Consider the following 56344-nt stretch of genomic DNA (forward strand, 5'->3'; position numbering starts at 1 on the left):
CCACGGTCAGCTCCCCCTCGACGTACAGCGCCGCCAGGCTACAGAGGCCGCCGGAGGCGCCGCACTCGACGAGCGCCCTCACATGCCAAGGGTTCGGTGATCCAAACGAAACGGCCTAGGTCGGCACGTCGGTCGGGCCTCCCGGGAACCCTCGAGCGTTCTCAGCCGCGGACACCGTCGCAGTGGTCGGGGGCGATGGTGTGCAGGATGCGCTGGCCGATGTGGGCGAGCTGAACGACGCGATCGGCCAGCAGATCCTCACCTTCGAGCTGGCGCCCCACGTCGAACCTTGTCCGGCGTCGGGGGACGTCTCAGAACATCGCCTGGATGATCCCCACCGTGCGCTCCAGGTGCGGCTCGGAGCGGTCGGCGCGGTGGGCGACGGCCAGCTCCACGCGTGCGTCGGCCCCGGCCAGCGGTCGGTAGGCGACGCCCTCGAGCGCCAGCGCGGTCACGGGCTCGGGTACGACGGCGACGCCGAGGCCGCCGGCCACGAGCATGACCAGCGTCGAGGTCTCGCCGACCTCGTGGCGGATGTGCGGCTCGACGCCGGCGTCGCGCATGAGGCCCAGGACGATGTCGTACATCACCGACCGGCGGTCGGCGGAGTGCACGATCAGGTCGGTGCCGGCGAGGTCTGCGGTGCGTAGCCGTTTCCGGCGGGCGAGGGGGTGGTCGGCCGGTACGGCGACGACGAGCCGGTCCCGGCGCAGCGTGTGCGCGGTGAGCGAGAGGTCGGCGGCCGGAGGGCGCAGCAGCGCGATGTCGATCGCGCCGGTGCGCAGTGCCTCGACCTGGTCGGGCGCGAGCATCTCGCCGCGGAAGGAGAAGTCGACGCCGGGGAGCTCCTCCGTGAGCCGGCGCGAGAGCGTGGGCAGGAGGCTGTACGTCGCCGAGCCCACGCACCCGATCGCGAGGTGTCCCACCGAGCCGGCGGCGACGAGCCGTGCGTGGTGGCTGGCCTCGTCGACGTCGGCGAGGATCCCGCGCGCCCGCTCCAGGTAGGCCCGGCCGGCCTCGGTGAGGTCGACGCGGCGCGTGGTGCGGTGCAGCAGCTGTACGCCGAGCTCGGTTTCGAGCTGGCGGATCTGCTGGGACAGCGGCGGCTGAGCCATGTGAAGCCGCTCGGCGGCGCGCCCGAAGTGGCGCTCCTCGGCCACCGCCACGAAGTACCGGAGGTGTCGCAGATCCATATGTCGTCCATATCAATCGGCTCGGATATGCGTACTTCAGAATATCGCGGCCGGAGATTAGCGTCGCTGCCATGAGTGCTTTCATCTACGCCGCGACGCGGACGCCGTTCGGCCGTTTCAACGGTGCGCTGGCTGGTGTCCGCCCCGACGACCTCGCCGCCGCCGCGATCACCTCGACGCTCGCCCGGGTGCCGGGTCTCAACCCCGTCGCGATCGACGACGTGGTGTGGGGCAACGCCAACGGCGCCGGCGAGGAGAACCGCAACGTCGGCCGCATGGCGGCGCTGCTCGCCGGGCTCCCGGTGAGCGTGCCCGGCACCACGGTCAACCGGCTGTGCGGTTCGAGCCTCGACGCGGCGATGACGGCCAGTCGCACGATCGAGTCCGGCGACGCCGAGGTGGTGCTGACCGGCGGCGTGGAGTCCATGACGCGTGCGCCGTGGGTGCTGCCGAAGTCGGCGAAGCCGTTCCCGGCCGGAGATGTCACCGCGGTCTCGACCACGCTCGGCTGGCGGCTGGTCAACCCGCGGATGCCGAAGGAGTGGACGGTCAGCCTCGGTGAGGCCAACGAGCAGCTCCGGGAGCGCTTCGGAATTTCTCGCGAACGGCAGGACGCGTTCGCCGCCCGCTCCCACCAACTCGCCCATCAGGCATGGGAGTCGGGCTTCTACGATGACCTGGTGGTGCCGGTCGAGGGCGTCGGCCTGGCCCGCGACGAAGGCATCCGGGCCGGATCCACGCCGGAGGTCCTGGCCGGGCTGAGGCCGGTCTTCCGTACGGCGGAGCAGGGCGGCACCATTACCGCGGGGAACGCCAGCCCGCTCAACGACGGTGCCTCCGCGGTGCTGTTGGGCAGCGAGAAGGCCGCGGCCGTGATCGGGGCCGACCCGATCGCCCGTATCGTGGGCCGCGGTGTGATGGCGCTGGAGCCGCAGGGCTTCGGCTACGCCCCGGTCGAGGCCGCGAACCGTGCGCTGGCCCGGGCCGGGATCGGCTGGGACCAGGTGGGCGCGGTCGAGCTCAACGAGGCCTTCGCCGTGCAGTCGCTCGCCTGCGTCGACGCGTGGAAGGTCGACCCGGACATCGTCAACCAGAAGGGCGGCGCCATCGCGATCGGGCACCCGCTGGGCGCCTCGGGCGGCCGCGTCCTCGCCACGCTGGCCAAGGTGCTGCGCGCGACGAGGCAGCGCTACGGCGTCGCCGCGATCTGCATCGGGGTCGGCCAGGGCCTGGCCGTCGTACTCGAGAACTGCGACGTCATGGGCTCGGACCGATGAGCCGGGCGGAGATCCTCGAGAGCACCGACGCCGCGGTCGCCGGGATCGAGGACGAGTCCACGATCCTCGTCGGCGGTTTCGGCCTGGCCGGGATGCCGTTCGATCTGATCGACGCGCTCATCCGGCAGGGCGCGAAGGACCTCACGATCGTGTCCAACAACGCGGGCAACGGTGACGTCGGGCTGGCCGCGCTGCTGGCCGCCGGCCGGGTGCGCAAGGTGCTGTGCTCCTTCCCGCGCCAGGCCGACTCCTGGGTCTTCGACGGTCTCTACCGCGCGGGGAAGATCGAGCTGGAGGTGGTGCCGCAGGGCAACCTCGCCGAGCGGATGCGCGCGGCCGGTGCCGGCATCGGCGCGTTCTACTGCCCGACCGCGGTCGGCACACCGCTGGCCGAGGGCAAGGAGGAGCGTGAGATCAACGGCCGGAAGTACCTGCTGGAATACCCCATCAAGGGCGACTACGCGCTGATCGGCGCGCACATCGCGGACGCGATGGGCAACCTCGTCTATCGCAAGACGGCCCGCAACTTCGGACCGGTCATGGCCACGGCCGCGACGACGGCCATCGTCCAGGTCGACCAGGTCGTCGAGCCCGGCAAGCTCGACCCCGAGGCCATCGTCACCCCGTCCATCTACGTCGACCGGGTCGTCCAGGTCGAGGCCCGTCACTACACCGTTCAGGGGGCACGATGACCACCACGCCAAGCGATCAGGTGCGCGCCGACCGCCGGCTCTCGATGGGCGAACTGGCCGCCGTCATCGCACGTGACATCCCGGCCGGTTCCTTCGTCAACCTCGGTATCGGGCAGCCCACCAAGATCGCCGACCATCTGCCGGCCGGCTCCGGTGTGGTGCTGCACACCGAGAACGGCATGCTCAACATGGGGCCGAAGGCCGAGGGCGACGCGGTCGACCCCGACCTGACCAACGCCGGCAAGGTCCCGGTGACCGAACTCCCGGGGGCGGCGTACTTCCACCATGCCGACTCCTTCGCCATGATGCGCGGCGGGCACCTCGACGTCTGCGTCCTCGGCGCCTACCAGGTCGCCTTCGACGGTGACCTCGCCAACTGGACCACGGGCAGGCCCGAGGACATCCCCGCCGTCGGCGGCGCCATGGACCTCGCCATCGGCGCCAAGGACGTCTACGTGATGATGCCGCTCTTCACCCGCTCCGGTGAACCGAAACTCGTGCCGCACTGCACCTACCCCCTCACCGGCGTCGGATGCGTCAGCCGCGTCTACACCGACCACGGCGTCTTCGACGTCGGTCCCGACGGCGTACGGATCCGGGAGACGTACGGCGTCAGCGCCCACGAGCTCGCGGAGCGACTCGGCATCCAACTGTCGTAGCCCGCTTCCTTGCCGCACCGCCTGGACTGTCCCGGCTTCCGGCGGGAAGGCGACCAACAGGCCTGCCGACCGCGCCGGCCGGCCGCGTCGAGCGCATCGAACTCATCGGCACACCGCACCGCCACCCCGACAACACCCTGCGCTCGTGGGCATCCCTGCCCGTAGGCGTCCACGGAGCGCGACGGGACAGGGCGCGGCCGATGCCGTCATAGCGCCGTGGTGTGTCAGGTGTTCCAGGGGTCCGTTCGCAGGTGGCGGTCGAAGAAGCGCTCGATCAGCGCGGGGGTCAGCCGCGCGGAGCCCTCGGCGTCCGGGAAGTTCGAGGACCGCACCGTGGCCGTCATGGGGTTCAGTTCCCAGGCGCCGGTGTTGAGGAGGCCGTGGTCGGCGCCGTGCACCAGCAGCAGATGGGACTCGGCGCCCGCGGCGACCAGGGTGTCGTGGAGGCGGCGGCTCTGGGCCGGGCCGATGAGCAGGTCGGCGTCGCCGTGCAGAAGCAGCACGGGCGGCACCCGCGGGTGGGCCTGCCGGGCCGGGCTGGCCTCGACCGCGGCGGCGGCCCGGTCCGACGGCGGGCCGCCCAGCAGACCCCACGCCGGATCGGAGTGATCCACGCCCAGCGTTCCACCGGGCAGCGCGTCCTCATTGAGCCGGAGCAGGTCGGTCGGGGGATAGCCCGCCACCACCGCGCGTACGCCGGGCACCGCGGGGGAGCCGTCGGCGTCGGTGGCGAAGGCCGTGAGCAGGGCGAGATGCGCGCCGGACGAGCTGCCCCACAGGCCGATCGACGCCGGGTCCAGGCCGTGGGTGTCCGCCAGGTCGTGCAGGTGGCCCAACGCGGCCTGGACGTCGTGCAGTTGCGCGGGCCAGACGGCGACCTCGGAGGAGCGGTACTCGATGTCCGCCATGGCGTATCCGCGTTCGGCGAAGAGCCGGGGCAAGCGGGGCCCGTAGCCCCGGCGTTGATGCCGCCAGCCGCCACCTGGCAGCCATACGATCACGGGGGCGGGGGTCGTCGCGGACGTCGGTAGGTACAGATCCATCCGCAGGTCCGCGCCCGGTGCCGCGCCGTATGCGATGTCGCGCACCACCCGGACGGGCGTCGGGTCGACCCTCTCGGGCGGCAGCGGTGCCTGGCTGAGCCCTTCCATGAAGCGGCCCATGACGGCGGCGTTGTTCGCCGCCACGGCCGTCGGGTCGAAGGTGTGCGGCTGCTGCGAGGTCTCACTGGTCAACGGCTGGTCCTGTCCTGGCCATGGCGATAAGGGGGAGTGTGCGACGTTTGTGTGCACGGTGTTCGTCGAGTCGTTGCCGGTAGTGCGGTGCGAGCCGGTCCGGGGTCCAGTCGAAGTCGTCCGCGAGCCGCACGTCCACCGCGGAGACACCGGCCAGAGCCGTGAGCCGGACCTGGGCCTCGGTCGCGAACGAGCCGATGAGCACGCAGCTCGGCTCGGTCACGCCGACGGTGACCGCGATGCGCCGGCCGCCGGCGCCGTCGTCCCGTACGCGAATGTCACCGACGAGTCCCATGTCGTCGAGTCCGGCGGGTACTCCCGCGGTGATGCTGCACGGATCGAGGATCTCGTTGAGCGTCGCGCGGACCTGGGCTTCCGTGACCGTCATCGGGCACCGGCCAACGCGTCGTCGACCGGGGCGACGCGTCCGCCCCACGGCTCCTGGAGTTCGGTGGTGTCGAACTCGTCGCCGCGGATGCGCGCGCGGAGGTCCTTCTCGTCGATGCCGTGCATCCGCAGGAAGTTACGGCCGAGGATGTCGGCCTTGATCTCCTTGGTGAGCTCGGGCAGCCCGTACTCCTCGATCAGGTCACGAGGCATCTCGAAGTTCCAGAACGCCTCGATCGCCGGCCGGGGGTGGACGGCGTCGCAGCCGGTCGCCCAGATGATCCGCTCGGCGGCGCCGGCCTGCAGGAAGGCACCCATCGCCTGGGCGAAGCGACGGGGCGCGTAGACCGCCATGAACGACGTGGCCTCCAGGTTGACCCATATGTTGCGGAAGGACTCCAGCTGAAGGGCCGTCTCCTCGACGAAGGCCATGCCGCCGTGGACGACTTCGAAGGTGAGGTCGGGGAAGGCCAGCGCGGCGGCTTCCACGTCGCTCATCCCGAGGGCGGAGGTCGGCCCGGGCCCGACCGGGAGGGCCTTGTGGATGGCCACGACCTTCAGACCGTGCTGCCGGGCCCGCTCGAACAGCGGGAAGCAGATCTCCGGGTCACCCATGTCCAGCGCGGTCACCCGGCCCTCGACGACATCGATCGGATAGAGCTTGAGGGCGTTGACCCGGTGCTTTTCCACCAGCTCGTCCACCCGGTCCAGGGCGCCGGGGCGCAGCGGGGACACCGCGCCGTAGATCAGCACGCGCTCCGGCCACTTCTCGCGCATCTCAAGGCCGACGCTCAGCGCCGAGCCCCCGTCCCGGAAGTGGCCGTAGATGGGCGTCTCGTGGTAGGCGATCACGTCGGTCTGGCTCTCAGCGAGCAGGGCCCGGCCGATGATGTCAGCGCCCGCGCCCTGCAGGTAGGTGGAGCGTTCGAGGGTGTACTCGGGGCCGCTGACCCGCTTGTGCAGGCCGTAGAGATGCTCGCCGATGGCCGCCCCGATGTGCGGGTCGACGCAGTTCTCGGGCCGGAAGTTGTAGTTGTGGGCCACGCCCTCGACGACGAGGAAGTCCTCGATCACGGTCGTTCTCCTTTGGTGTCACGGGTGGCAGAGCAGTTCACGCGATCAGGTCCTTCAGGCCTTCCAGGGCGCGGGAGGCGAGTCGCTCGTCGGTCTCGGCGTCGGCTCCGCCGACGCCGACGGCACCGATGACCTCGCCGTCGTCCACGGTGATGGGCACCCCGCCCGGTACGGCGAGGAGGCCGGCGTCGACGAGGTGCACGGGCGCGACGGCCATCGCGGGGGACGCGGCGAAAGCGGCGAACTTCGAGGTCGGCAGGCCGGTGACGGCGGCGGTGTAGGCCTTGCGGCGCGCGGTCCCGATCCCGATGGGGCCGACTCCGTCGTCGCTGAGCAGCACCTTGGTGATGCCGCTGCGGTTGACGACCGCCACGCAGATCCGCGCCCCCTCGGCCCGGGCCGCCTCCAGCGCGGCCTCGGCCGCCCCGTGCGCGATGGCGTACGACAGCGGTTCCCTCATCCCGCGGTCCTCTCATGGAGCGGGGCACCGGAGGCTGCCGGGATCCCGCGGATCAGGTCCGAGGCCTTCTCCGCCACGGCGATGACGGTGGCGTTGATGTTCGCGCCGGGCACGGTCGGCAGCACCGACGCGTCCACGACACGCAGCCCGTCGATGCCGCGCACCCGCAGCTCGGGGTCGACGACCGCGGTCTCGGAGGTTCCGATGGCGCACGTGCCGCAGGCGTGGTTGGCGGAGTAGCCGGTCTCGCGCAGATAGCGTTCGAAGTCGGCGTCGGTGCGCACGTCGGGGCCCGGTGCGAGCTCCGCCCGGATCATCGGGGAGACCTCCGGGCTGCGCAGGACGGCCAGCGTGGTGCGTACGGTCTCCCGCAGCGCGGCGACGTCCTCCGGCTCGGTGAGCAGGTTGAACGTGATCCGCGGCGGGGCGGCCGGGTCGGCGGAGCCCAGCCTGACCTCGCCGCGGCTGCGAGGGGTCGCGACGGCGTTGAGGGCCACGCAGTGCCGGTCCTTGAGCGGCCGGATGCCGGGGAACCACGGCCGGGCGTCGAAACCGCCGCCCAGGATGCCGAGGAACCCGTCGGGACGGTCCAGGTCGGGGCGGGTGCGAATGTACGCGGAGAGGAACTCGGGCATCCCGGCCAGTGGACCGTTCCCGGTGAGGAACCAGCGGAGCGCGCCCACCGCCGCGCGGTCGACGCGCAGGTGTTCGTGGAAGGTCACCGGATCCTTGACGTCGAACAGCACGGGAGCCGCCGGGTGGTCCTGGAGGTTGGCGCCGACGCCGGCCAGGTCCGCCACCGGTTCGATGCCGTGCTCGCGCAGGTGATCCGCCGGTCCGATGCCCGAACGCATCAGCAGCTGCGGCGAGTTGTAGACACCCGCGCAGACCACGACCTCGCGGGCCGCCCGGATCACCCGGCTCTGTCCGCCCTTCACGACACGGACGCCCGTGACGCGTCCCCGGTCGAGCACGAGCGTGTCCACCAGCACCCCGGTGAGCAGGGCGAGGCCGGGGCGTCGCCGCAGCGCGGGCCGCAGGTACGCGGCGGCGGTGCTGTGCCGCCGCCCGCGGTGGATGGCGTTCTCGACCTGGCCCGCCCCGGTGGGGTCCCCGCTCTGGGTGTCGTCGGGGAACTCGATGCCCAGCGATCGGGCGGCGCGGTCCAGACGGCGGCCGAAGGGACCTCGCCGGACCGTGGTCGACACGGTGACGGGTCCGTACCCGCCGTGGTGCTCGGTGTCCCCGCGCCAACTGCTCTCCGAGCGGCGGAAGTACGGCAGCAGGTCATCCCAACCCCAACCCGTCGCACCGGACTTGACCCAGTCGTCGTAGTCGAGGCGGTGCGCGCGGACATGGGTCGAGCCGTTGATCGATCCGGTGCCGCCGACCAGCCGGCCACGCGGGACCGGAATGCGCCTGCCGTTCAGGCCCGGCTCGGGTTCCGACTCGTAACCCCAGCCGATGCCTTTGCGTCCCGACAGCAGCCCGACCCCGAGGGGGAGTTGAACGAGCAGGCCGCGGTCCGCGGGCGGACCGGCCTCGATCAGCAGCACCCGTGTCCCGGTGTCCGCGGACAGGCGCGCGGCGAGGACGCAGCCGGCCGTACCCGCGCCGACGACGACGTAGTCGTACTCGGCGCCATGCCCGGCGCTCATACGGAGGGTCCTGCGGTGGTTACGGACATCTCGTCCCCTTCGGCTCTGGAGTGAACGCGCGCTGGAGGAGCTGCGGAAAATCGCGGGGAGGCGGTCGCCGGCTCGGCACGTTCTCAGGTGTTGTCGCGAGGTGTGGCTCAAGTCCGTGAGCGGGTCGTCACCTCGGTGCCGGGTCACCGTAACAAGGGCGTCCGGCGATCCGACAGGGGTCTGCAAGTAATTCATCAAACCAGGTCGGAGCCGTTGACAGTTTTTCATCAGAGCCGTACAACGGCATGAGCGCCTCAGGGGCGCACACCGCTCGCCAGGCCTGTCCGTCCCTGTCCGAGCGTGCCGGAAGAGCCGCCGCACGCTCGTGCCGTGACGCCTCGCGACAGGGCGAAGCAGCCTCGACCGCGGGCTGTCCGACCCCGCGAACGGCCCTCGTACACGCCTCCCCACTGCCTCAACGCCGAGGAGATGGTCCACATGACCGACACGACCGTGCCCGACACGGGAACCGGCTACGGCCGTAAGCCCTCCTCCCACGACGCCCGCCTGACCGAGGTCGGCCCCGGCACCCCGATGGGTGAGGCGCTGCGCCGCCACTGGCAGCCGATCGCCAGCTCCACCGCTCTGACCAGCGACGTTCCGCACCGCGTGCGCCTGCTGGGCGAGAACCTGATCGTCTTCCGGGACGGCCAGGGCCGCCCCGGCGTCGTCTTCGAACGGTGCGCGCACCGCGGCAGCAGCCTCTTCTACGGCCGCGTCGAGGAGGACGGCATCCGCTGCTGCTACCACGGCTGGAAGTTCGACGTGCAGGGCCACTGCCTGGACCAGGCCTGCGAACTCGACGGCGGAAAGCGCCGCGATCTCGCACGTCAGCCGTGGTATCCGGTGGAGGAGGCCTACGGCCTGGTCTTCGTCTACATGGGCCCGCCCGAGCTCAAGCCCCCGCTGCCGCGCTACGACAGCCTCGAACCCCTGGGTGAGGGCGAGAGCTACCACACCAGCTGGATGGTGCCCGGCGCCGAGGTCATCGGCCTGGAGCAGGACTACAACTGGCTCCAGCTGTTCGAGAACGCCGTCGACCCCGTGCACGCGGCGTGGCTGCACTCCAACCACAGCGGGTTCCAGTTCCAGGGCACCGGAACGACCGGCTTCCCCGAGCACTACTACGACCACCGCACCGCCGCCGAGCGCACCACCTACCACCGCACCGACAACGGCGTGAAGTACATCTGGCGCTACCGGGACACCAAGGGCGAGGGCGGCGCACCCATCGACCTGGAGTGGTCAGTGGAGTGCATGCTGCCCAACGTCATCGCCCTGCCCGACTTCATCCGCTCGACCCCCGACGTCCGCAACGACATGCTGATCTGGGTCGTCCCCGCCGACGACACCCACCACCGGCTGGTCTTCTCCATCCGCTCCGCCGACCCCGAGCGGGCCACGTCCTTCATGTTCGGCATCAAGCAGAACGGCAAGGACGGCTGGCAGCTCAGCGAGGAGGAGAAGCAGCGCTTCCCCGGCGACTACGAGGCCCAGTGGTCGCAGGGCCCCATCACCCAGCACTCCGAAGAGACCCTGGCGCCGTCCGACAAGGGCGTCGTCATGCTCCGGCGCATGCTGCGCACGATGCTGGACGACGTCGAGGCCGGACGCACCCCGCTCGGCGTCGCCACCCCCGGCGAACCGGTCCGCCGTGTGGAGGCCGGCCTCGTCACCCGGCCGGAGACGCCCGCGGGGACGGACCGGGCGGCAGCGCCCACGGCGGCAGGGGCGTGACCGAAGCGTGAGCACCACCTGGACGGACGCGGTCGTCGTGGCCCGCTACGACGCCACGCCGAGAATCGCGGTCCTCGACCTCGCCCGGGCCGACGGCGACGAGCTGTGGGAGTACGAGCCCGGCGCCCACATCGACGTACAGGTCGGTACGGCGGGACTGATCCGGCAGTACTCCCTGTGCGGACCACCGGGCATCCGCAAGCAGTACCGGCTCGCGGTCCTCGACGAGCCCGCCTCGCGCGGCGGTTCACGCGCCATGCACGCCCTCGCCGAGGGCGACACGCTGCGCATCGCCGTCCCGCGCAACCGCTTCGGCCTGACGTCCGCGCGCCGGCACGTGCTTCTCGCGGGCGGCATCGGCATCACCCCGCTGCTGTCGATGGCCCAGAGCCTCGACGCCACCGGGGGCGACTACCACCTTCACTACTGCGCCCGCAGCCGGAGCGAGGCCGCCTTCGTCGCCGACCTGGAGAACCATCCGCGGGTCACCCTTCACTTCGACGACGAGCCCCCGGAGCAACGCCTGGACCTGAGACGTGACTTGGGGGACCCGGCTCCCGGGACCGCGGTCTACGTCTGCGGTCCCGGCGGGTTCATGGACTATGCGCTGGGGCGGGCGGCCGAGCTGGGATGGCCCGCGTCCGCCCTGCACAAGGAGCGCTTCAGCGCCTCGCCCCCGGCCGCGGCCGAGCCCGGCGAGGGAGAGGAGGGCGGATTCACCGTGCGCCTGTCCTCCACGGGAGCGGAGTACCTCGTCCCCGGGGACCAGAGCGTCCTGGACGTTCTGCTGGCGAACGGCGTCGAGGCGCCCAACTCGTGCGGCCAGGGCATCTGCGGCGAATGCATCGTGCGGGTGCGCGTCGGTGAGCCCGACCACCGGGACGACGTCCTGACCGACGAGGAGCGCGGGGAGGGCCTGTTCACCCCGTGCTCGTCCCGGTCGAAGTCCCCGATCCTGGAGCTGGAACTGTGACCGACTCAGCGACAGAGGCGCCCGTGGCGAAAGACCCCGCCGCCTGCGCCCCCGTCCCGGCATCCGCTCCCACCACGGTCGAGGAGGCCGAGGCCGCCTGGCTCGCCGCACAGACCTTCCCGGACCCGGAACCGGCGCTCCGCGCCCTGATGCGTCCCGACTGCGTGATCGTGCACTCTGCGGTGGGCCACATCCACGGCGTGGACGACTGGCTGCGGTACGCGGCACGCCTGGGCCGTACCAGTCAGGTGGACACCCATGACGTGACCGTCCAGCGCTTCGGCACCACGGCCGTGGTCAGCTGTCTCCAGGAGATGCGGGTCGCCTTCGTGCCCGAGCTGGCCCCGTTCGTCATCCAGGCCGCCGTCACCCGGGTCTGGGTGCGGTCCTCGTCGGGCGACTGGCAGCTGGCGCACCTCCAGATGGCCCGGCGGCTGCCGCCCGGCTGAGCGGCGTACGGGTTCCCGGAACCGGGGATCCGGTGGTCGTCAGTCCTGGGGCTCGCCGTCCACCGGCGAGCCCTCGTCCTGTGCCGTCTGTGCCGTCTGTTTCTCCTGTGCCGCTTGTGTCGCCGTTGGCGCTTCGGCGAGCGCGGAGACGATCCGGCCCACCTGCTCCGCGTAGTGGTCGATGAACTCCGGTGATTGGGGGTCCTGTTGGCCGAGTTCACGGGCGATCCACGGGATGGCCACCGGAGCGATCGAGGCGGCGAAGAAGACGAGGGCCACGGCCCCCACGTCGAGGTCGCTCCGGAATTCACCGCGCGCCTGCCGCTCGCGGAGTTCCTCGACGTGCTTGAACAGCTCGGCGGCCCGCTCGTCCTCGGCGGGCGGGCGCGTGCCGGGCTCTTCGCGCGTCAGCGTGTGCACCCACCGCGGGTCCTCGTGCGCCCAGTGGACGTAGCGCCGCGCGGCATCCGCGAAGGTGCGGGCCTGGCCGACGCGCATGGACTCCTCGAGCCACTGATCGCTCAGCGCCTCGTACAGCCCGCGTTTGCCCCCGAAGTAGTAGGTGATCAGCTGATGGCTGACGCCGGCCGACTGCGCGATCCGCACGACCCGGGCCCCGTCGAAACCATGGGTGCCGAACTCCGTCGCGGCGGCGGACAGGATGGCTCGCCGGGTGCCCACCGGATCCCGCTGACGACCCGGATCACCGGGGTGCCTCCGGCGCTGCTGCCTGCCGGACGCCGCTCCCGACTTTCCTGAAGTCGTCTCTTCCCCTGTCACAGGGACGACCTTACCGGTGGCCTTGTTGGGCAGGCCAACTACCTGCGGCGTCCGTTGTGCTCACCGCCGCGGCAACGGTCGTGGGGCGGCGGGGCCGCGCCGCGGTCGGCGGACGGTGTTCGGCTGTGCAGACCCCCGGATCACCCGTCCCGGAGTGATCCAACCGCCTCGCCGGAGCCGCCGAAAGACGCCGGCCGATGTCGAAGCGCACCCGGCTCCACGTGCCGTCGACGACGCGGCCCCCGCTGTCGGCGTACCGGCGGGCTGCTGCTCGAACCGTTTGATCAATGGGCGCTGCGGCGCACTGCCTGTGCGATCCGTCGGCAGGCCGAATAGTGAGGAGCGAACGCCCCTCCGGTGGAGGCCGTGTCACACGGCCTTCTCGCGTCCCAGAACGCTGCCCGTCACCGCCAGCACGGAGAGCAGCACCAGCGCCGCGGCCGGACCCAGCACGGTCCAGGGAGCCAGTTCGGCGTAGGGCTGGTTCTCCGACAGGAGCCGGCCCCACTCGGGGGTGGGCGGCTGTTCGCCGAGGCCGAGGAAGCCGAGTGAGGCGAGGACCAGGACGGTGGTGGGCAGCCGGAGCAGGGCGTTGCGGAGGAGGGGTGGTAGCACCGCGGGGAGCAGGTGGCGGCGCAGCAGGTGCGTCCGCCCGGCCCCGAGCGCGACGGACGCGGCGATGTGACCGCTCGCGCGTTCCTGTTCGAGCAGTGCGGCGGTCTGGGCGGCGTAGGGGCTCCAGCCGACCGCGCAGACCGCGCAGGCCGCGCCCCACACCGACGGTCCGGTCACGCCCGCGATCAGCAGCCCCGCGAGGACGGCGGGCAGCGTCGACACGACCTCCGTCGGACCGGCGCTCGCCCGCGGTGCCATGCCCAGCAGGAGTCCGGTGACGGCGCTGAGCATGGTCACGGCGAGGGCGACCCCCGCCGTGCGCACCGCCCCGTGGCCCAGCCGGGCCAGCAGATCCCGGCCCAGAGGGTCGGTGCCCAGGGGGTGTTCGAGGGAGGGGGACAGCAGTCGCGCTGTCGTGTCGACCCCCAGGGGGTCGCGCAACAGGCCCGCCGTGACCAGGGCGAGCAGCCCCAGCGCACAGGCCGCTGTGATCCAGCGCAGGGAGCGCGGCGGGACGAGCGGGGGCCGGTGCAGCGCCGGCAGGGCGCCGTCGCGCAGGGGACGGCCGAGGAGCGCGTGCCGCAGGGCCCGGATCAGGACGCCGGCGCTCACGCCGAGCAGGACCAGGGCCAGGGTCGCGGTCTGCAGTACGGGGAGGTCCTGCGCGACGGCGGCCTCCAGGGCGAGCCGGCCGAGCCCCGGGATGTTGAAGATCTTCTCCACGGCGACCGCACCGCCGACCAGGGCGACGACCGTCGGCAGCAGCTGCGGCAGCATGCCGGGCAGGGTGCGGCGCAGCGCGTCGCGGCCGATGCGGCCGGGTGGGAGGCCGACGGCGTACGCCGTGCGCGCCCACGGTTCGTGGAAGGCGGCGGGCAGCGCCTGGTCGAGCAGCCCGCCCAGCATCGCGCCCGACGGGATGCCGAGGGCGAGCGAGGGCAGCACCATCGACCGCGGCCCCTCCCAGCCGCTGGACGGGAACCACCCCAACCACACCCCGCACACCGTGGCCAGCACCGAGGCGAGCAGGAACTTCGGCAGCGCGGCCAGCACGGCGGCCGACGTACCCGCACGGTCCTGCCGCAGCCGGCGCCGGGAGCCCAGGAACACCGTGCGGGCGCATACCAGCGCCGCCACGACGGCGGTGACCACGAACGCGCCCAGCATCAGCGTCAGCGACACCGAAAGGGCTGTCCCCACCTGTGGCATGACGGCTTCCCCGGACACCCACGAGACGCCCGCGTCCCCGCTCGGCAGGCCGCCCAGCCAGTGCGCGAGATGCGCGAGCGGCCCTTCATCCAGTCCCAACTGCTCCCGTACGACGGCCAGTTCGGCCGGGGTCGGGTTCTGGTCGGCGGAGCGGGCGCGCAGCACCGTGCGGGCCGGGTCCGCGCCGGTCAGCCACGGCAGCAGTGCCACCGCTCCGAGCAGCGCGACTCCGGAGAGCACACGGCCGGCAGCCGCCGGCCAGGGGGACAGGCGGGCGGCCGGGGCGTGGGCGACACTCACTACTTGACGCGCGTGTCGACATCGACGAGGGAGCGCTCGCGCGGGTCGAGGATCACGCCCTCGACATCGGCCGCGATGCCCTGCACGGCCTGCTCGTGGACCAGCGGCAGCACGGCGTCGGTGCGCAGGATCTCCGCCTCCGCCTTCATGATCTTCTCCTGGCGGCGCTCCGTGTCGCGCTCCGCGGCGGCGGCCCGGATGGCCTTGTCCACGCCTGTGTCCTTCAGGCCGGGGATGTTGTAGACGCCCTCGCTGGTGAAGTCGCTGGCGAGGTAGTCGACCGCGTCACCGGTGTCGAGGAGCGTCACCCGCGAGAAGACGAGGGCGTCGTACTTGCCCGCGAGGAGGTCGGCCTCCATCTGCGTGTACTCGCGTACGTCCTGCTTCACCGTGAACCCGGCCTTCTCCAGCTGCTGCTGGAGCACGGTCGCGGCCTCCGGAAGCTCGGCCCGGTTGGTGTAGGTGGCCAGTCGCAGGGTCCTGCCGTCGGCCTTGGACTTCACTCGCGCGCTGGTCGCGGCCTCGGCACGGCCGGTCACCTTCACACGCCGGTCGGCGGCCCAGGGGACGGCGGGTCCGAACAGACCCTTGGCCGGGTCGGCGTAGCCGCCGAAGACGGAGTCGACCAGAGCGGAGCCGTCGACGGCCTCGCGGGCGGCGGCGCGCAGCCCGGCGTCGGTGAACAGGCCGCTGCCGGTGTTGAGGATCAGGCTGTCGGTGCGCACGGAGGGCACTTCGTGCCGGGTGCCCTCGGTGAGCAGCTTCGCCTGGGCGGTGGGGATCCACTCGGCGATGTCGGCCTCGCCGCCGCGCAGGGCGTTGGCGCGGGCCGTGCCGTCCGCGATCCAGGTGACGTCGATGCCCGGCGCCTTCGCCTTGCCGCCCCAGTAGCCGTCGAAGCGGGTGAGCGACGCCTTGGCCTTGCCGCTGAGCCGGGTGATCTCGAACGGGCCGGTGCCGGTGCCGACCGGGCTGACGGCGCCGTCCTTCGCGTACGCCTTCGCCGAGAGGATCGCCAGCGCGGGGCTGGCCAGCCGCAGCGGCAGCACCGGGTCCGGCGACTTGGTGGTGAGGGTGACGGTGTCGGCGTCCTCGGCCTTCGCGGTGAGGGCCACATCGCTCAGGACGCGGGGCTTGGGCTTGGCCCGGCCCGCGTGGTCGAGCGCGTCGACGACGGACCGGGCGGTGAGTTCGGTGCCGTCCTGGAACGTGGCCTCGCGCAGCTCGAAGGTCCAGCTCGTCTCGCCGTCCTGCTTCCAGGACTTCGCCAGCGCGGGCTTGGCCGTGCCGTTCCTGTCGAGGGCGGTGAGGCCCTCGGCGACGGACAGCTTGCTCAGCACGGTGGCGTCGTTGCTGTACGGGGACAGCGCCTGCACCGGCGGCACGGCCAGCGCGACCCGCAGCCGACCACTCGATCCCGCTCCGGCGCCCTCGCCGTCGCCGCTGTCGCTCGGTGCGAAGCAGCCGGCCAGCAGAGGGGTGAGAGCGAGTGCCGCTATGAGGCCGCGGGAGGTGGTGCGCATGTCGAGTCCTGTCGTGCGGGGGGCCGGGCATGCCGCTGCGGCCCGGAGCGGGCTTGATCGGCGCCGTCAGCCTATAAGGGGAGCCTTACCAAACCTTTAACCGGGTGGGTGAAATCTCAACGACTGGACAGTGTTGCGGGTGTTCCCGCGGTGTCGACCTGTTGTTTGAGCTGTGTCATCGTGGGCGCCGGGCGGAGGTGGGGCGCATGACCGGCGCGGACCCGGGGCTGTTCACTCCTGATTCGGTGACCTGGCAGATGCACGGCGACCCGATGATGTGGATCGCCGGCATCCGGGCGCTCTACCTCCAGGCCCTGAACCCGCGCGCCGTACGCGGCGTCATGCAGAACTCCGACTTCCGCCGGGACGCCTGGGGCCGGCTGATGCGCACCGCGAACTTCGTCGGCACGACGACGTACGGCACCACCGAGGCGGCCGAGCGGGCGGGTGCCCGCGTCCGGAAGATCCACCGCATGCTGACGGCGACCGATCCGGACACCGGAGAGCGCTACGGCGTCGACGAACCCGACCTGCTCCTGTGGGTCCACTGCGCCGAGATCGACTCGTATCTGCACGTGCTGCGCGGGTCCGGGTTCCGGCTCACCGACGCCGAGGCCGACCGCTACATCACCGAACACCGGCAGAGCGCACGCCTGGTGGGACTCGATCCGGGCACCGTACCGGCCGACCGGGCCGAGCTGGCCGCCTACTTCGAGAAGGCGCGCCCGGACCTGGCCGCCGGACCCGAGGCACGCGAAGTGGACGACTTCCTCCTCCACCCGCCGACGCACCCGCTCCTGGTACCGGCGCGGGAGGTGCTCTGGCGGCGCGTGGCACAACTGGCGTACGCCTCTCTGCCACCGTACGCCCACGAGTTGTACGGCAGACCGGCCCCCGCACCCGCCACCGCCGCCCGGCAACTGCGCCTCACAGGCCTCCTGTTGCGCCGGGTTCCCGCACGTCTGCGGTGGCAACTGCCGCCCAAACACATCCTGCGCGCCATGGCGAGGCTTGGCCCCGACGCGCGCCCGGCACCGTACAAACTCGGACGATAGGCCGCCATACTGAGTGGGCCATGGGAGGAGCGGGCGAACAGCTACCGGGGGGAGCGTCGCGCGACATGGGGGAGACCAGGCTCATCCACGGCCGATACCGGCTGCTCGATCTGATCGGGCGCGGCGGCATGGGGGAGGTGTGGCGGGCACGGGACGAGTCCCTGGGCCGGCACGTCGCCGTCAAGTGCCTCAAACCGCTGGGCCCCAACCACGACCACGCCTTCACGCGGGTACTCCGGGAGCGGTTCCGGCGTGAGGCCCGGGTGGCCGCAGCGCTCCAGCACCGGGGCATCACCGTCGTGCACGACTTCGGCGAGTCCGACGGCGTCCTCTACCTCGTCATGGAACTGCTGGACGGCCGCAATCTCAGCCAGCTCCTGGAGGACAACAAGCAGCATCCGCTGCCGGTCGCGGACGTCGTGGAGATCGCCGAGCAGGTCGCCGCCGCGCTGGCGTACTGCCACGAGCAGAACATCGTCCACCGCGACCTGAAACCCGCCAACATCGTGCGCCTCGGCGACGGCACCGTGAAGATCTGCGACTTCGGCATAGCCCGCCTCGGCCACGACATCGGCTTCACCTCCCGGCTGACCGGCACCGGCATCGCCATGGGCACCCCGCACTACATGTCTCCGGAGCAGATCAGCGGCACCGAGGTCGACCAGCGCAGCGACCTGTACTCGTTCGGGTGCGTGCTCTACGAGATCGCCACCGGGGTCCCGCCGTTCGACCTCGACGACCCCTGGGCGATCCTCGTCGGCCACCGCGACACCCCGCCCCGGCCGCTGCGCGAACACCGCCGCGAAGTGCCCGAATACCTGGAACGCGTCGTCCTGGACCTGCTGGCCAAGGAACCCGGCCAAAGACCCGACGACGCCCGTGAGCTGGCCCGCCGGATCAGCATGCACCGGGCCGCGCCGGCGTATGTCCCGACCGTGCTGGCGGCCCGTCCCGCGCCTGACGCGCTGGCGGGAGTGGGCCGGCTGCCGTCCTGGACCCAGGGCATGACCACCGGCCACAAGGCGGCCGGCGCCGGGCTGCGCACCACACCGCCGGACCCGGCGGCCGGGCTCTCCGGCGAATGGATCGCCCGGCCCGCCGCCGGCCCCGTCGAGGAACCCGTCCCCGAGGAACGGCCCACCCCGTCCCCGGACGTCCTGACCGCCCTGGCCGGCCGGCACAACGCGGGCCTCAGCCTCGGCCGGCTCGGCCGCTGGACGGAAGCGGGGGAGGTGCACCGGGCGGTCGCCGCCGAACGCGAGCACCTCCTCGGCCCCGACCACCCCGACACCCTCGCCAGCCGCTACGAGGTCGCCTTCACCCTCAGCCGCACCGGCCGCGCCCAGGACGCCCTGCGCGAGTACAAGCACGTCACCGAGGCCAGGATCCGCAGTCACGGCGCCGACCACCCCGACACGCTCGCCGCCCGCCAGGAAATGGCCTATGTGCTCGGCCAGTTGGGCCGCCCCTTCGACGCCCACCGGGTCTACACGTCGGTGCTCACCGCCCGGGAGCGCACGATGGGCCCCGACCACCCCGACACCCTGCGCTGCCGGCACAACCTCGCCTTCAACCTCAGCCGCCTCGGCCGCCTGGAGGACTCCTACCGCATGGCCCGCGAGGTGGCCGCCGCCCGCGCCCGGGTGCTCGGCCCGGACCACCCCGACACCCTCGTCACCCGTTACGAAGTCGCCTACGCCCTCGGCCAGTTGGGCCGCTGGGCCGAAGCCCTGGAGACCTACCGTGAGGTCGCCGGGGCCCGCGCCCGAGCCCTGGGCCCCGACCACCCCGACACGCTCGCGGCCCGGCACGAGATCGGCATCAGCCTGGGCCGTCTCGGCCGCAGCGCGGAGGCCCTGGACCTGTACCGCGATCTGGCCGAGGACCGTACCCGCGTCCAGGGCCCGACCCATCCCGAGACCCTGCGCGCCCGTCATGGCCGCTGCGTCAACCTCGGACGGCTGGGCCGCTGGGAGGAGGCTCTCGCCGAGTCCCGGGACGTCGCCGCCGTCCGCGAGCGGGTCCTCGGCCCGGACCATCCGGACACCCTGGTCAGCCTCCGCGAGGTCGCCGTCGGCCTGGGCTGGCTGGCCCGCTGGGCCGACGCTCTCACCGAGTACCGGCGCGTCGCCGCCGCCCGCGAGCGCGTCCTCGGCGCGGACCACCCCGACACCCTCGCCAGCCGCAACGACGAGGCGCACTGCCTGCAGCAACTGGGCCGCGGCGCCGAAGCCGTGGCGCTCTACCGCCGGGTGGCGGCCCTGCGAGAGCAGCGGGCGTCGGCCGGGCGGTGACACGCGGTGCGGCCAGGTCGGGCAGTCCGGGAAGCCGGTCGGCCCTGCAGCGCACGCTCGGGCGCTCGTGCGGCGGCCTGACCACCACGTCGCACCTGGCCGTCGGACAGGGGCAGAAGCCCCTGTCCGACGTGATCACGGCCGGGCCGACAAGGCGTACGCTTCTCGGAAGAACCGCGCTCATCTGCGGCGGCGCGGGATCCGCTGCACCATCCCGGACAAGGCCGACCTCAACGAGTGGCCATGACCGGCCACATCACGAGGGTGCTGTGTAACAGCGGATGGCCACCGTCTGCTCCGGACTCCACTGCTGCTCGACTGTGGCCATCAGCTCCCAGCCCAGCCGCTCGTACAGGGCTGCCGCCGCGGTATCGGATGCCACGACGTCGAGCACCGGGTGCAGGCCACAACGCCGCGCTTCCTCCACTGCTCGGCCGATCAGCAGCGCACCGATCCGATGTCCCCTCGCCTGCGGGGCAACGAACAGCCTGCTGACCACGGCGGTCATACCCCGAGTCGCCCCGTTCCGCTCACTCCACAACGCCGGGGCCACATCGTCTTCGCCGCCTTGCGACAAGCTGACATGCCCAACCAGGCCGCCTTCGAGTCCGGCAACCCAAGAGCCCAGCAAAGGACCGCGTGACAGCCACTCGCAGGGCTGATCGGGCCAGTTCACCGGATAGCCGTCGCGCGCATGGACCTCCGCCAGGACCCTCACGCACTCCTCGACATCGCCATCAGCCCTCGGCCGGACCCAACAGCGCGGACTCTCATCAGGCACCCCGGAGTTCTCGATGTCCACTCCGGCATGGAAACACAGGCCACAGAGGCGCAACCAGCCACTTTCGGTACAGGCCCCGGATGCCGACGGCCGATGAGCCCGCCGCGCGGATCGAACCGAAGGGCCCGGCCGCCGTCATCTGGCCGACCCGGATCACCCCGTGTTACGAAGAACCATGACCGCACCCGAGGGACCCCGCGCACACCGGACGTACGACGTCGTCATCGTCGGTGGTGGCCACAACGGCCTGGTCGCCGCCGCCTACCTGGCCCGGGCCGGCCGCTCCGTGCTGGTTCTGGAGCAGCTGGACCACACCGGGGGCGCGGCGGTGTCCACCCGGCCGTTCGCCGGGGTCGACGCCCGGCTGTCCCGCTACTCGTATCTGGTCAGCCTGCTGCCGAAGAAGATCGTCCGGGACCTCGGCCTGGACTTCCGCGTCCGGACCCGCACCGTCTCCTCCTACACACCCGCCGAGCGTGACGGCCGGCCCACCGGGCTCCTCGTCGGCGGCGGCGAACGGCGGACCAGGGAGGCCTTCGCCCGGCTCACCGGCTCGGACCGCGAGTACGGGGCCTGGCAGGAGTTCTACGGCATGACCGGCCGCGTCGCCGAGCGGGTCTTCCCGACCCTCACCGAGCCGCTGCCCACACGGGAGGAACTCCGCGCCCGCCTCGACGACGAGCAGGCCTGGCGGACGCTGTTCGAGGAGCCGATCGGTGTCGCCGTCGAAGAGTGCTTCGCGGACGACCTGGTGCGCGGCGTGGTCCTCACCGACGCGCTCATCGGCACGTTCGCCGACGCCCACGACCCCTCGCTGAAGCAGAACCGCTGCTTCCTCTACCACGTGATCGGCGGCGGCACCGGCGACTGGGACGTGCCGGTCGGCGGCATGGGCGCCCTCACCGACGCACTGGCCGATGCGGCACGCGCCGCCGGCGCAGTCATCGCCACCGGCCACGAGGCGCTGCGCATCGCCACGGACGGCCGTACGGCCGAGGTCACCTACCGTACGGCCGATACCGAGGGCACCGTCGCCGCCCGGCACGTCCTGGTGAACGCCTCCCCGCAGGCCCTGGCGAAACTGACCGGCGACACACCCCCGGCTCCCGCCGAGGGCGCCCAGCTGAAGGTGAACATGCTGCTCAAGCGGCTGCCGACGCTGCGGGACAGCGCCGTCGACCCGCGCGAGGCGTTCGCCGGCACCTTCCACATCGCCGAGGGCTACGGCCAACTGGCCACCGCCCACGCCCAGGCCGCCGCCGGTGACCTGCCCGCCGCGCCGCCCTCCGAGATCTACTGCCACTCGCTCACCGACCCGACCATCCTCGGGCCCGACCTGGCCGAGCAGGGCTACCAGACGCTCACCCTCTTCGGGCTGCACACCCCGGCCCGCCTGTTCGAGCGTGACAACGACGCCGCACGCGAGGAGCTGCTGAAGTCGACCCTCGCCCAGCTCGACGCACACCTGGCCGAGCCGCTCGCCGACTGTCTGGCCACCGACGCGGACGGGCGGCCCTGCATCGAGGCCAGGACCCCGCTCGACCTGGAGCGCGACCTCGGCCTGCCCGGCGGCAACATCTTCCACCGCGAGCTCAGCTGGCCCTACGCCCAGGACGGCACCGGCCGCTGGGGTGTGGAGACCGGCCACGCGAACGTGCTGCTGTGCGGTGCCGGAGCGGTGCGCGGCGGCGGAGTGAGCGGGGTGCCCGGGCACAACGCTGCGATGGCGGTACTGGAGCAGGAACCCCGGTGATGCCTCAGTCCGCCGACGGCGTCCACCCCACCGCCTGAAGGCGCGACGCGTCCGCCGGGCGTGACTCGTCGAACAGGACGCCGCCCGCCGCCTCGACCCGCAGCCCGTCCACGTAGCACCCGCGCCCGACGTAGAGCCGGTCCGTCGCGTACCGCCAGCGCAGGGCCAACCCGCGTGCGGTGGGGACGTCGGCGGTGAGCCGGTGCCAGACGCGGCCGGACCAGCCGGTGACCGAGCCCGACGGATGCTGCCGGGGGTCCTCGCCCCGGCGGGACGTCGTGAAGGGCACCGGCTGCCAGGTCGTGCCGCCGTCGGTCGTGGCCTCCAGGACCAGGACGTCGGCCTTCGGCTCGGTGTCCCACCACAGCGCGCAGCGCAGCCGTGCCCCGCCGGCGGACGTGTCGAGGGCGGGGAGAGCGAGCGTCGCCGTCGTGGATACCGCCATCCCGGAGAACCAGGACATGCGTCCCCGCGCCGGCCGGACCGGCACGGCCCGTGCCAGGTTGTTCGCGGCGGCGACCCGTGGAGCGGACCCGGAACGCCAACTGCGCACCGGATGAACGGAGTTGCCGAGCACGACGAGGAAGGAGTCGGTCGTCGGGTCGAGCACCAGCGAGGTGCCCGTGAAGCCGGTGTGCCCGGCGGTGCGCGGCGTGGCCATCGCGCCCATGTACCAGTGCTGGTAGAGCTCGAAGCCGAGGCCGTGCTCGTCGCCGGGGAAAGCGGTGTTGAAGTCGGTGAACATCAGCTCCACCGACTCCGGCGTCAGGATCCGCGCCCGCCCGTAGACACCGCCGTTGAGCAGCGTACGGCCGAGAATCGCGAGGTCCCACGCGTCGGAGAACACACCCGCGTGCCCCGCGACCCCGCCCAGGCTGAAGGCGTTCTCGTCGTGCACCTCGCCCCACACCAGGCCCCGGTCCAGACCGGACCACGGAGGGCGCGCGTCCTCCGTGGCAGCGATCCTCGGCCGCCATGAGGCGGGCGGGTTGTAGCGGGTGCGGCGCATGCCGAGCGGCGCGGTGATCTCGTCCCGCAGGAGGGTGTCCAAAGAGCGGCCCGTGATCCCTTCCAGCACGAGCTGGAGCGAGACCAGGTTCAGGTCCGAGTAGAGATACGCCGTTCCCGGCGCGCTCACCGGTTTCTCGTTCCAGATGAGCTGGAGCTTCTCCTCGTACGTCGGCGCGCTGTAGAGCGGGATCCAGGCGCGGAAACCCGAGGTGTGCGTGAGGAGCTGACGGATCGTGATGTCCTGCTTGCCCGCGCGTGCGAAGTCCGGCAGGTACGAGGCGACCTTCGCCTCCAGCTCCAGCGTGCCCCGCTCGATCTGCTGCACGGCGAGGATCGAGGTGAACAGCTTCGACACCGACGCCAGGTCGAAGACGGTGTCCTCGGCCATGGGGATCTGCTCGTCCGGCGGGAACTCCACACCGGTGTCGGTCTTCTCGTCGTAGGCCCGGTAGCGCACCGCCATGCCGAGAGGCCGGTGCAGGGCGACGGTGCCGCCGCGCCCGGCGAGCAGGACGGCGCCCGCGTACCAGGGGTGCGCGGGGGAGGGGTCGAGGAACGCCTCGGCGTCGGTGACGAGCCGGCGAAGGTGTGAGGAGAGCAGTCCGGCGCGTGCCGCCGAGCCGTGCCGCAGGGTGGGGTGGTGACGTGTCGCCGGGGCGGCCGCGGCGGGCCCGGCGGGCAAGGAGGCGAGGGCGAGCACACCGCCCAAGGCCAGGGCCCGTCTGCCCAGTTGCCGCCGGGTCGGTTCAGCACTCTCCGCTCTGTCTGCCGCTCCCTCGGTCACCGCACGCCCCTTCGCCTCAACCGTCTCGCATGTCCCCGAAAGTATGTCCGCCGCACGCCTCCATGAATCTGACCGAGAATCTGACGGTGTATCAGAAAAGCCCTTCCGTCCTCCGGAGGACTCCGGCATCCTGCGCCCATGCAGACGGAGCTGAGCCAGAAACTGGGAGTCGAGCACGCCGTCTTCGGCTTCACGCCGTTCCCCGCCGTCGCCGCGGCCATCAGCCGGGCCGGCGGCTTCGGCGTGCTCGGCGCGGTCCGCTACACCGCTCCCGACGAGCTCAAACGCGACCTGGACTGGATCGAGGCGCACGTGGACGGCCGCCCGTACGGCCTGGACGTCGTGATGCCGGCGAAGAAGGTCGAGGGCGTGACCGAAGCCGATGTCGAGGCGATGATCCCCGAGGGGCACCGGCAGTTCGTCCTGGACACCCTCGCCAAGCACGGCGTTCCCGAACTCGCCGAGGGCGAGGCGTCCGGATGGCGTATCACCGGCTGGATGGAGCAGGTCGCCCGCAGTCAGCTCGACGTCGCCTTCGACTACCCGATCAGGCTTCTCGCCAACGCCCTCGGCTCCCCGCCCGCCGATGTCATCGCACGCGCCCACGACCAGGACGTGCTCGTCGCCGCCCTCGCGGGCAGCGCCCGGCACGCCCGCAAGCACAAGGACGCCGGGATCGACATCGTCGTGGCGCAGGGCTACGAGGCCGGCGGCCACACCGGCGAGATCGCCTCCATGGTGCTCACCCCCGAGGTCGTCGACGCCGTCGCCCCGCTGCCCGTGCTGGCCGCCGGCGGCATCGGCAGCGGACAGCAGGTGGCCGCCGCCTTCAGCCTCGGGGCTCAGGGGGTGTGGTTGGGCTCCATGTGGCTGACCACCACAGAAGCGGACCTCCACTCGCCCGCCCTGACCCGTAAACTGCTCGCGGCCGGCTCCGGCGACACCGTCCGCTCCCGCGCCCTGACCGGCAAACCCGCACGCCAGCTGCGCACGGAGTGGACCGACGCCTGGGACGACCCGGCCGGGCCCGGCACCCTGCCCATGCCGCTGCAGGGCCTGCTCGTCGCCGAGGCCGTCTCACGCATCCAGAAGCACGAGGTCGAACCGCTGCTCGGCACCCCGGTCGGGCAGATCGTCGGCCGGATGAACAGCGAACGCAGCGTCCAAGCCGTCTTCGACGACCTCACCCGCGGCTTCGAACATGCCGTGGACCGCATCAACCGCATCGCCGGAAGGAGCGGCCAGTCGTGAGCACACCCGCAGTGGGCTTCTGGGCCCAGGCCACACAGGACCCCGGCCGCACCGTGCTCGTCGCGCCCGACGGCGAGGAGTGGACCGCCGGACGCCTGCACGCCGCCGCCAACCGGCTCGTGCACGGCCTGCGCGCCGCCGGACTCGAACGGGGCGACACCTTCGCCGTGGTCCTGCCCAACAGCGTCGAGTTCCTGACCGCCTATCTGGCCGCCAGCCAGGCCGGGTTCTACCTCGTCCCGGTCAACCACCACCTGGTCGGACCGGAGATCGCGTGGATCGTCTCCGACTCCGGCGCCCGGGTCCTCCTCGCCCACGAGCGCTTCGCCGACGCGGCACGCCACGCCGCCGACGAGGCCGGCCTTCCGGCCACCCACCGGTACGCCGTGGGCACGGTCGAGGGCTTCCGGCCCTACGCCGAACTCCTCGCCGCACAGCCCGAGTCGCCGCCCGCCGACCGCACCCTCGGCTGGGTCATGAACTACACCTCGGGCACCACCGGCCGCCCCCGCGGCATCCGCCGCCCCCTGCCGGGCAAGCCGCCGGAGGAGGCGTACCTCGGAGGTTTCCTCGGCATCTTCGGCATCCGGCCGTTCGACGACAACGTGCATCTGGTGTGCTCGCCGCTCTACCACACGGCCGTCCTGCAGTTCGCCGGCGCGTCCCTGCACATCGGCCACCGGCTGGTCCTGATGGACAAGTGGACGCCCCGGGAGATGCTCCGCCTCATCGACCGCCACCGCTGCACCCACACCCATATGGTCCCCACCCAGTTCCACCGCCTGCTGGCCCTGCCCGACGAGGAGAAGGACCGCCACGACGTCTCCTCCATGCGGCACGCCATCCACGGCGCCGCGCCCTGCCCCGACCACGTGAAACGGGCCATGCTCGACTGGTGGGGCCCCTGCGTGGAGGAGTACTACGCGGCCAGCGAGGGCGGCGGCGCCTTCGCCACCGCCGAGGACTGGCTGAAGAAGCCCGGCACCGTCGGCAAGGCCTGGCCCATCAGCGAACTCGCGATCTTCGACGACGACGGCAACCCGCTGCCGCCCGGCGAACTCGGCACCGTCTACATGAAGATGAACACCGGTGGTTTCTCGTACCACAAGGACGAGGCCAAGACCCGCAAGAACCGCATCGGCGACTTCTTCACCGTCGGCGACCTCGGCCACCTCGACGAGGACGGCTACCTCTTCCTGCGTGACCGCAAGATCGACCTGATCATCTCCGGCGGCGTCAACATCTACCCGGCCGAGATCGAGTCGGCCCTGCTCGCCCACCCCGCCGTCGCGGACGCCGCCGTCTTCGGCATCCCGCACGACGACTGGGGCGAGGAGGTCAAGGCGGTCGTCGAACCGGCCCCCGGACACCGGCCAGGACCCGCACTCGCGGCCGACCTCCTCGACCACTGCACCCACCGGCTCGCCGGGTACAAGCGGCCCAGGAGCGTCGACTTCATCACCGAGATGCCCCGCGACCCCAACGGCAAGCTGTACAAGCGGCGGCTGCGGGAGCCGTACTGGGAGGGCCGGAACCGACCGGTGTAGACGGCGGTGCGGCTTTGGTCGCGCGGACGGGCGCGGGCGTCATCCTTTGGTCGGCGCCCGCTCGCCCTCCGGCCGATGTCCCAACGGGTCCCGTTTTCCTAGCTTGACGACATGACGATCGCGACCGAAGAGGGCCCGCTGCGGCGCGGTGCCGTACGGCCCGGCGAGCGGGCACTCGCCCCCGATCTCGCACGCGGGATCATGCTGCTGGGCATCGTGCTGTCCAACACCGCCTTCCACCTCTGGGCGGCCCGGCGCGGGCCCTCCGGATGGCAGCCCGTGGACGGCTCGTGGCTCGACCACGCCGTGCAGTTCACCATGATCATCGTGCTCGACCTGCGGGTCTACCCGCTCTTCGCCTTCCTCTTCGGCTACGGCATGACGCAGCTCTACCTCCGTCAGACCGCCGCCGGCACCGACCCGCGCGACGCCGCGAGAATCCTGCGCAGGCGCAGCCTCTGGCTGATCGTCATCGGCCTGACGCACGCCGTCCTGCTGATGGCGGGGGACATCATCGGCTTCTACGGAGTCCTGAGCCTCGTCCTCGGCCTGGCCTTTCTGCGGCGCGGCGAACGCACCCTGAAGTGGTGGATCTGGCTCGGGGTCGCCCTGATCGTGCTCGTCTCGGCCGGGCCCGCCCTCTCGGCTCTGTTCCGGGGCGAGCTGGGCACCTTCGGTGACGCCGGGGCCGACCCGGGCTTCAAGGCGTACGCATCGCAGGAGGCGAACTGGCTCACCGCGGCGGGCACCCGACTCCGGACCGGCCTGTTCGTCACCTTCGTCGCCGCCCCGCTGACCCTCGTCGGCGGCGGATACATCCTCTTCCTGCTCGGCTTCTGGACCGCGCGCCGCCGCATCCTGGAGGAACCGGGTCGCCACCGCACGCTGCTGCGCCTGACGGCGGTGCTCGGCATCGCGGCCGGCTGGCTCGGCGCACTGCCCGCCGCACTCGCCCACATCGGCGTCCTGCGCGTGCCGGACGACATGCAGAGCGAGTCCGGAGCGCTCACGGTGCTCCGCGACATCACCGGCAACGCCGCGGGCCTCGGCTATGTCGCGGCCGTCGCCCTCTTCGCGCACTGGTGGACCACTCGTGGGCCCCGGCGCGGAGCGACAGCGGTGGCCGCGGTGACGTCCGTCGGCAAACGGTCCCTGTCCTGCTACCTCGCCCACTCGCTGCTCTTCGCCCCGGTGCTGGCCGCCTGGGGACTCGGCCTCGGCGAGCATCTGGGCAGCGCCACCATGGCGCTCTTCGCGTTCGCCGTCTGGCTGGTCACGGTGGCCGGAGCGTACGCCCTGGAACGCGCCGGCCGCCGGGGCCCCGCCGAAACGGTGCTGCGCCGGCTGATGTACGGCCGCCGGGCGGGGTGAACGGGGTGCCGCTCCACCGGGAGCGGCACCTCACCGGCACGGTCAGCGCCACTCGTGCACCCGGACGACCCTCAGCTTCGGCGAGGACAGGATGTCCTTCTCGCGGAAGCACGACGTCACCCACTTCTCACCGGAGAACTGGCCAGCGCTGAGGTTGAGTCCGTCGCCGCGCCTCGACTCCCGAGGCTGCCCCGTCCTGGACCACGCGAGGCGACTTGACCTCCCCCGGACGCCGACCCAGGATCGACTTTCATGACGACGCCCGGACACGGCAGCACGGTCGACGGAGTCCTACGACGCAGCGCCCGCCGCACACCGGCGCGCGTCGCGGTGGAGTACGGCGAGCGCACCTGGACCTACGACGAACTCGACACCGCCGTCTCCCGCGCGGCGAGTGTCCTCCTCGACCAGGGCCTGTCCCCCGGGGACCGGGTCGGAGCCTACGGCCACAACTCCGACGCCTATCTGATCGCCTTCCTGGCCTGCGCCCGAGCGGGCCTGGTGCACGTACCCGTCAACCAGAACCTCACCGGCGACGATCTCGCGTACATCGTCGGCCAGTCCGGCAGCTCCCTGGTCCTCGCCGACCCGGACCTCGCCGGCCGGCTCCCCGACGGCGTACGCACATCGCCCCTGCGCGACGCCGGCGACTCGCTGCTCGCGCGGCTCGCCGAGGCACCCGTGTACGACGGCCCCGAGCCGCGCGCCGAGGACCTGGTGCAACTGCTGTACACCTCCGGGACCACCGCCCAGCCCAAGGGCGCGATGATGACGCACCGGGCCCTGGTGCACGAGTACCTGAGCGCCATCTCGGCCCTCGATCTCAGTGCGGGGGACCGCCCCGCGCACTCGCTGCCCCTGTACCACTCGGCGCAGATGCACGTCTTCCTGCTGCCCTACCTCGCGGTCGGCGCGACGAACATCGTCCTCGACGCACCCGACGGCGACCGGCTCCTCGACCTGGTCGAAGCGGGCCGCGTGGACAGCCTGTTCGCCCCGCCCACCGTCTGGATCGCCCTGTCCAACCGCCCCGACTTCGCCACCCGCGACCTGAGCGGCCTGCGCAAGGCCTACTACGGGGCGTCCATCATGCCGCTCCCCGTACTGGAACGGCTGAAGGAACGCCTCCCGAGGCTCGCCTTCTTCAACTGCTTCGGCCAGAGCGAGATCGGCCCCCTCGCCACGGTCCTCGCCCCCGAGGAGCACAAGGGCCGCATGGACTCCTGCGGCCGTCCCGTGCTGTTCGTCGAGGCCCGCGTGGTCGACGAGGACGGCGAGGCCGTACCCGACGGCACCCCCGGCGAGATCGTCTACCGCTCCCCGCAACTGTGCGAGGGCTACTGGGACAAGCCCGAGGAGACCGCGGAGGCCTTCCGCGACGGCTGGTTCCGCTCCGGCGACCTCGCGGTCCGCGACGCGCACGGCTACTTCACGATCGTCGACCGGGTGAAGGACGTCATCAACTCCGGCGGCGTCCTGGTCGCTTCACGCCAGGTCGAGGACGCCCTGTACACCCACCCCCAGGTCGCCGAGGCCGCGGTCGTCGGCCTCCCCGACGAACGCTGGATCGAGGCCGTCACGGCCGTCGTCGTCCCGCGCGGCGAGGTCACGGAGGCGGAACTGATCGACCACGTCCGCGAGAAGCTCACCCCCTTCAAGGCCCCGAAGCGCGTGGTGTTCGTGGACGGACTCCCGCGCAACGCCAGCGGGAAGATCCTCAAGCGGGAGCTGAGGAAAGACCTCGGAGGCGGGCCGGGACCCGCGGCATCAGACGGGTGACGTCGTAGCCCCGGCAGAACCCGGTTGCGCCCCAGTGGCATCGAGACTGAGGATCGACCGCATGCTGATCTTCAGCGCCCCGGACGGGACCCGACTCGCCTGCCACATCCGCGGCGAGGGCGAGCCGCTCGTCGTGCTGCCCGGCGGCCCCATGCGGGCCTCCGCGTACCTCGGGAACCTGGGCGGCCTCGATGCCCACCGGCAGTTGGTCCTCCTCGACCTGCGCGGCACGGGCCGGTCCGAGATCCCGGCGGATCCCGCGACGTACCGCTGCGACCGCCTCGTGGACGACGTCGAGGCGTTGCGGCGCCACCTGGGCCTGGAGCGGATGGACGTGCTGGCGCACTCGGCGGGCGGGAGCCTCGCCATGCTCTACGCGGCCCGCTGTCCGGACCGGCTGGGACGGCTGGCCCTGGTCACCGCCACCCCCTGGGCACTGGGCCTGCCGGCGACGGCCGAGGACCGGCTGGCGGCGGCCCGGCTGCGCGAGCCGGAGCCCTGGTTCACGGACGCTTTCCCGGCGTTCGAGGCATGGCTGGCCGGTACCGGGGACTTCGACCCCGTGTTTCTCCCGTTCTTCTACGGACGCTGGGACGACGCCGCCCGGGCCCATGCCGACCGCGAGGAGGACGAAACCAACGACGACGCCGGGGACGTCTACGGCGCGGACGGCGCCTACGACCCGGACGTGACCCGGACCGCGCTCGCCGGCCTCACCGCCCCGGTGCTCGTACTGGCGGGTGAGGTCGATGGCGGCCCACGTCCCAGCCTTGCCCGGCACGCCGCCGAGGTCTTCCCGGGGGCCGAGTTCGCCGTGCAGCCGGGGGCGGGGCACTACCCGTGGCTGGACGACCCGGGGTGGTTCGTGCGCCGCGTGGCCGCCTTCTTCTCCGGAGGGGAGTGAGGCCTCCTTCTGCTGTCGGCAGAGTGGGCCCTGCCTTCTGAGCACCCGTCGCTACCGTTCCCGGCATGGACACAGAGCGGCGTACCGTACGGGCGAACGGCATCACCCTGGCCTACCGTGCCTGGGGACCGCAGGACGCGCCGCCCGTCCTGCTCCTCCACGCCCGTGGGGCTAACGGTGCCGACTGGTCCGAGATCGCCCCCGCACTGGCCGCCGGGCCCCGCCGGGTCTACGCCCCGGACCTTCGCGGGCACGGCCGCAGCGACTGGCCCGGCGACTACGCCTACGAGACCATGCGCGACGACGTACACGCCTTCCTCACCGCCCTCGGCATCGCTCGCGCCGATATCGTGGGCCACTCGCTCGGCGGCGCCGTCGCCTGCCTGCTCGCCCAGCACAGTCCGCACCTCGTGCAGCGCCTTGTGCTGGAGGACGTGCCCGCGCCCTTCCCGCTGGACCCGCCGCGCCCGCTCGCCGAACGTCCCGGCGGGGACCTGCCGTACGACTGGGCGATGATTCTCGCCACCGACCGGCAGCGCAACGCCCCGAAGCCTGTGTGGTGGGACCACATGGGGCGGATCACCATGCCCACGCTGTTGATCGGTGGCGGGCCGACCAGTCCGATCCCTCAGGAGCAGATCGTCGCCTTGGCCGATCCGCTTCCCGATGCCCGGCGCGTCACCATCGACGCCGGGCATCTCGTGCACGAGGTTCGACCCGAGGAGTTCCTCGCGGTCGTGGAGGACTTCCTCAGCCCTGCGGACCGTACGCCGTCATGAAGCGGTCACGGAACTTGTCCATGCCCCACCGGGGAGCGTTCTCCGCGGGCTTGAGGCCGTCGGTCCAGCCCCAGTCGGCGACCCGGTCCAGGACCTTCTTGTCCTTGGCGACGATGGTGATCGGCACGTCCTTGCCGGTGTCCCCGGCGGTGACGGTCGGCACCGGCTGGTGGTCGCCGAGGAACACGAGGACCGTGTCCTCGTCGCCGTAGCGCTCGAGCCACTCGGTGAGGCTGCGCAGGGAGTACTCGATGGCGTGCCGGTACTCGGTGCGCACCTTCTCCGGGTCCTTCCAGACCTCCGTGGGGTTGGTGCCCTCCTTCTTGATCTGGTGGAACACCGAGCCGTCGCCGAGGTCCTCCCAGTCGATCATCCGCGCGATGGGCGACCACGGGTTGTGGCTGGAGGCGAGGATGATCTCCGCCATGATCGGCTCACGGTCCTTCTTGCCGTGCTCCAGACGCTGGAAGGCCTCCATGCTGAACTGGTCGGGCACGGGCGTCCAGCTGAAGTACGGGCCGTGATAGCCGAGGTGCTCGGAGTCGTAGATGTGGTCCAGGCCGAAGTACTTGCCCTCCGGCCAGGCCCGGCGCACCCCGGGCACGACGCCGACGGTCCGCCAGGCGTTCGTCTTGCCGAAGTAGTTGGTCAGCGTCATGCGGTCGCTGGTGGTCAGGCTGCGGTACCGCTGCTGGTTCTTGATCCACAGCCCGGACAGGAACGTCGAGTGGGCGAGCCAGCTGCCCGCGCCCGTCACCGGCGACTGCAGCCAGCCGCTGCGCGACTCGAATCCGGCCGCCTTCAGCGAGCTGGTGCCCTCCTTGAGCACGGAGTCGATCTGGGGCGCCATCGCCGGGTCGTCGATCGCGACACGGCCGTAGCTCTCGATGAAGGTGAACAGCACGTCCTTGCCGCGCAGCCCCGTGAGCAACTGGTCGGGCGGCGTCTTCGCGAAGGCGTCCACGGCGGCCTGCTTCCGGAACACCCGCGCGTCCGCCAGGCCCGCGCGCACCTGGTCGACCCGGTTGCCGAGGAACTCGGCGTTGCCCTTGGTGGCGAACGGCACGCTGCCGACCTGCACGCCCAGAGTCATGGCGGTGATCCACGCCGTGCCGAGGATCAGTGTCGTACGGGCGGCGACGGGACGGTGGCTGACCATCAGGTTCGTCAGCCGCACCATGGCCAGCGTCGTGAGAACCAGAACCGCCACGAACAGGACGATCACACCGGCCACGGCCAGCACCTGGCCGGTACGGCCGAACGTCTCCCTCAGGAAGTCCGTCGCGTTCTCGATCAGTATCCAGTCCAGGACCAGGTCGAAGGGCCGGGCCAGCACCTGGTAGAAGCCCATGTCGACGAACTTCAGGATGGTGACCAGCCCGAGGAACGCACCCGAGACGACCGCCGCGATCCGCCGGGCCCGCGGCGGCAGCGCGAGCAACAGGCCCGCGAGCAGCACGCCCTCCGCGGGAATGCGGACGAACGAGGCGAACTCGATCTTCTCCATCTGGTTGGGCACGAGGAGCGCGAAGAACACGAGCGCACCGGCGAGGACGGTCGTCCCGACGCTGACGCCCCGCGCCGTACGGGGGGAGCGCCGCCGCCATCCGAACCAGCCGGCCCTCACCGCGCCCGGTGCCTCCTCGGGGGAGGCTTCCTGCGCGTGGGCACCATCGCCCTCTGCTCGCGCAGCGGAGCCGGCGTCGGTGTCCGGGGCGGCGGCGTCGCCGTCCGAGTCCGCCGTGCCGGTGCCGCCGTCGGGGTCCGTCGTAGCGGGCTCCTCGTCCGGTCCCGCCGTGCCGGTGCCACTCTCCGAGTCCGCTTCGGCCGCGGCGCCGTCCGAACCGGTATCGCCGCCCGAATTCCCCGCGCCGACGCCGGTGCCGCTGTCGGAGTCCCCCGTGGCGGTGCCGCCGTCCGGTTCTGCCTCGCCGGTGTCCTTGTCCGAATCCGCCGCAGTCCCGGGACCGTCCGCTTCCGCTTCGGCCGCGCCGCCGTCCGGCTTCGCCCCACCGGCATCGTCATCCGGTTCCGCCCCGTCCCCGGTCGAGTCCGGCTGCTGACGGGAGCGAGTGAAGAGCGACACCCGGAGGTCCTTCCGTGCGGTCTTGCTAGGCATGGCAAACAGAGCCCGGTGAACCGAGCCTGCCACCACCAGTACGTCCGCAGGTCACCTTAGGTTCAATCGACAGGCCGGAGAATCACCCGTCCGCCGCCACCGCAACGTCCCGCGCCCACCGGTAGTCCGCCTTGCCGCTCGGCGACCGCCGGACCGACTCCGTGATCACCAGCTGGCGCGGGATCTTGTAGCCGGCGAGCCGGTCACGGCAGTGCGCCCTGATGTCCTCCAGCGACGGCCGCGCCGCCCCGTCACGCAGCTGCACCACGGCCGCCACATGGTGGCCCCACTGGGGATCCGGCACCCCGGCCACCAGCGCGTCGTAGACGTCCGGGTGGGACTTGAGGGCCTGCTCGACCTCCTCCGGGTACACCTTCTCGCCGCCGGTGTTGATGCACTGCGAACCGCGCCCGAGGACGGTGACGACGCCCTCCTCGTCGACGGTGGCCATGTCGCCGAGCAGCACCCACCGCTCGCCACCCCTCTCGAAGAAGGTCCCGGCGGTCTTGGCGCGGTCGTTGTAGTAGCCGAGCGGCACATGTCCGCACTGGGCGATACGCCCCACCTCACCGGCAGCCACCGGCTCGTACGTGGCCGGGTCCACCACCTGCGTACGGGCGTTGACCCGGATCCGGAAGCCCCGCTCGGGGCCGGAGTCCTCGGTCGCCGTGCCGTTGAAACCGGACTCCGACGAGCCGAAGTTGTTCAGCAGCATGGCGTTCGGCACCAGCTCCTGGAACTGCCGGCGCACCGTGTCCGACATGATCGCGCCGGACGACGACACACTGAACAGCGACGAGCGGTCGATGTGCTTCAGCGGACCAGCCAGCGCGTCGATCAGCGGCCGCAGCATCGCGTCGCCCACCAGCGAGATGCTGCTGACCCTCTCCTTCTCCACGGCCCGCAGCACCTCCTCGGGCACGAACTTGCGGTGGATCACGACCCGCTGCCCGAAGTTGAAACCGATGAACGCCGTGAGGGTGGAGGTGCCGTGCATCAGCGGAGCCGTCGGGAAGAAGGTGATCCCGGTCCCACTCGCCGCGACGCGCTCGGCCAGCTCCTGCGGCTTCTTCACCGGCTCACCGGTCGGTGCGCCCCCGCCGAGACCCGCGAAGAACAGATCCTCCTGCCGCCACATCACACCCTTGGGCATCCCGGTCGTACCGCCGGTGTAGATGATGAACTGGTCGTCGGCCGAACGCGCCGGGAAGCCACGTGACGACGACCCCGCGGCCTCGGCATCCGCGAACTCCGTGCACGGCACCTCGGCGGCTGCCGGCACCGGCGCACCCACCCGGACCAGATGCCGCAGCTTCTCCGCCCGCGGCCGCGCCGCCGCCACCCGGTCCGTGAACTCGGCGTCGAAGACCAGCGCCACCAGATCCGCGTCCCGGTAGAGGTACACCAACTCCTCTTCGACATAGCGGTAGTTGACGTTGACCGGGACGATCCGCGCTTTCAGGCAGCCCAGCACCGTCTGCAGGTACTCCACCCCGTTGTAGAGGTGGAGGCCGAGGTGCTCACCGGGCCGTATCCCGCTGTCGAGCAGATGGTGGCCGACGCGGTTGGCCGCCGCGTCCAGCTCCGCGTAGGTCAGACGGCGCTCCGCGCCCGTACCGGGATGGTCGGCGTACACCAGCGCCTCACGGCCGGGGACGACATCGACGACCGACTCGAACAGGTCGGCAAGGTTGTACTCCACCGTTCCTCCTGACCCGGGACGTGCCTGGCATCGGACGGTTCGCCGGTCATCAGAGCAAAGGGCGGTCCAACTGTGAAGGGTCCGCGCGAAGAAAACTGACTACCTGTCAGAAAACCCTTGAAGTGCCTCACGCCCTACTGCAACCTGTTCTCGTTCTTCGAGAGGGGAGTTGGCCATGGATGGGACGGAACACCTCACCGTGCAGCGCCAAGGCGCCACACTGGTGCTCACGCTCAACAGGCCGGAGGCCAGGAACGCGCTCTCGTTGCCGATGCTCGTCGGCCTCTACGACGGCTGGCTCGAGGCCGACGCGGACGACTCGGTCCGCTCGGTCGTGTTCACCGGCGCGGGCGGCTCGTTCTGCTCGGGCATGGACCTCAAGGCCCTCGCCGGGAACGGCATGGCCGGCGAGGAGTACCGCGACCGGCTCAAAGCCGACCCCGACCTGCACTGGAAGGCGATGCTGCGCCACCACCGCCCCCGCAAGCCGGTGATCGCCGCGGTCGAGGGGTACTGCGTCGCGGGCGGCACCGAGATGCTCCAGGGCACCGACATCCGCGTCGCCGGCGAATCGGCGACCTTCGGCCTGTTCGAGGTGAAGCGGGGCCTGTTCCCCATCGGCGGCTCCACGGTCCGGCTGCAGCGCCAGATCCCGCGCACCCACGCCCTGGAGATGCTCCTCACCGGCCGCCCCTACAGCGCCCGCGAGGCCGCCGCCATCGGCCTGATCGGCCACGTCGTCCCCGACGGCACCGCGCTCGCCAAGGCCATGGAGATCGCCGAGCAGATCAACTCGTGCGGCCCACTGGCCGTCGAGGCCGTCAAGGCCTCCGTCTACGAGACCGCGGAGATGGCCGAGTCCGAGGGCCTCGCGGCCGAACTCACCCGGGGCTGGCCGGTGTTCGACACCGCCGACGCCAAGGAGGGCGCCCGCGCCTTCGCGGAGAAGCGACCGCCCGTCTACAAGCGCGCCTGACAGCCCCCTGCCGTCCGCGCGCCCGACCGAAGGAGCCCCGTGGTATGCCCGAAGTCCTCAAAGCCCCCCTCGTCGTCGAGTTCCCCTTCACCCGCTCCCTCGGCCCCGTCCAGAGCGCCTTCCTGACCGGCCTGCGCGAAGGCGTCGTCCTGGGGGTGCGGGCGAGCGACGGCCGCGTTCTCGTCCCGCCCGCCGAGTACGACCCCGTCACCGCCGAGGAGATCCGCGACCTCGTCGAGGTCGCCCCCACCGGCACGGTCACCACCTGGGCCTGGAACCACGCCCCGCGCCGGGGCCAGCCCCTCACCACCCCCTTCGCCTGGGTCCTGGTCCGCCTCGACGGGGCGGGCACCGCCCTTCTGCACGCCCTGGACGCCCCGGGCCCCGACGCCGTACACACGGGCATGCGCGTCCGCATCCGCTGGGCCGAGGAACGCACCGGAGCCATCACGGACATCGCCTGCTTCGAGCCGTACGACGGCGAGGCCCCGCGAGTCACCGGCGCCACCGGCGAGTTCGAGGACCCGGTCACCGGCATCGTCGCCCCCGCCCGCCTCGACTACGTCTACTCGCCCGGCCGCGCCCAGACCGCCTACATCAACGCCCTCGGCGGCCGGCGCACCGTCGGCGAGCGCTGCCCGTCCTGCCGGAAGGTCTACGTCCCGCCGAGGGGTGCGTGCCCCACATGCGGGGTCGCCACGGACGAACAGGTCGAGGTCGGGCCGCGCGGCACGGTGACCACGTTCTGCATCGTCAACATCAAGGCGAAGAACCTCGACATCGAAGTGCCGTACGTCTACGCCCACATCGCCCTCGACGGCGCCGGCCTCGCGCTGCACGGCCGGATCGGCGGCATCCCCTACGACGAGGTCCGCATGGGGCTGCGGGTCGAACCCGTGTGGACCCAGGGCGCCCGCTACCCCGACCACTACCGGCCGACGGGTGAGCCCGACGCGGACTACGACACCTACAGGGAGCTGCTGTGACGAGCGCACCGCGGGACCGCGAGATCGCCGTCGTCGCCTTCGCCCAGACCGCCCACCGGCGCACCAGCGAGGAGCACTCCGAGGTGGAGATGCTCATGCCGGTGCTGCACGAGGTCCTCGACCGGACCGGCCTGAAGACCGCCGACATCGACTTCACCTGCTCCGGCTCCAGCGACTACCTCGCCGGTCGCGCCTTCTCCTTCACCCTCGCCCTCGACGGCGTCGGCGCCTGGCCGCCGATATCCGAGTCCCATGTCGAGATGGACGGCGCGTGGGCCCTGTACGAGGCCTGGACCAAACTCCTCACCGGCGACGCCGACACCGCCCTGGTCTACTCGTACGGCAAGTCCTCGCCCGGCCCGGTCCGCGACGTCCTGACCCGCCAGCTCGACCCGTACTACGTGGCACCCCTGTGGCCCGACTCCGTGGCGCTCGCCGCCCTCCAGGCGCAGGCCCTCATCGACGCCGGCGACACCGACGAGCCCGCCCTCGCGGCCGTCGCCGCCCGCAACCGGGAGGCGGCCTCCGCCAACCCGCACGCGCAGCTCAAGGGCCCCGTGCCGCAGGGCGACTACCTCGTACGACCCCTGCGCACCGGCGACTGCCCGCCCATCGGCGACGGCGCCGCCGCCGTGATCCTCGCGGCCGGAGACCGGGCCCGCGAACTGTGCGCACGCCCCGCCTGGATCCGCGGCATCGACCACCGCATCGAGGCCCACGGCCTCGGCGTGCGCGACCTGACCGACTCGCCGTCCACCCGCCTGGCCGCCGAGCGGGCCGGCGCCTTCGAACGGCCCGTCGACACCGCCGAGCTGCACGCGCCCTTCACCTCGCAGGAGATCGTCCTGCGCAAGGCCCTCCGGCTCGACAACGGCGTACACGTCAATCCGTCCGGCGGCGCGCTCGCCGCCCACCCGATCATGGCCGCCGGACTCATCCGCCTCGGAGAGGCCGCCGCCCGGATCCACCGCGGCGAGTCCGACCGCGCCCTCGCCCACGCCACGTCCGGCCCCTGCCTGCAGCAGAACCTGGTCGCCGTACTCGAAGGGGAGCCCCGATGAGCAAGGAGCCCGTGGCCGTCGTCGGCATCGGCCAGACCAAGCACGTCGCGGCACGCCGGGATCTGTCGATCGCCGGGCTGGTCCGGGAGGCGGCACGACGCGCGCTCGACGACGCCGAGCTGACCTGGGCCGACATCGACGCCGTCGTGATCGGCAAGGCGCCCGACTTCTTCGAGGGCGTCATGATGCCGGAGCTCTACCTCGCCGACGCGCTCGGAGCCGTGGGAAAACCGATGCTCCGTGTGCACACCGCGGGCTCGGTCGGCGGATCCACCGCGCTCGTCGCCGCGAACCTCGTCGCGGCCCGCGTCCATGGCACCGTGCTCACCCTCGCCTTCGAAAAACAGTCCGAGTCGAACGCCATGTGGGGCCTGTCCCTGCCGATCCCCTTCCAGCAGCCCCTGCTGGCCGGGGCCGGCGGATTCTTCGCCCCGCACATACGCGCCTACATGCGACGCAGCGGCGCACCCGAGTCGATCGGCGCCCTGGTCGCCTACAAGGACCGGCGCAACGCGCTGAAGAACCCCTACGCCCACCTGCACGAACACGACATCACGCTGGAGAAGGTGACGGCCTCGCCCATGCTGTGGGACCCGATCCGCTACTCGGAGACCTGCCCCTCCTCCGACGGCGCCTGCGCCATGATCCTCACCGACCGCGCCGGAGCCGCCCGGGCGCCACGCTCGCCCGCCTGGATGCTCGGCGGAGCGATGCGCAGCGAACCGACCCTCTTCGCCGGCAAGGACTTCGTCTCCCCGCAGGCCGGCCGGGACTGCGCGGCCGACGTCTACCGGCAGGCCGGGATCACCGACCCCCGCCGCGAGATCGACGGCGCCGAGATCTACGTGCCCTTCTCCTGGTACGAGCCGATGTGGCTGGAGAACCTCGGCTTCGCCGGCGAGGGCGAGGGCTGGAAGCTCACCGAGGCGGGCGTGACCGAACTGGACGGGGACCTGCCCGTCAACATGTCGGGCGGCGTCCTGTCCACCAACCCCATCGGCGCCTCCGGCATGATCCGCTTCGCGGAGGCGGCGCTCCAGGTGCGCGGGCAGGCCGGGGAACACCAGGTGGACGGCGCCCGCAGGGTCCTCGGACACGCCTACGGCGGCGGATCGCAGTTCTTCTCGATGTGGCTCGTGGGAGCACAACCCCCCAAGTCCTGAAACAACTCCCGAAACGACTCCTTAAAGGTCCCCCTCACGTGCCCTGTTGGCCATGGGAAGCGATCGCTAGGCTGGCCGCGGACGACGAACCGGGAGGAGCACGGACGTGGCCGAGACCACCACCCAGCAGCGCCCGCTCATGGGCTGGGACAAGCCGGAGCTGGACCTCACCAACGCCGACTGGCAGTCCAGCAGCCGTGGCGTGGGGGATGTCCAGATCGCCTTCGTGGAGGGCTTCATCGCCATGCGGAACAGTGGCCGCCCGGAAAGCCCTTCCCTGATCTTCACGCCCGACGAGTGGGGCGCGTTCGTGTCGGGAGCGCGGGAAGGGGAGTTCGACCTCACGTGACACGGGCCGGGTGAGCCGTCCCGGAGTGCCGTGATCCGACGGCCGATCCGGGGGTGTTTGCGCCCGCGTTTCCGGACACGCGACCCGAGACATCCTCCCGGGGCCGGCCCCTGAGCCAGGCTGGCCCCCGGAAGGGACGGTCGTATCCCGGAGGTGAGGTATCCGTGAGCACCCTGCCGGTCATCGCGGCGGTCGACGGTTCGGACGACAGCCTGCGCGCCCTGGAGTGGGCCCTCGACGCCGCCCGCAGGCGTTCGGCGCCCCTGCGCGTGGTCCATGTACGCCAGTACGCCCACTGGGCACAGCCCGAGGTCCTCGCCGCCGGGGCGGCGGACCCACAGGACGACCCCGTCCTCGACCGGGTCCGCACCCGCCTGGAAGGACGCGCCGACCGGCCGGACACGGAGTACGTCGGGCTGGAGGGCGCGGTCGGCGCCGTCCTGCCCGAACTGGGAGCCTCCGCCCAGCTGCTGGTGCTGGGCTCCCGGGGCCGCGGCGGGTTCGCCGGCCTCCTGCTCGGCTCCAACGGCATGGCCGCCGCCCGTGACGCCGAGTGCCCCGTCGTCGTGGTGCCCCGGACCGGAGGCGATGTCCAGGACGACGGCCCCGGCCGGCGCGTCGTAGTCGGCCTGAAGGTGGACGGCCCCGACGAGGCCACGCTCGAGTTCGCCTTCGCCGAGGCCGCCCGGCGCGGCGCGCGGCTCCAGGCGGTCGCCGCCTACCCATGGCCCGCGCAGCCCTGGATGATGCCCGGGGAGATGCCCCCGCCGGTGGTCGACCAGGACGTCATCGAGGGCGAGGCCCGGGTCCTCGCCGAGGGCTTCCTCGCCCCGTACCGCGAACGGCACCCCGACGTCCCGGCCGAGCCGCTCGCCGCGGCGGGCGACGCGGCCGGACACCTCGTGGCGGCCTCCCAGGACGCCGACCTCGTCGTGGTGGGCCGGCACCGACGGCATCTGCTGGCACCCGCCCGCATGATGGGCTCGGTCACCCACGCCGTCCTGCTGCACGCCGCGTGCCCCGTCGCGGTGGTCCCGCCGGCGCCGCCCGAGGACTGACCTCGCTGTAATGGATACCGGCAGGCCTATCATCAGCCCCATGCGCGAACCGATCAGCAGGGACGCCCGGCTCGCCCTGGACCTGGCCCTCACCGTCCGGCACGACGGCGACGGCGGCGTGGCCGACGATCTGACCGACCCGGCGGGCCTGACCACCTGGGTCCGGGCACACGCCGAGGTCCTGCCGGACACCGGGGGGTTCACCGCCGACGCCGCCCGGCTCGCCGACCTCCGCGAGCTGCGCGCCGCCGCCCGGGCGCTCTTCGCCCGCGCCGTGCGCCCCGGCGAGCCCAGCCCCGCGGACGCGGCCCGCCTCCTGCCCGAGGCCGAGGCCGTGCGGCGCCTCAACGAGGCAGCCGCCCGCACCCCCACCGTGCCGGTACTGCACTGGCCCCGGGAGGCCGGACCCGTCGTCCACCAGCGGCCGGTGCACGGCGCCGACGACCTGACGGCAACCCTCGCGCGCGCCGTGATCGCGTTCCTCGCGAGCCCCGACCGCGAGCGGCTGCGAGCCTGCCACGCACCGCGTTGCGTGCGGTACTTCCTCAAGGAGCACCCACGCCAGGAGTGGTGCGAACCGTCCTGCGGCAACCGCGCCCGGGTCGCCCGTCACCACCAACGGCACCGGGTGTCGGCCTAGGCCGACCGGGACGCCGCCCTCCCGACACTTCGCAGGCCGGGCCACGTACCATTGGCGACATGTCGTTCCTCCGCCGCCGCAGCGCCACTCCCGCCGGGCCTGACTTCGACGTACTGGCCATGGACCCGGGCGACTGGCCCGGCAACCTCGGTGCGGGACTGCTGCCCGCCCCCGACGGCACCTGCCAGGGCGTCTTCCTGCGCTACGACCTGTTCGGCGGCCGCGGCCCCGCGATGATCATCGGCAACCTGCCCGAGGGCTCCCCGGCGCGCGAGGTCCCCGAGGGGCAGGTCCCCTTCGAGGTGGCCCAGCTGCTGCTGGCGCTGGAGAACGACGAGGAGGTCACCGTCGTCAGCACCGAGGACGTGCCGGTGATGCAGGGCGACAACCTCCTGATCGTGCGCCGCGTCAAGCTCTCCGAGGGCCGGATCTCCTGCGTGCAGTTCGACCGCAGCGACAACGTCCTGGTGACCATCGCCGCCTGGGACCGCCCCATCACGGACGACCTGTACGCCCTCCTCAAACCCCTGCCCGCGGAGCTGTTCCAGCAGGGCTGAACCGGCGGCGGAACGCCACACACGAAAGGGCCGCTGTGCGCCTGTCCAGGCGCACAGCGGCCGCTTCGTCCCCGTCAGCGAGTGCCGACCGCCGCGCGCACGGCCCGCCGGGCCAGCTGGCAGTCGTCGTGCAGCCGCCGCAGCAACAGCCGCTGCTCCTCGCCGGACGGCGCAGCACCAGGGTGGGCCGAGCCCGGTGCCGCCGGGGCCGGGTCGTGCATCGAACGCTGCACGGCCGTCTCATATGTACGGATCTCACGGGTCAGCACCAGCATCAGGTTCACCAGGAAGGCATCCCTGGACGCCGGGCCCGCCGACTGGGCGATCTGGCTGATCTGGCGACGAGCCACCGGTGCGTCCCCGAGCACCGACCACAGCGTCGCCAGGTCGTAGCCCGGCAGATACCAACCCGCGTGCTCCCAGTCCACCAGCACTGGACCGGCTGGTGACAGGAGGATGTTCGACAGCAGTGCGTCGCCGTGGCAGAACTGGCCCATGCCCTGCCGCCCGGCCGCCTGTGCGATGCCGTGCAGCAGCTTCTGCAGGTCACCCAGGTCCCGGTCGGTGAGCAGGCCCAGCTCGTGGTACCGCGAGATCCGCGCCGCGTAGTCGAGTGGAGCGTCGAAGGTGCCCGCCGGCGGCCGCCAGGCGTTCAGCCGGCAGATCGCGCCCAGCGCGGCTCTGATGTCCGCGCGCGGTGGGGCCTCGGCCGGGTGCCGCTGGAGTGCCGCCACCCGCCCGGGCATCCGCTCGATCACCAGGGTGCAGTTGTCCGGGTCCGCCGCGATCAGTCTCGGCACCCGCACGGGAGGGCGGTGCCGGACGAACGAGCGGTACGCCGCTATCTCGTGCTGGATCCGTTCGGACCAGGCGGGGGAGTGGTCCAGTAAACACTTGGCGACGGCCGTGTTGCGACCCGTCGTACCGACCAGGAGCACGGACCGGCCGTTGCGGCGCAGTACCTGCACCGGGGCGAACTCCGGGCAGATGCGGTGCACCGACGCGATGGCGGTGCGCAACTGCGCGCCCTGGGGGCCGGACAAGTCGAGTCTTCCGCTGAGCGGTTGGGCTCCGAGAACCGCGCCGCGCCGCGCCCTGCCCGCACCGAGCACGGGGGCCGCCGGCCGCGCGGGGGCGAGGTAGGGGCCGCTGTCCGTGGGACGCGGGTGCAGCGACCGGGGCGGTGCGGACACGGAGGACGATGCTGCGTACATGGGCGAGACAGATCCCTTCGTGTGCCTGCGACGACTGCGCCCCACCCGGCCCGGACTCCCGGGAGCATCCTGGGGAATGTCCCTGCGGCGACCGGGTCGGGGTGGCGCGTTCCTACCTGACACCGGATGTCCGGTGGCACACCATCTGGCGAACCCTGGCGAACTCTGGCGAATAGTCGCCCGGCAAGTCTCCCCGGGCTACTGTCAACTCAGCCGAGTACCTGGGGGCTTGATGTGAGCGGACAACCCAACACCCGTCTCTCGGACCTGTTCGGCCTGGCCGGCTGGTCGAAGGGCGAGCTCGCGAGGCTGGTCAACCGGCAGGCGGCGGCCATGGGCCACCCCCAGCTCTCGACCGACACCTCCCGGGTGCGGCGTTGGATCGACACGGGAGAGATCCCGCGCGATCCGGTGCCGCGGGTGCTGGCGGTTCTGTTCACCGAGCGTCTCGGCCGTGTCGTGACCATCGAGGACCTCGGTCTGGTCCGGCACGGGCGTGCGGGGAAACGGCAGGGCGGCGGGAGCACGGAGCCTCCCGACGGTGTGCCGTGGGCGCCCGAGCGGACAGCCGCGGTCCTCACCGAATTCACGGGAATGGACCTCATGCTCAACCGACGCGGCTTGGTGGGCGCGGGCGCCGCGCTCGCCGCGGGATCCGCACTCAGCAGCGCCATGTACGACTGGCTGCACACCGACCCTGCCCTGACTGTCGACGCTCCCGACCTCGACCAACCCCTGCACGCCGACCCCGCCGGGTTCGACCGTTACGAGGCCGCCCCCATCGGGTCGCAGGAGATCGAGGAACTGGAGCGCTCGGTCGAGGTGTTCCGCGCCTGGGACGCGGCCCGCGGCGGCGGGCTCCAGCGCAAGGCCGTGGTGGGCCAGCTCAACGAGGTGGGCGGCATGCTCGCCTACCGTCACCCACCCCATCTCCAGCGGCGCCTGTGGGGCGTCGCCGCCAACCTGGCCGTCCTCGCGGGCTGGATGTCGCACGACGTCGGCCTGGAACCCACGGCCCAGAAGTACTTCGTCATCGCCGCGCACGCGGCCCGAGAGGGCGGGGACCGGCCCCGTGCGGGCGAGGCACTGTCCCGTGCGGCCCGCCAGATGGTCCATCTGGGCAAGCCGGACGAGGCCCTGGACCTGATGAGGCTCGCCACGTCCGGCTCGGGCGACGACGTGCTGCCCCGCACCCGGGCGATGCTCTGCACCATCGAGGCCTGGGCACAGGCCGCCATGGGCAAGGGCCAGGCGATGCGCCGCACGCTCGGGCAGGCGGAGGACCTGTTCGTCTCCGACAAGGCCGACGCACCGCCGCCGGACTGGATGCAGACCTTCAAGGAGGAGGACCTCTACGGCATGCAGGCCCTGGCCTACCGCACGCTCGCCGAGTTCGATCCGGGCGCGTCCGCGCATGCCCAGCACTACGCGGAGAAGGCGCTGGCCCTGCGGGTCGACGGCCGGCAGCGGTCGAAGATCTTCGACTATCTGTCGATGGCTTCGGCCTGCTTCATCGCGGACGACCCCGAACAGGCGGATAGGTACGCGCGGTTGGCCCTGGTGTCGATGGGCTCCAACTCCTCCCACCGCACCTGGGACCGCCTGCGCGAGATGTACCGGCTCACCGCCGAGTACGCCGGCTACCCGAGGATTCAGGAGCTGCGGGAGGAGATCAAGCTCGCCCTGCCGAAGACGAAGGGCAGGGGCGGCAACAGCGCGCGGGCCTGAGTCTCCTATGACGTGACCTTGGCGACGAGCACACAGGCGTTGTCCTCGCGCGCGCTCTCGCCGAACTCCTGGACGAGCGTCCGTATGCAGTCCTCCGCGGTGTGGTTCCCGGTCAGGCGCGGGGCCAGGTCGAGGAGGAGGTTCCCTGCCGCCGCTCCGGTGTGCCCGGGTACCAGCCCGTCGGTGTGCAGGAGCAGCAGGTCGCCCACTTCGAGGGTCTCTTCGGCCTGCCCGTAGACGGCGCCCGAGGTGGCGCCGAGCAGGACGCCGCTCGGTGCGTCCAGCGCGCGCCCCGTCCCGTCGCGGAACAGCAGCGGGGCGGGGTGCCCGGCCTGCGCCCACACCAGGGTGCGGGTCCCGGGCCGGTAGCGGCAGCAGACGGCGCTGCCGAGGGCGGGTTGCACGGTGGCGTCGAGTAACTGGTTCAGCCAGGCCATCAGCTGTCCCGGCGGGGCGCCGGCCATCGCCATGCCGCGTACGGCGCCGAGCAGCATGGTCATGTTCGATGTGACACCGACTCCGTGTCCGGTGAGGTCGCCGACGCTGAGGAGCGTTTCGCCGTCGGTCAGTTCGAGCGCGTCGTACCAGTCGCCGCCGATCAGCGTGGTCGTGGACGCCGGCAGGTGGTAGGCCGCGAGGTCGAGGGTCCCGGGGCCGCGGTGCGGGAGCCGCAGGGAGCCGCGCCACGGCGGCAGCACGGCCTCCTGCAGCTCGACCGCGAGCCGGTGTTCGGTCTGCGCGGCCTGCCCCCGGTGGTGGAGCGAGTCACGGGTCTCGCTGACCACCCGCTGGCTGCGGCGCAGTTCGCTGACGTCCCGCAGCACGGCCCACATCGAGGCGGTGCTGCCGTCAGTGTCGAGCACCGGTTCGCCCATCATGTGCACGGTCCGGACGTCGCCGTCCCGGCGTGCGATGCGGAACTCGCCGTCGATGGGCCGGGCGTCGACGAGGCAGTTCGTGACCATCGCTGTCAGCTTGGGCCGGTCCTCGTCGAGGACCAGGGACGGCATCTCGTCGAGGGTGAGCGGCGGAGCCTCGGGATCGCGGCCCAGGATCTGGTAGAGCTCCCCGGACCAACTTGCCTCGTCCGTCAGCAGGTTCCATTCGGCGCTGCCGACCCGGCTGAGCAGTGAGCCCTGCGGGGGCGCGGCGGGTTCCAGGGGCGCCGCCGCGGGCGGCGGGCCTTCCCGCAGCTGGGCCAGGTGCTCGTCGAGGTCGTTGAGCTGGTGCAGGGCCAGGTCGTACAGGGCGCGCTGCCAGCGACCCCGCGGGTGGTCCGATCCGTCCCCCTCGGCGTCGCGCCGCACCGCGTCCATGTCGCCCTTGAGCCGCCGTGTCTGCGATATGAGCGCGTCGACCGAGCCGCGTCCGGGCGGCTGGGCGGCTGGACGGTCCGCGGAGAGGTGGGACGGCATGACGCACTCCGATGCGGGGACGGTACGACCAAGGCGGACGGAGGGACCGTTACGACTGTCGCACAGCCCGCGACGCCCTGTAAGGGATTTGGCAACACACGATACGGTGGTGCTTCTGGCATATGCCACAGTCTCACGGAGTTACTCCGAGGTAGGCGCGAGGTGTGCCGCTCGGATGCCCAAGTCGTAGGTTACACAGGGTATTTGACGACCCGTGGGTAACATTGCGTCCCGGTGCCGCGCACGTTCGACGGCCCTGTGTTCGAGAACTTCAGTACCGCAGGACCCCGGCGATGCCGTCCGCCTCGCCGAGTGTGCCGTCCGGTACGAAGCGGACGTCGGCGCCCGTCTCCAGGCACTGCTCGACGATCTCGTCCACGATGTCCTCGCGGGAGTCGAGGTCGCCGGACTCGGCGAGGATCAGATGGTCCCCGGCGTCGCGGACCGTCACGCGGTAGTTCTCCTCGACGGCCAGCAGCCGGACGCGGCCGACCCGGGCGCTCTGCCACAGCTCGTCGACACCGGCGGCGAACTCCCGCCGCCCGCGGGCCGTTTCCAGGGCACGGCTCACGGCGTCCGTGTTCCTGAGGGCCTCCGCCTCGATCACCGGCCGCATGGCCTGCCACACCGTCTCGGGCGTCCCGTGGGCGAGCCCGCCGTGCGGGACGTGCACCGCGCCCTTGGCGGCGCCGCCGACCTCGTCCAGCAACGACAGGGCGGCCGGCTCGCCGGTGACGTACAGCCGTCGCGGGTGGTCGCGCAGGACGGTGCCCAGTGCGGTGTCGGTCTCACGCAGGAACTGGCGGGTGCGCTCCTCCCGGAAGGCGCTCGGCAGATCCCCGATCCGCTGCTGCCGTTCCGGGTCGAAGTTCTCCACGCGTCTGGTCAGCGGGAAGCCGCCGACGCGTGCCTCGGTCACGCGGTCGACTCCGCCGTTCCACAGCGTGACGCGGTCCGCGGCGAGCGACAGCACCCAGAAGGGCCGCCCGGCCGTCTGGGCGGATACGAGATTGCGGGTGAGGAAGGTGTCCGAGAGTACGACGCGCTCGGGCACGGACCGGGCGAGCGACCACACCTGGTGCTCACCGGGAGCCGCGAAGATGACCAGGCCGTCCTCGGCGTGTGTCAGGTCGACCTCGGACAGGGCCCGGTCGAGGTGCCGGGCGACCTCGGTCCGCCGATCACGGCTGACCGCCGGATCGGACTCCAGTTGCCTCTTGGCCTCGGCCACCACGTTGCGCAGCCGGACCTGGTCCTGGGCGTTGTAGGGCTCGCGTCGGTGTATCGGCGTCAGCACGGAGACCGCGGGGTAGGGGCGCGGGCGCCGCAGCTCGGCAAGGGTCGCGGGACTCAGAACGTGCTCCATGACAGCACGATAGAGCCGATTCGGGATTGGGGCATTTGGGGCAATCGGCTCGCCGGTTCGAGTGCTCGTGCGCGCGTTCGCGGAGGCACGCTGGGAGAGGAGGTGGCAGTCGATGGCACGCCTGGTGGTGGACGGCGCGGAGGTCGTGGTCCGGCTCGCGCTGCGGGAAGGGCTGTCGGCCCGGCGCCGCGAGGTGCGGGTGCCGCTGGCGGATGTACGTGCCGTGCGCGTCGAGGGCGACTGGTGGCGCGGTCTGCGCGGCACGCAGCTCGGCGGGCGCTGCCGTCCCGGCCGGTGGTGCGTGGGGGAGCGGCTGCACCCTCGCGGCCGGGACTTCGTGGCGGTGCGGGCCGGGGTTCCCGTCGTGGTCGTGGATCTGCGGCGGCCGGTGCCGTTCACCCGTCTCGCCGTCTCCGTCGCGGACGCGGAGCAGACTGCCGAGGCGCTTCGGCGACGCTCACGCGGGTGAGGGCCGGGTGCGCCGTCCCGGAGCGGATCCGTGTTCTCACTCCGTGTCGTGGTCGGAGCCGCAGGAGCTGCCGTCCGGCGGGAGAGTGCCGTACAGCAGGAAGGCGTCGACCTTGCCGTGCACACACTTGGAGGACCCGTAGCCGGTGTGGCCCTCGCCCCGGTTGTCGAGCACCACGGCCGACGAGCCGAGCCGCTCGGCCGTCTCCACCGTCCAGCGGTACGGTGTGGCGGGGTCACCCCGGGTGCCGACGAGCAGCATCCGCGCCGTGTCGACGTCCTTCACCTCGTCGCGTATGAAGTCGGTGCCCTTGGGACGGCCGTAGCACAGCAGTACCTGGGTGAGCCGGTACCGGCCGAAGACCGGTGACGCCTGCTCGTACCGGGCGCGCAGTCGGCCGAGGTCCTTGGTGACCTGCGCGGCGGCGGGGCGGTCGGGATCGTCCGCGCAATTGACCGCCATCAGCGCCGCCGGCAGGTTGTCCAGGGGCACGTCCCCGGGGTCGACGAGTCCGCGGTGCTTGCCCCGCGGCGGCGGAAGCGTGACACCTCCGGACGCGAAGGCCTCCAGGCCGCGCGTGTCGCCCTCCTCGAGCAACTGGGCGACCGCCCGCTGCAGCGAGGGCCACAGCTCCCTGCTGTAGAGCCCCTGCCCGAGCGCGCCCGCGAAGTCCTGGCCGGAGAACGCCTCGCCGAAGTCCGTCGGCACCGGGTCCTCGTCGAGCGACTCGACCACCTGTACGACATGTTCCCTGGCCGCGCGCGGATCCTGCCCGAACGGGCAGGCGATGTCCTCCGTGCACCAGGTCAGGAAGTTCTCCAGCGCGGTCTGCTGTCCCCGGGCGCTCACCATGCCCTGCTCGGACAGCGGCTGGGTCAGCGTGTCCACCCCGTCCAGCGCCACCCTGCCGACCTTCTCGGGGAACCGGGCCGAGTACACCGCCCCGAGCCGGCTTCCGTACGAGAAGCCCAGGTAGTTGAGCTTGTCGTCGCCGAGCGCGTCGCGCATGACGTCCATGTCGCGGGCCGCGTTCACCGTGCCCATGTGGCGCAGGACGGGGCCCGAGTGCTCGGCGCATTCGGCCGCCGCCGCGCGCAGCTTCTCGAGCACGGCCTGCGGATCGGCGACCTCGGCGTTCCCGTCCGTCGCGTCCAGTGCGCCGGTGGAGGCGTTTCCGCAGCTCACCGGGGAGGAGCGGCCGACGCCGCGAGGGTCGAAGGCGACGACGTCGTAGCCGTTCGTCAGGCCCATGAAGTGTTTGCCGCCGATGGCGAGTTGGGTCACGCCCGGGACGCCCGGGCCGCCGAAGTTCAGCAGCACCGAGCCCCGGGACTTGCCCGTGGCCCGGTAGCGGGCCAGGGCGAGATCGAGAGTCCCCTTATCGGGCCTGGCGTAGTCGAGCGGGACGGTGACCTTGCCGCACTGCAAATCCTTCGGCATGTCCATGCCCTCGCACGCCGACCACTTGACCTTCTGGTCGTAGAAGCGCGTCAGGCCGGGCGTGGGGTCGTCGGCCGCGGCCGGCAGGCCCGCGCCCAGCAGGGCCAGCCCGGCCACGCCGGTGACCGCGCAGCGCCGGATCGAGAGGTGCGTGGACAGCTTGGCCAGCATCAATGCCTCCAGGGGTGCCCCACAGCGGACCGGGAACCGGCGCCCTCGCCCACCATAAGCGGGCCCCGGAAGCGGCGCCTCCGGGCGGGTGGGGCCGCTCGAAGTGCCTGATGGCGCGCGGCTTCGTCCCGCATACGAAGGGCTTTACCGCTAGTTCGACAACCGGGCCGCTCGATGGAGTGAAAGGCCGATAAGCCATAACTCGGATCGTGCGCCCCGCGTTCTATCCCGTGCGGGTGAGTGCCCGCGACGATGTCTGGAAGGCAGGGAACCTATGAAACGGGTTACGCGAAACGGTGTGATCGCCGTCGCCGCCGCCTCGGGCGCGATGGCCATGGCCGTCCCCGCGTTCGCGGATTCCGCGGCGGACGGATCGGCGGCCGGTTCGCCCGGGGTGGTCTCCGGTAACACCATTCAGCTGCCGGTGCATGTCCCGGTGAACGTGTGCGGGAACACGGTGAACGTGGTGGGGGTCCTGAACCCCGCCGCGGGCAACAGCTGCGCGAACAAGGGCGACGGGCGGGCGGGACGGCCGGGCAAGCCCGGCGGTGCGGTCGCCGAAGGCAGCGGAAAGGATTCGCCGGGCGTGGCCTCCGGCAACGGCGTGCAGCTGCCGGTCGACCTCCCGGTCAACGTCACCGGGAACAGCGTGAACGTGGTCGGCATCGGCAACGCGGCGACCGGCAACGAGTCCTCGAACACCCCCGGCGGTCGGCCGGTCCGCCCCCACCACCCACCGAAGCCGGCGGCCCCGAAGCCGTCCGTTCCGCCCCGGGCGCACCCGGCCCCCGTCCCCGTGCCTGCCCCGCACTCCGCGCCGCAGGCCACGGGTGCCCTCGCCCACACGGGCTCGGACCACACCCTGCCGGTCGTCGCGGCGAGCGCGGCGCTGGTGCTCGGGGGTGTGGTGCTGCGCCGGCGGTTCCGCCCGGCCGCGGACGACTGACCGGACGGCTCGCAGCGGCGCGGCCGGGCGTATCGCGGTGAGTGGCCCCGCCCAGGACACCGACGCCCCTGCGGGGCGGGCGTCGGCACGCGATACCGCTCCCGGGCCCGGAAACGGCGGCGCCCTTGCGGCCCCGCCGATCGGTGGCAGGCGACACCGAACTGTTCGGGCCCGGGAGCGGCGACGACGTCTGAGCCCCGCCGAGCGGCCCTGGCCGCTCGGCGGGCCCGGTGTCGTCACACCGGCTCCGCCACCCCCGTGAGCAGCACCATCCCGGAGTCGCCGTGGTCCGGCATGGTGCGGTCGGTGTCGATGTGGGTTACATCGAGGTCGCGGGTCAGAGGGGTGAAGACCTCGGTGACCGTCGTCGGGTTCACCGGGCAGCCCGGCCAGCGGGACGCCGGGCCGATGCGGTAGGTCGGCAGGTTCTCCATGAAGGCGGCGACCAGGTGGCCGCCCGGCGTGACCGTGCGGACGAAGGTGCGGCAGAAGTCTGCGAACTCGGCGAAGTCCTCCGTGGCGCCCTCGGCGACGAAGTGCATGGAGGCGAGTTCGTAGAAGCCGGGCGGCAGGGTCCGGACGTCGGCGTGGACGACGTTCACCGGCGCCAGTGCCCCGGCCAGGGTCGCCGGCACACCGGGGTTGAGCTCTCGGCACAGGGCGTGGAAGGGGAGCCAGCTCGCGTCGAGGCGGTGACAGATCTGTTCCTGGAGATAGGCGACGCTGCTCGCCCCCGCCTCCACGGCGTCGATCCTGCGGCACGCGGCGGACGCGAGGATCAGCGGGTAGAGGTTGGGGCCCGCCCCGAACTCCACCGAGCGGGCGATGCCGCCGGGCGGGAAGCGCCGGTAGAAGGTGCTGTGGTGCGCGATGATCGCCGCGTCCGAGGGATGCACCTCGCGGTAGTTCTCCGCGAGGTAGTCCGCGACCGGCCAGCGGTCCCAGTCCACGTCGTCGTTGTGCGTCGTCATGGCCGTTCAGCCCTTCAGCCGCGGCGGGAAACGCTCGGAAGGCCGGGTCAGGGTCCCGTACACGAGGGCGGCCACCGTGACCAGGGCGACGCAGACGGTCGTCAACCGCCATGCGGGCAGCGCAGACATGCGCCTCCCCCCGTTGGGGAGAACGAGGCGGGACGCCTGGTCCAGTTGAATTCGATCGTAGATTCGCCCATGCGGCCCTGCATCTCGGGCGCGCTGGGGAATCCCGGGGCGGCTCAGCCGCGCCCGCCATGGAACCGCACGTGCAGATCCCGGATCCGTTCCGTCAGCTCGGGTACCGGACCGTCCACGGTCACACCGGGTGCGACCTCGTGGACGGGGAGTGTGCGCACCGGTGGCGCGGGGACTCCCAACTCGCCCAGCCAGGATACGAGTTGCTCGGACGAGGCGACGTAGGCGATGCGTCCCAGACCGACCCAGGCGTGCGCCGCCGCGCACATCGGGCAGTGCTCGCCGGAGGTGTAGACCGTGGCCGCCGCCCGCTCCTCGGGCGTGAGATGGGCGGCCGACCAGCGCGCCAGCTCGAACTCGGGGTGCCGGGTGCGGTCGCCCGAGGCCACGCGGTTGCGGTCCTCGGCGAGGACCGTGCCGTCCCTCCCCACCAGTACAGAACCGAAGGGTTCGTCCCCGTCGTCCAGTGCCTCGGCCGCGAGTTCCACGCAGCGGCGCAGGTGAGGCAGTTCCGTGTCCTTCACGACCATGGTGCCGGGCCCTTCCTCGTGACGAAGTGATCAACAGGACTGTACGGCGGTATCGACGCCGGCCGCCCGGATATCCCATCGGATGTCACATCCACGCCCGTCCGATCCGTCGCATGGTCATGACGACGAACGAGAAGAACCAGAGCATCCTCCTCGCCGGTGCGAGCGGTGTGCTCGGCCGGCACATCGCCCACGCGCTCACCGAGGCGGGCCACAAGGTCACGGGACTCGGGCGGAGCCGGGACAACGGCGTCCGCGCCGACCTCATGGACCGCGAGGCGCTGCTGCGCGCCGTCGACGGACACCACTTCGACACCGTGATCCACGCCGCGACCGCCCTGCGCAAGCCCCCCATGCGCGACCGCGGCATGGACGCCACCGACGCGCTGCGCACCCAGGGCACGGCCCACCTCGTCGAGGCCGCCCACATCACCGGTGCCCGCCGCTTCGTCGCGGAGTCGATGGTCTTCGGCTACGGCTACGGGGATCACGGCGACCGCCCGCTCACCGAGGACGACCCCTTCGGCCCGCTCGGCAGGACACCGCAGCTGGAGCGGCACATCGCCGGCATGCGGACCAAGGAGCGGCTCACCTTCGAGTCGGAGGCGCTGGAGGGCATCGCGCTCCGCTTCGGCCTGTTCTACGGCCCCGGCGGCACCGACGCCCTGCTGCCGCTGCTGCGCAGACGGCAGTTGCCCCTGCCGGACGACCGCGACCGGGTGCTGCCGTGGGTGGAGCTCACCGATGCCGCCCGCGCGGTGGCCGCCGCCGTGGAACGCGGCCGGCCGGGGCAGGCGTACAACATCGCGGACCGCACTCCGCTCGGCTTCCGCGCTCACCTCGAGAGCGTGGCCGGGACGTTCGGGCTGCCGAAGCCCATGACCGTGCCGCTGTGGCTGATGAGACCCATGTCGTACGCGCACACCGTGATGGCGTCACGGCTGCGGGTGTCCTGCGCCAAGGCGGAACGCGAACTGGGCTGGACTCCGCGCTACCCGTCCAGCGGCGAAGGGCTCGCCGCGATGCGGTCGACGGGTCGCTGACGCCGGGGGAGCACCGGCCGGTGCGGCTCCGGTGTGCCGGGCCGTCGGGCCGCGGCACACCGGGTGCCAGGTGATTCCTGGTGTCGCGCACGTACTGTCGATACACCGTCGTCGCCACGCCGTCAGCTCAGCGGCCTGCCTTCGAGCGGTCCAGCGCGGCGACGCCGAGCGCGGCGAGACCGATCTGGATGAGCCATTCGACCCAGTCGACACCCTTGGTGTCGGCCACGCCGAACGCGCCGGCGAGTGCGGAGCCGATCAGCGCGGCGATGATGCCGACGACGATCGTCCACAGGATTCCGATGCGCTGACGGCCCGGGACCACGAGCCGGCCCAGGACGCCGATGACGATGCCGATCACGATGGCACTGATGATGCCGTCGACTTCCATCTCCGCCCCTTCTCCTCAGGACCCCCGCTGCAGTGCGTGTGCCCCCTGGCGGCCGGGACAGTCCGGGTCCCGCGCCTCGTGGCCGTTCGCGGCGCGGGCGCGGACGCGAAAGGGCCGGTCCGGGAGCGCGGACCGGCCTTCGTTTCGTCCGGCGGGGGCTACGGCTTCGGGGAGGCCTTCGCCGCGGTGCCGGCGCACACCAGACCCAAGAGCACGGCCAGTGCACCGATGATGATGTTGTTCCAAACGACCCCGGCGTCCGGGCTCTCGCCGACGATCCACGGCGAGACGATCATCCACACCCCGAGGGCGCACATGGCCCAGCTCAGCCCGTACATACGCTCCGGAGCGCGAGTGAACCCGAGCGCCAGCAGACCGATCGCGATGCCCATGATCAGGTTGTGCGTCACGAGCGGCGGCTGGCTGGTCGTGTAGTGGACTATCCACGGGGAGGCCGCGCAGTACAGACCCAGCAGGAACACCGGTCCGTCCACGAGCGCCACATCGCGACCACCGAGCATGCGGGCGTACCGATCCCGCATCTCGGAGGCATCAGGGTGGCTGGTGATGTCACCTCTGGTGGGCGAGACGTTGGCCATGACTCGTCTCCTTCGTCTTACAGGGCGACCGCGTCTGGTGAGGTATGCGGTAAGCGCCGGGTACGCACATTCTGCTCTTATTTTTCCTTTATGTGTAGAGGTTGTGCGGGGGGTACGGACTCCTACCGGGCGGTACATGTCCGGGCGGATCGCGGGCAACCGGACGGGTACGGCAATGACCGATCGATGTCGCCCGGCGGGCGGCGCAGGACAGCGGAGGGCAGCGGACATGTCTACGGCGATCAGCGCGAAGGTGTTGGAGCGGTTCCCGGCGGGAGCCCCGCGCGGATCGTGGCCGGCGGAGGAGTACGCGGCACGCTGCCGCGCCGAGGGCGAGCCCGCCACCGTCGTGATGGACCTGGAGTCGGACGCCTTCCTCGTGGTGGTTCCGTCGGACGACGACGCCTGAATCCGGCCAAAATCCGGGGTCCGGGATACGAGACGGGCCGCGCGTTCCTTGACGGTCCTCGTCTCCCGCTGCGACGATCCATGGCATGACCATGCGACTGGACCTCACGCGGCGACGCCACGTCGACCTCGCACGCGTCTCCAGCGCCTCCTGTCGCGCCGCAGCTTGAGCCTTCCCGCTCGCAGCCTCCTCGCACGCCTGAATTCGTCGCTCTGTCGCGCCCTTTGAGCGTGGCTGACCGCAGCTGAATACGGCGTACCCGAATGCGGCTCTGCCGCGCGCAGTCGCGCCTTCTCCCGGAAAGAGAACCCATGGCCACCGTCCTGTCCGTCTCCGGCAGCCCCTCCGCCTCCTCCCGCACCAGCCGCCTGCTGCGCCACCTGGACGCGCGGCTGGCCGCGCAGGGCCATGACGTCATCCCGCTCGACGTCCGCACCATCCCCGCCGAGGCCCTGCTCGGCGCGGACTTCCGGCACCCCGCGATCGTCGAGGCCACCGACCTGTTCGCGCGTGCCGACGGCATCGTCGTCGGCACGCCCGTCTACAAGGCCTCCTACTCCGGTGTCCTCAAGGCCCTGCTGGACCTGCTCCCGCAGTACGCCCTCACCGGCAAGACCGTGCTGCCGCTCGCCACGGGTGGCAGCGTCGCCCATGTCCTGGCCATCGACTACGCCCTGCGCCCGGTTCTCACCTCCATGGGGGCGGCCCACACGGTGCAGGGCTGGTTCACCCTCGACAAGGACCTCACCGTGCAGGACGACGGCTCGCTGACCGTCGCGCCGGCCGCCGCAGAGGCACTCACCCAGGTGGTGGACCTGTTCTCCGCGGCGCTCGGCCGCACCCCGCTGCTGGCCGTGGCGGGCTGACGCCTCCGACCCTCCAAAGGTCAACCCTGGAGCCGGACTTCGGCGTCCTGGTCACCGAGGGGCAGGTCCTGCCCCTCGGTGACCAGGAGGCACACACGCATGAAGCAGCGGACCGCACGCACCGTCTCATTAGCCTTGGCCGTGGCGTTGTCCGCCGGAACGGCGGCACTCGCACCGTCCGCCCACGCGGCACAGTCCAAGCATGGCCACGAGGCGACCCGAACCGCCCTGCGGGATCTGGTCGAGAAGGGCGGACTCCCCGGCGTCGCGGCCAAGGTCCGTGATGGCAAGGAGAGTTGGTCGGCCGCTTCCGGATACGCGGACACCGGCACCGGCCGCAAGCGTTCCCCCGCCGACCACTTCCGCGGCGCCAGCATCACCAAGACGTTCGTCGCGACCGTCCTGCTCCAACTGGAG

53 protein-coding genes (1 of these 53 cut by a window edge) are annotated in these 56344 nt (G+C 71.9%); 31 read left to right on the forward strand and 22 right to left on the reverse strand.

The features are described from left to right. Window positions 1–311: 311 nt before the first annotated feature. Window positions 312–1193, reverse strand: coding sequence for a LysR substrate-binding domain-containing protein (locus ACZ58V_RS39095; protein WP_471296018.1), 882 nt, complete (start codon window positions 1191–1193; stop codon window positions 312–314). Between the two features lie 71 nt (window positions 1194–1264). Here ACZ58V_RS39095 and ACZ58V_RS39100 point away from each other — a divergent pair, with 71 nt between their 5' ends. Genes ACZ58V_RS39100 through ACZ58V_RS39110 form a run of 3 tightly spaced genes read left to right on the forward strand, consistent with a single transcriptional unit; the run spans window position 1265 to window position 3821 of the window. After that, entirely contained in the window at window positions 1265–2470 is a 1206-nt protein-coding gene (locus ACZ58V_RS39100) for a thiolase family protein (protein WP_468198505.1), read from the forward strand. Then, complete coding sequence (locus tag ACZ58V_RS39105) at window positions 2467–3162, forward strand: 3-oxoacid CoA-transferase subunit A (protein WP_468198508.1); 696 nt, start codon at window positions 2467–2469, stop codon at window positions 3160–3162. Before ACZ58V_RS39100 ends, ACZ58V_RS39105 begins: the two co-directional genes overlap by 4 nt. Then, window positions 3159–3821 (forward strand): 3-oxoacid CoA-transferase subunit B, encoded by a 663-nt coding sequence (locus ACZ58V_RS39110; RefSeq protein ID WP_471296022.1) that lies wholly within the window; start codon window positions 3159–3161, stop codon window positions 3819–3821. The genes ACZ58V_RS39105 and ACZ58V_RS39110 overlap by 4 nt, the downstream gene beginning before the upstream one ends. A gap of 224 nt (window positions 3822–4045) precedes the next feature. Here the strand turns inward: ACZ58V_RS39110 and ACZ58V_RS39115 are convergent, their stop codons facing one another. Genes ACZ58V_RS39115 through ACZ58V_RS39135 form a run of 5 tightly spaced genes read right to left on the reverse strand, consistent with a single transcriptional unit; the run spans window position 4046 to window position 8635 of the window. After that, entirely contained in the window at window positions 4046–5056 is a 1011-nt protein-coding gene (locus tag ACZ58V_RS39115) for an alpha/beta hydrolase fold domain-containing protein (RefSeq protein WP_468198512.1), read from the reverse strand. Beyond that, a complete protein-coding gene (locus tag ACZ58V_RS39120) occupies window positions 5046–5444 on the reverse strand; it encodes a metal-sulfur cluster assembly factor (protein ID WP_471296026.1) in 399 nt (132 codons plus the stop codon). Before ACZ58V_RS39120 ends, ACZ58V_RS39115 begins: the two co-directional genes overlap by 11 nt. Continuing rightward, entirely contained in the window at window positions 5441–6517 is a 1077-nt protein-coding gene (locus tag ACZ58V_RS39125; protein WP_471296029.1) for an amidohydrolase family protein, read from the reverse strand. Before ACZ58V_RS39125 ends, ACZ58V_RS39120 begins: the two co-directional genes overlap by 4 nt. Window positions 6518–6554: 37 nt before the next feature. Beyond that, entirely contained in the window at window positions 6555–6977 is a 423-nt protein-coding gene (locus ACZ58V_RS39130) for a GlcG/HbpS family heme-binding protein (RefSeq protein ID WP_471296030.1), read from the reverse strand. Further along, the gene (locus ACZ58V_RS39135) at window positions 6974–8635 is read right to left on the reverse strand and encodes a GMC family oxidoreductase (RefSeq protein ID WP_471296033.1); all 1662 of its coding nucleotides are present in this window, start codon (window positions 8633–8635) and stop codon (window positions 6974–6976) included. The genes ACZ58V_RS39130 and ACZ58V_RS39135 overlap by 4 nt, the downstream gene beginning before the upstream one ends. 468 nt (window positions 8636–9103) lie before the next feature. Here ACZ58V_RS39135 and ACZ58V_RS39140 point away from each other — a divergent pair, with 468 nt between their 5' ends. The 3 genes from ACZ58V_RS39140 to ACZ58V_RS39150 are packed head-to-tail and all read left to right on the forward strand — an operon-like array spanning window position 9104 to window position 11824. Further along, on the forward strand, window positions 9104–10402 hold the full coding sequence (locus ACZ58V_RS39140; protein WP_468198525.1) for a Rieske 2Fe-2S domain-containing protein: 1299 nt from the start codon (window positions 9104–9106) through the stop codon (window positions 10400–10402). Between the two features lie 7 nt (window positions 10403–10409). After that, on the forward strand, window positions 10410–11375 hold the full coding sequence (locus ACZ58V_RS39145) for a PDR/VanB family oxidoreductase (protein WP_468198527.1): 966 nt from the start codon (window positions 10410–10412) through the stop codon (window positions 11373–11375). A gap of 23 nt (window positions 11376–11398) precedes the next feature. Next, window positions 11399–11824: a nuclear transport factor 2 family protein gene (locus ACZ58V_RS39150; RefSeq protein WP_468198529.1), complete on the forward strand. Its 426-nt coding sequence runs from the start codon at window positions 11399–11401 to the stop codon at window positions 11822–11824. A 39-nt stretch (window positions 11825–11863) separates the two neighbouring features. Here ACZ58V_RS39150 and ACZ58V_RS39155 read toward each other — a convergent pair whose 3' ends face one another. The 3 genes from ACZ58V_RS39155 to ACZ58V_RS39165 form a co-directional block, all read right to left on the reverse strand. Then, entirely contained in the window at window positions 11864–12505 is a 642-nt protein-coding gene (locus ACZ58V_RS39155; protein ID WP_468198531.1) for a TetR/AcrR family transcriptional regulator, read from the reverse strand. A gap of 468 nt (window positions 12506–12973) precedes the next feature. After that, the gene (locus ACZ58V_RS39160) at window positions 12974–14728 is read right to left on the reverse strand and encodes an ABC transporter permease subunit (protein ID WP_471296037.1); all 1755 of its coding nucleotides are present in this window, start codon (window positions 14726–14728) and stop codon (window positions 12974–12976) included. Continuing rightward, window positions 14728–16251, reverse strand: coding sequence for an ABC transporter substrate-binding protein (locus tag ACZ58V_RS39165; RefSeq protein WP_471296039.1), 1524 nt, complete (start codon window positions 16249–16251; stop codon window positions 14728–14730). Before ACZ58V_RS39165 ends, ACZ58V_RS39160 begins: the two co-directional genes overlap by 1 nt. 206 nt (window positions 16252–16457) lie before the next feature. On the opposite strand from ACZ58V_RS39165, the gene ACZ58V_RS39170 reads away from it, so the two are divergent. Then, the gene (locus ACZ58V_RS39170) at window positions 16458–17306 is read left to right on the forward strand and encodes an oxygenase MpaB family protein (RefSeq protein ID WP_468189313.1); all 849 of its coding nucleotides are present in this window, start codon (window positions 16458–16460) and stop codon (window positions 17304–17306) included. A gap of 65 nt (window positions 17307–17371) precedes the next feature. Then, complete coding sequence (locus tag ACZ58V_RS39175; RefSeq protein WP_471296041.1) at window positions 17372–19600, forward strand: serine/threonine-protein kinase; 2229 nt, start codon at window positions 17372–17374, stop codon at window positions 19598–19600. Window positions 19601–19856: 256 nt separating this feature from the next. Here ACZ58V_RS39175 and ACZ58V_RS39180 read toward each other — a convergent pair whose 3' ends face one another. Further along, window positions 19857–20318, reverse strand: a complete 462-nt coding sequence (locus tag ACZ58V_RS39180; RefSeq protein ID WP_468189578.1) for a GNAT family N-acetyltransferase — start codon at window positions 20316–20318, stop codon at window positions 19857–19859. A 238-nt stretch (window positions 20319–20556) separates the two neighbouring features. On the opposite strand from ACZ58V_RS39180, the gene ACZ58V_RS39185 reads away from it, so the two are divergent. Beyond that, complete coding sequence (locus ACZ58V_RS39185) at window positions 20557–22134, forward strand: phytoene desaturase family protein (RefSeq protein ID WP_471296044.1); 1578 nt, start codon at window positions 20557–20559, stop codon at window positions 22132–22134. A 4-nt stretch (window positions 22135–22138) separates the two neighbouring features. On the opposite strand, the gene ACZ58V_RS39190 is transcribed toward ACZ58V_RS39185, so the two are convergent. Next, complete coding sequence (locus ACZ58V_RS39190) at window positions 22139–23929, reverse strand: serine hydrolase domain-containing protein (protein WP_471296046.1); 1791 nt, start codon at window positions 23927–23929, stop codon at window positions 22139–22141. Between the two features lie 138 nt (window positions 23930–24067). On the opposite strand from ACZ58V_RS39190, the gene ACZ58V_RS39195 reads away from it, so the two are divergent. The 6 genes from ACZ58V_RS39195 to ACZ58V_RS39220 all read left to right on the forward strand — a co-directional run bounded on the left by ACZ58V_RS39195 (window position 24068) and on the right by ACZ58V_RS39220 (window position 31560). Continuing rightward, a complete protein-coding gene (locus ACZ58V_RS39195) occupies window positions 24068–25180 on the forward strand; it encodes an NAD(P)H-dependent flavin oxidoreductase (protein ID WP_471296049.1) in 1113 nt (370 codons plus the stop codon). Further along, window positions 25177–26727 carry an acyl-CoA synthetase gene (locus tag ACZ58V_RS39200; protein WP_468189324.1) on the forward strand — a complete coding sequence of 517 codons (1551 nt, stop codon included), beginning with the start codon at window positions 25177–25179 and terminating at the stop codon, window positions 26725–26727. Before ACZ58V_RS39195 ends, ACZ58V_RS39200 begins: the two co-directional genes overlap by 4 nt. 111 nt (window positions 26728–26838) lie before the next feature. Next, entirely contained in the window at window positions 26839–28098 is a 1260-nt protein-coding gene (locus tag ACZ58V_RS39205) for a DUF418 domain-containing protein (protein ID WP_468189326.1), read from the forward strand. Window positions 28099–28350: 252 nt separating this feature from the next. Then, the gene (locus tag ACZ58V_RS39210; RefSeq protein ID WP_468189328.1) at window positions 28351–29877 is read left to right on the forward strand and encodes an acyl-CoA synthetase; all 1527 of its coding nucleotides are present in this window, start codon (window positions 28351–28353) and stop codon (window positions 29875–29877) included. 61 nt (window positions 29878–29938) lie between these two features. Beyond that, window positions 29939–30781 (forward strand): alpha/beta fold hydrolase, encoded by an 843-nt coding sequence (locus ACZ58V_RS39215; protein ID WP_471296052.1) that lies wholly within the window; start codon window positions 29939–29941, stop codon window positions 30779–30781. 65 nt (window positions 30782–30846) lie between these two features. After that, a complete protein-coding gene (locus ACZ58V_RS39220) occupies window positions 30847–31560 on the forward strand; it encodes an alpha/beta fold hydrolase (protein WP_468189332.1) in 714 nt (237 codons plus the stop codon). Here the strand turns inward: ACZ58V_RS39220 and ACZ58V_RS39225 are convergent. Then, complete coding sequence (locus ACZ58V_RS39225; RefSeq protein ID WP_468189334.1) at window positions 31532–33646, reverse strand: alkaline phosphatase family protein; 2115 nt, start codon at window positions 33644–33646, stop codon at window positions 31532–31534. The two genes, ACZ58V_RS39220 and ACZ58V_RS39225, sit on opposite strands and share 29 nt — an antisense overlap. A 115-nt stretch (window positions 33647–33761) precedes the next feature. Then, window positions 33762–35381, reverse strand: a complete 1620-nt coding sequence (locus ACZ58V_RS39230; RefSeq protein WP_468189336.1) for an acyl-CoA synthetase — start codon at window positions 35379–35381, stop codon at window positions 33762–33764. 175 nt (window positions 35382–35556) lie between these two features. Between ACZ58V_RS39230 and ACZ58V_RS39235 the strand changes: the two genes are divergently transcribed. From ACZ58V_RS39235 to ACZ58V_RS39270, 8 genes are all read left to right on the forward strand, one after another. Next, complete coding sequence (locus tag ACZ58V_RS39235; protein ID WP_471296054.1) at window positions 35557–36357, forward strand: crotonase/enoyl-CoA hydratase family protein; 801 nt, start codon at window positions 35557–35559, stop codon at window positions 36355–36357. A gap of 44 nt (window positions 36358–36401) precedes the next feature. Next, the gene (locus ACZ58V_RS39240; RefSeq protein ID WP_468189340.1) at window positions 36402–37343 is read left to right on the forward strand and encodes a Zn-ribbon domain-containing OB-fold protein; all 942 of its coding nucleotides are present in this window, start codon (window positions 36402–36404) and stop codon (window positions 37341–37343) included. After that, window positions 37340–38404 (forward strand): thiolase domain-containing protein, encoded by a 1065-nt coding sequence (locus ACZ58V_RS39245; protein WP_468189342.1) that lies wholly within the window; start codon window positions 37340–37342, stop codon window positions 38402–38404. The genes ACZ58V_RS39240 and ACZ58V_RS39245 overlap by 4 nt, the downstream gene beginning before the upstream one ends. Then, complete coding sequence (locus ACZ58V_RS39250) at window positions 38401–39567, forward strand: thiolase domain-containing protein (RefSeq protein ID WP_468189344.1); 1167 nt, start codon at window positions 38401–38403, stop codon at window positions 39565–39567. Before ACZ58V_RS39245 ends, ACZ58V_RS39250 begins: the two co-directional genes overlap by 4 nt. Window positions 39568–39673: 106 nt before the next feature. Beyond that, on the forward strand, window positions 39674–39916 hold the full coding sequence (locus tag ACZ58V_RS39255) for a DUF397 domain-containing protein (protein ID WP_215123856.1): 243 nt from the start codon (window positions 39674–39676) through the stop codon (window positions 39914–39916). 164 nt (window positions 39917–40080) lie between these two features. Then, window positions 40081–40974: a universal stress protein gene (locus ACZ58V_RS39260; protein WP_471296057.1), complete on the forward strand. Its 894-nt coding sequence runs from the start codon at window positions 40081–40083 to the stop codon at window positions 40972–40974. 40 nt (window positions 40975–41014) lie between these two features. Then, the gene (locus ACZ58V_RS39265; protein WP_468189348.1) at window positions 41015–41614 is read left to right on the forward strand and encodes a CGNR zinc finger domain-containing protein; all 600 of its coding nucleotides are present in this window, start codon (window positions 41015–41017) and stop codon (window positions 41612–41614) included. A 59-nt stretch (window positions 41615–41673) separates the two neighbouring features. Further along, a complete protein-coding gene (locus ACZ58V_RS39270; RefSeq protein WP_003987988.1) occupies window positions 41674–42171 on the forward strand; it encodes a glycosyltransferase family protein in 498 nt (165 codons plus the stop codon). 74 nt (window positions 42172–42245) lie between these two features. Here the strand turns inward: ACZ58V_RS39270 and ACZ58V_RS39275 are convergent, their stop codons facing one another. Continuing rightward, the gene (locus ACZ58V_RS39275; RefSeq protein ID WP_468189351.1) at window positions 42246–43385 is read right to left on the reverse strand and encodes an aminoglycoside phosphotransferase family protein; all 1140 of its coding nucleotides are present in this window, start codon (window positions 43383–43385) and stop codon (window positions 42246–42248) included. Window positions 43386–43619: 234 nt separating this feature from the next. Between ACZ58V_RS39275 and ACZ58V_RS39280 the strand changes: the two genes are divergently transcribed. Further along, a complete protein-coding gene (locus tag ACZ58V_RS39280; protein ID WP_468189353.1) occupies window positions 43620–45113 on the forward strand; it encodes a DNA-binding protein NsdB in 1494 nt (497 codons plus the stop codon). Between the two features lie 5 nt (window positions 45114–45118). Here ACZ58V_RS39280 and ACZ58V_RS39285 read toward each other — a convergent pair whose 3' ends face one another. Together ACZ58V_RS39285 and ACZ58V_RS39290 are read right to left on the reverse strand one after the other, a co-directional pair. Beyond that, window positions 45119–46528: a PP2C family protein-serine/threonine phosphatase gene (locus ACZ58V_RS39285; protein ID WP_468189355.1), complete on the reverse strand. Its 1410-nt coding sequence runs from the start codon at window positions 46526–46528 to the stop codon at window positions 45119–45121. A gap of 271 nt (window positions 46529–46799) precedes the next feature. Further along, complete coding sequence (locus ACZ58V_RS39290) at window positions 46800–47894, reverse strand: baeRF3 domain-containing protein (protein ID WP_468189357.1); 1095 nt, start codon at window positions 47892–47894, stop codon at window positions 46800–46802. Window positions 47895–48006: 112 nt separating this feature from the next. On the opposite strand from ACZ58V_RS39290, the gene ACZ58V_RS39295 reads away from it, so the two are divergent. Then, window positions 48007–48363 (forward strand): hypothetical protein, encoded by a 357-nt coding sequence (locus ACZ58V_RS39295; RefSeq protein WP_468189359.1) that lies wholly within the window; start codon window positions 48007–48009, stop codon window positions 48361–48363. A 36-nt stretch (window positions 48364–48399) separates the two neighbouring features. Here ACZ58V_RS39295 and ACZ58V_RS39300 read toward each other — a convergent pair whose 3' ends face one another. Next, window positions 48400–49974, reverse strand: a complete 1575-nt coding sequence (locus tag ACZ58V_RS39300) for an alpha/beta hydrolase (protein ID WP_471296060.1) — start codon at window positions 49972–49974, stop codon at window positions 48400–48402. Window positions 49975–50248: 274 nt separating this feature from the next. Between ACZ58V_RS39300 and ACZ58V_RS39305 the strand changes: the two genes are divergently transcribed. Next, a complete protein-coding gene (locus tag ACZ58V_RS39305) occupies window positions 50249–50920 on the forward strand; it encodes a chaplin (protein WP_468189363.1) in 672 nt (223 codons plus the stop codon). Between the two features lie 236 nt (window positions 50921–51156). Here ACZ58V_RS39305 and ACZ58V_RS39310 read toward each other — a convergent pair whose 3' ends face one another. The 3 genes from ACZ58V_RS39310 to ACZ58V_RS39320 all read right to left on the reverse strand — a co-directional run bounded on the left by ACZ58V_RS39310 (window position 51157) and on the right by ACZ58V_RS39320 (window position 52619). After that, entirely contained in the window at window positions 51157–51891 is a 735-nt protein-coding gene (locus ACZ58V_RS39310; RefSeq protein ID WP_471296063.1) for a class I SAM-dependent methyltransferase, read from the reverse strand. 6 nt (window positions 51892–51897) lie between these two features. Further along, entirely contained in the window at window positions 51898–52020 is a 123-nt protein-coding gene (locus tag ACZ58V_RS39315) for a hypothetical protein (protein WP_468189367.1), read from the reverse strand. Between the two features lie 113 nt (window positions 52021–52133). Beyond that, a complete protein-coding gene (locus ACZ58V_RS39320; RefSeq protein WP_471296065.1) occupies window positions 52134–52619 on the reverse strand; it encodes a nucleoside deaminase in 486 nt (161 codons plus the stop codon). A gap of 119 nt (window positions 52620–52738) precedes the next feature. Here ACZ58V_RS39320 and ACZ58V_RS39325 point away from each other — a divergent pair, with 119 nt between their 5' ends. Then, window positions 52739–53662, forward strand: a complete 924-nt coding sequence (locus ACZ58V_RS39325) for an NAD-dependent epimerase/dehydratase family protein (protein WP_468189580.1) — start codon at window positions 52739–52741, stop codon at window positions 53660–53662. A gap of 127 nt (window positions 53663–53789) precedes the next feature. Here ACZ58V_RS39325 and ACZ58V_RS39330 read toward each other — a convergent pair whose 3' ends face one another. Both ACZ58V_RS39330 and ACZ58V_RS39335 read right to left on the reverse strand, forming a co-directional pair. Next, entirely contained in the window at window positions 53790–54053 is a 264-nt protein-coding gene (locus ACZ58V_RS39330; RefSeq protein ID WP_184595905.1) for a GlsB/YeaQ/YmgE family stress response membrane protein, read from the reverse strand. A 158-nt stretch (window positions 54054–54211) separates the two neighbouring features. Then, window positions 54212–54652, reverse strand: a complete 441-nt coding sequence (locus tag ACZ58V_RS39335; protein ID WP_468189371.1) for an SPW repeat protein — start codon at window positions 54650–54652, stop codon at window positions 54212–54214. Between the two features lie 229 nt (window positions 54653–54881). Here ACZ58V_RS39335 and ACZ58V_RS39340 point away from each other — a divergent pair, with 229 nt between their 5' ends. From ACZ58V_RS39340 to ACZ58V_RS39355, 4 genes are all read left to right on the forward strand, one after another. After that, complete coding sequence (locus ACZ58V_RS39340; protein ID WP_189725354.1) at window positions 54882–55061, forward strand: hypothetical protein; 180 nt, start codon at window positions 54882–54884, stop codon at window positions 55059–55061. 91 nt (window positions 55062–55152) lie between these two features. Then, on the forward strand, window positions 55153–55230 hold the full coding sequence (locus ACZ58V_RS39345; protein ID WP_351405193.1) for a putative leader peptide: 78 nt from the start codon (window positions 55153–55155) through the stop codon (window positions 55228–55230). 142 nt (window positions 55231–55372) lie between these two features. Next, on the forward strand, window positions 55373–55927 hold the full coding sequence (ssuE, locus tag ACZ58V_RS39350) for an NADPH-dependent FMN reductase (protein ID WP_468189374.1): 555 nt from the start codon (window positions 55373–55375) through the stop codon (window positions 55925–55927). Between the two features lie 99 nt (window positions 55928–56026). Further along, window positions 56027–56344, forward strand: the beginning of a protein-coding gene (locus ACZ58V_RS39355; protein WP_468189376.1) for a serine hydrolase domain-containing protein. It continues 897 nt past the right edge of the window; the window shows 318 of its 1215 coding nt (coding positions 1–318); it begins with the start codon at window positions 56027–56029; its stop codon lies off the right edge, out of view.

Source organism: Streptomyces sp. NPDC040589 (assembly GCF_055594445.1).

Coding starts and splice junctions, on each gene's coding strand:
- ACZ58V_RS39095 (WP_471296018.1), bottom strand. CDS start 1,193: ATGGATCTGCGACACCTCCGGTACTTCGTGGCGGTGGCCGAGGAGCGC.
- ACZ58V_RS39100 (WP_468198505.1), top strand. CDS start 1,265: ATGAGTGCTTTCATCTACGCCGCGACGCGGACGCCGTTCGGCCGTTTC.
- ACZ58V_RS39105 (WP_468198508.1), top strand. CDS start 2,467: ATGAGCCGGGCGGAGATCCTCGAGAGCACCGACGCCGCGGTCGCCGGG.
- ACZ58V_RS39110 (WP_471296022.1), top strand. CDS start 3,159: ATGACCACCACGCCAAGCGATCAGGTGCGCGCCGACCGCCGGCTCTCG.
- ACZ58V_RS39120 (WP_471296026.1), bottom strand. CDS start 5,444: ATGACGGTCACGGAAGCCCAGGTCCGCGCGACGCTCAACGAGATCCTC.
- ACZ58V_RS39130 (WP_471296030.1), bottom strand. CDS start 6,977: ATGAGGGAACCGCTGTCGTACGCCATCGCGCACGGGGCGGCCGAGGCC.
- ACZ58V_RS39135 (WP_471296033.1), bottom strand. CDS start 8,635: ATGAGCGCCGGGCATGGCGCCGAGTACGACTACGTCGTCGTCGGCGCG.
- ACZ58V_RS39140 (WP_468198525.1), top strand. CDS start 9,104: ATGACCGACACGACCGTGCCCGACACGGGAACCGGCTACGGCCGTAAG.
- ACZ58V_RS39165 (WP_471296039.1), bottom strand. CDS start 16,251: ATGCGCACCACCTCCCGCGGCCTCATAGCGGCACTCGCTCTCACCCCT.
- ACZ58V_RS39170 (WP_468189313.1), top strand. CDS start 16,458: ATGACCGGCGCGGACCCGGGGCTGTTCACTCCTGATTCGGTGACCTGG.
- ACZ58V_RS39175 (WP_471296041.1), top strand. CDS start 17,372: ATGGGGGAGACCAGGCTCATCCACGGCCGATACCGGCTGCTCGATCTG.
- ACZ58V_RS39185 (WP_471296044.1), top strand. CDS start 20,557: ATGACCGCACCCGAGGGACCCCGCGCACACCGGACGTACGACGTCGTC.
- ACZ58V_RS39195 (WP_471296049.1), top strand. CDS start 24,068: ATGCAGACGGAGCTGAGCCAGAAACTGGGAGTCGAGCACGCCGTCTTC.
- ACZ58V_RS39205 (WP_468189326.1), top strand. CDS start 26,839: ATGACGATCGCGACCGAAGAGGGCCCGCTGCGGCGCGGTGCCGTACGG.
- ACZ58V_RS39210 (WP_468189328.1), top strand. CDS start 28,351: ATGACGACGCCCGGACACGGCAGCACGGTCGACGGAGTCCTACGACGC.
- ACZ58V_RS39215 (WP_471296052.1), top strand. CDS start 29,939: ATGCTGATCTTCAGCGCCCCGGACGGGACCCGACTCGCCTGCCACATC.
- ACZ58V_RS39220 (WP_468189332.1), top strand. CDS start 30,847: ATGGACACAGAGCGGCGTACCGTACGGGCGAACGGCATCACCCTGGCC.
- ACZ58V_RS39235 (WP_471296054.1), top strand. CDS start 35,557: ATGGATGGGACGGAACACCTCACCGTGCAGCGCCAAGGCGCCACACTG.
- ACZ58V_RS39240 (WP_468189340.1), top strand. CDS start 36,402: ATGCCCGAAGTCCTCAAAGCCCCCCTCGTCGTCGAGTTCCCCTTCACC.
- ACZ58V_RS39250 (WP_468189344.1), top strand. CDS start 38,401: ATGAGCAAGGAGCCCGTGGCCGTCGTCGGCATCGGCCAGACCAAGCAC.
- ACZ58V_RS39265 (WP_468189348.1), top strand. CDS start 41,015: ATGCGCGAACCGATCAGCAGGGACGCCCGGCTCGCCCTGGACCTGGCC.
- ACZ58V_RS39270 (WP_003987988.1), top strand. CDS start 41,674: ATGTCGTTCCTCCGCCGCCGCAGCGCCACTCCCGCCGGGCCTGACTTC.
- ACZ58V_RS39275 (WP_468189351.1), bottom strand. CDS start 43,385: ATGTACGCAGCATCGTCCTCCGTGTCCGCACCGCCCCGGTCGCTGCAC.
- ACZ58V_RS39285 (WP_468189355.1), bottom strand. CDS start 46,528: ATGCCGTCCCACCTCTCCGCGGACCGTCCAGCCGCCCAGCCGCCCGGA.
- ACZ58V_RS39290 (WP_468189357.1), bottom strand. CDS start 47,894: ATGGAGCACGTTCTGAGTCCCGCGACCCTTGCCGAGCTGCGGCGCCCG.
- ACZ58V_RS39295 (WP_468189359.1), top strand. CDS start 48,007: ATGGCACGCCTGGTGGTGGACGGCGCGGAGGTCGTGGTCCGGCTCGCG.
- ACZ58V_RS39300 (WP_471296060.1), bottom strand. CDS start 49,974: ATGCTGGCCAAGCTGTCCACGCACCTCTCGATCCGGCGCTGCGCGGTC.
- ACZ58V_RS39305 (WP_468189363.1), top strand. CDS start 50,249: ATGAAACGGGTTACGCGAAACGGTGTGATCGCCGTCGCCGCCGCCTCG.
- ACZ58V_RS39310 (WP_471296063.1), bottom strand. CDS start 51,891: ATGACGACGCACAACGACGACGTGGACTGGGACCGCTGGCCGGTCGCG.
- ACZ58V_RS39315 (WP_468189367.1), bottom strand. CDS start 52,020: ATGTCTGCGCTGCCCGCATGGCGGTTGACGACCGTCTGCGTCGCCCTG.
- ACZ58V_RS39320 (WP_471296065.1), bottom strand. CDS start 52,619: ATGGTCGTGAAGGACACGGAACTGCCTCACCTGCGCCGCTGCGTGGAA.
- ACZ58V_RS39325 (WP_468189580.1), top strand. CDS start 52,739: ATGACGACGAACGAGAAGAACCAGAGCATCCTCCTCGCCGGTGCGAGC.
- ACZ58V_RS39330 (WP_184595905.1), bottom strand. CDS start 54,053: ATGGAAGTCGACGGCATCATCAGTGCCATCGTGATCGGCATCGTCATC.
- ACZ58V_RS39335 (WP_468189371.1), bottom strand. CDS start 54,652: ATGGCCAACGTCTCGCCCACCAGAGGTGACATCACCAGCCACCCTGAT.
- ACZ58V_RS39340 (WP_189725354.1), top strand. CDS start 54,882: ATGTCTACGGCGATCAGCGCGAAGGTGTTGGAGCGGTTCCCGGCGGGA.
- ACZ58V_RS39345 (WP_351405193.1), top strand. CDS start 55,153: ATGCGACTGGACCTCACGCGGCGACGCCACGTCGACCTCGCACGCGTC.
- ssuE (WP_468189374.1), top strand. CDS start 55,373: ATGGCCACCGTCCTGTCCGTCTCCGGCAGCCCCTCCGCCTCCTCCCGC.